This is a genomic window from Saccharothrix carnea, assembly GCF_003014735.1.
Taxonomy (GTDB): Bacteria; Actinomycetota; Actinomycetes; order Mycobacteriales; family Pseudonocardiaceae; genus Actinosynnema; species Actinosynnema carneum.
Window position 1 is genome coordinate 288,357 of record NZ_PYAX01000004.1, and the last position, 57,671, is coordinate 346,027.

Here is a 57,671-nt window from a genome sequence, read left to right on the forward strand (position 1 = left end):
CTACTTCGCCAACGGCGGCGGTGCGGCGTACGTGGTGCGGGTGGGTGGTCCGGCCGGTGACGCCGACACCGAGCCCACCACCGCGTCGCCCGTGATGTTGGGTGGGCTGCGGATCTCCGCGCTGCCCGCAGCGGGCCAGGACATCTCCGTGGAGATCGCCGACGCCGAGGGTGAGAACCCGCCGGAGGACCGCTTCAAGCTGCTGGTCCGGCAGGGCGACAAGGTCGTGGAGAGCTTCGACGTGTCGACCCGGAAGAACCTCAAGAACTACGTGGTGACGCAGGTCGCCGAGCGGTCGAAGCTGATCGAGGTCGGCGAGCGGTCGGGTGCCGCCCTGACCCGGCCGGAACGGCAGTCGGTGGCGGTGCCCGCTCCGAAGGCGCCGCAGCCGGTCAAGCTCGACGCGCAGCAGTACGTCGGCGACCCCGCGGCACGCACCGGGTTCGGCGGTCTGGAGAACGTCGACGAGGTCACCATGGTCGCGGTGCCGGACCTGATGAGCGCCTACCAGCGCGGGCTGATCGACCTGGAGGGCGTGCAGACCGTGCAGGCCGCCGTCATCTCGCACTGCGAGCAGATGGGTGACCGCGTCGCCGTGCTGGACCCGCCGCCCGGCCTGTCCGCGCAGCGGGTGCACAAGTGGCGGATGGAGGAGGCGAACCACGACTCCCGTTACGCCACGCTGTACTACCCGTGGATCAAGGTGTTCGACCCAGCCGGTGGACGCAACACGTTCGTGCCGCCGTCCGGGCACATCGCCGGGGTGTGGGCGCGCAGCGACGCCGAGCGGGGAGTGCACAAGGCTCCGGCGAACGAGACGATCCGCGGCGCGGTGGACCTGGAGACCACGCTGAGCAAGAGCGAGCAGGACCTGCTGAACCCGGTCGGCGTGAACTGCGTGCGCACGTTCCCCGGTCGCGGTATCCGCATCTGGGGCGCCCGCACGCTGTCGTCCGACCCGGCGTGGCGGTACCTGAACGTGCGGCGGTTGTTCAACTACCTGGAGGAGTCCATCCTCCTGGGCACCCAGTGGGTCGTGTTCGAGCCCAACGACGACCGGCTGTGGGCCGGGATCCGGCGCAACATCACCGCGTTCCTCACCGAGCAGTGGCGCCAGGGCGCGTTGTTCGGCCGCACGCCGGACGAGGCGTTCTACGTCAAGTGCGATCGGGACAACAACCCGCCGGAGTCGGTCGACCTGGGCCAGGTGGTGTGCGAGATCGGCGTCGCGCCGGTCAAGCCCGCCGAGTTCGTGGTCTTCCGCCTGTCCCAGTTCTCCGACAACACCAGTCTCGTCAGCGAGTAGCACCGGAAGGCGGCACCAGTCATGGCAGAAGGCGACGCTCTGTCCACCCACATCTTCGGCCTCCAGCTCGGCGCGTACATGGTCGAGTCGTTGCAGGAGGTCAGCGGGGTGACCGTCGAGGAGGACGTGGTCGAGATCTCGCAGGTGACCCCGCAGGGCAAGCCGTTGCTGCGCAAGCAGCCCGGTGCGCGCAAGGGCGGCGAGATCACCGTCACCAGGGGGATGGACAAGAGCAAGGAGTTCACCAAGTGGCTCAAGGAGACGGTGAACAAGGGTGACGTCGAGACGGCCAGGCAGAACATCACCATCGAGATCATGAACAGCAAGGGCGAGACCGAGCGGCGGCTGAACCTGGTCAACGGGTGGGTCAGCAAGTGGGAGGGCCCGTCGTTGAAGGCGGGCGAATCGAGTGCCGCGGTGGAGAAGGTGACCATCACCTTCGAGGACATCACCCTGGAGGACTGATGAGGCGACGGGTGATCGGCCTGGACTCGCTGGACGAACTGGCCGAGCAGGTCGGGTCGGTCGGGTCGGTGCGGTCGGTCGGGTCGGAGGCGTCGGACGACGAGGTGAAGCGGTCGGTCGCGGTGCGGGAACCCGCGCTGCGCACCGAGTTCGACTTCGAGCTGCCGCGCGGCTACGTGGACGCGGACGGCGTGGTGCACCGCACCGGCCGGATGCGTTTGGCGACGGCGCGGGACGAGCTGCGACCGCAGATCGACCTGCGGGTCAAGGAGAACCCGGGTTACCTCAGCGTGCTGCTGCTCAGCCTGGTGATCACCGAGCTGGGCACGGTCGACGAGGTGAACGTGGGCGTGGTGGAACGCATGTACGCCACGGACATCGCGTTCCTGCAGGACTTCTACCGGCGGATCAACAGCGAGGGGCACACCCGCGCCGGGGTGACGTGCCCGTCGTGCGGGAGCGGGTTCGAGGTCGACCTGGCCGGTGGTCGCCTGGGGGAATCGTGACGTACGCGGCCGACCGGCTGCACGAGGAGGTCGCGTACGTGGCCTACCACTTCCACTGGCAACGGGAGCAGATCCTCGACCTGGAGCACCACGAGCGCAGGCGTTGGGTCCGCGAGATCGCACGCATCAACACGAGGGTGAACGAAGGGGGGTGACCCGATGGGCTTCTGGGACAGGTTCCGCCGCAGGCCGACTACCGCCGCCGTGTCCTCGGTCGCGGTGCCGGCTCCGGCGCGGCGGCCGGGATGGGACGGCGGCTGGCGTGCGACCCGGCCGATGGAGGGCGTGATCCAGCGCGCGGGCATCGCGGTGGGTGACGGCCTGCGGTTCCGGGGCGGTTTGGCGGCGTGGCAGGACCACGCGCTCGGCGGCCGGTTGGGTCACGCCGTCCTGCCCGGCGCACCGGCCGGGGTGGTGCACGGGGTGGCCCGGCACACCGGCGAGCCGGGCGAGTACGCGGGCAACGACCAGCTCACCGTCGCCCTGCGCAACCCCGACCTCACCGGCACGCCTTCGCCGGAGCCGACGGGAACCACCGGCCCCGCCGTGCAGCGGTCACCGGCCACCCCGGTGCCCGTGCGACCGCTCGGCAGGCCGCTGACCGTGGCACACCGGGAGGTGACGCCGCTGCGTTCGGTTCCGGTCGCGCGGACGACCACCCAGGCCGCAGAACCCACTCCGGCTCCTGTGCAACGCCAGGCACCCGGTCCGCCGGCCGGCGAGTCAGGGTCCGCGCCTCTGCTCGGAGAGCTGGTCGCATCACCGGTGGTACCAGGTGAACCGGCCTCCCGCGCCACGGCGGACGCGCTCCCGGTCCCGGTGCTTCGCAGTCCCGCCAGGGCGACGTCGGCGATCCAGCCACCGCCGGCACCTGCCGGCCCGGCGCGGATCCAGCGCCAGGAAGCTGCCTCTGCGCCGGGCCAGGGCGAGCCTGCCGCACCGGTGATCGGCGGACCGACCGCGCCTCCGATGACCCCTGCTGTCGCTCCTCGGGCACTGCGGTCATCCGCCCAGGCACCGGTGCAGCGGACGACACGAACCGGACCGACCCTGGGTGAGCCACTGGCGCACCTGCCGGCCACCGCGGTGGTGCAGCGGACTCCGGGCAACAGCGCGCCACCGGTCCAGATCCCCACCGACACGGTCGTACAACGCCGCACCGACATCGCGACCGCACCCCTCCTCGGCCGACTCCCTGCGGAGGCCCCGGCCGACGCGGTGGTGCAACGCGAGACCCCGACCCGACCCGTCCACGGCCAACCCCCAACGCAGGCCCCGGCCGACTCGGTCGTACAACGCAAGTCCCCGACCCGACCCGTCCACGGCCAACCCCCAGCGGAAGCCCCGGCCGACCCGGTCGTACAACGCGTATCCCAAAGCCCGCTCGTCCCCAGCTCACCCCCAGCGGAGATCCAGGCCGACACGGTCCTGCAACGCGAGACCCCGACCCGACCCGTCCTCGGCCGACCTGCAGCGGAGGCTCAAGCTGACACGGTTGTACAACGCGAGACCCGAACCCCGCCGGTCCCCGGCCGACTTGCCGCGCAGGTCCCGGCCGTAGCGCGCCCCGCCCCGGTCAGGCCGCCGGAGCTGAGCGAGCCTCCGGCACCGGACCCGACCAGGGCGGTCGTGCAGCGGAAGTCGAGGACGGGACCTGTTCTGGGTGAACCCCTGGCGCGGATACCGGCCGACGCGGTGGTGCCGCACGGGTCGACTGCCGGACCGGGCTTGGATCGCCAGCGCGCCAACGTTGTTCCTGCCAGGGCACCATTGGGATTGGGATTACAGATTTTGTCAGCGCAACCGGCGGCGGCAGGGTCACCGGCATTGGCGCCACAGTCATCCTCACCGCGGCCATCGGCTCGGACCCGGCTGCCGGTCGTCCGGCCCGCCCGACCGGCGGTGCAGCGCCACACCCCCACCGCGCCCCTGCTCGCGGATCGGCCACTGATCTCGTCCACGACCCCGGCCATGACGACAAGCACACCGAGTGCACCCGAGAAGCGCCAGGCAGTTCCGGTTCGGTGGAGCTCCCCGGCGCGCGAGGGTTCGGCGGCACAACGGTCCCCGAGCAAGGCCTCTGTGCAACGCGCGGCGGTGGCAGGCCCGGTCACGCCGGCTCCCAGGACGGCGCAGCGCGCGGTAGTACGGCCGGCAACTCCGGCAGAGGTTGACGAAGCCACACCGGGCCGGCCGATCGTCCCGGCCTACCCGCCCGTCGTGGTGGCACCGCCCAGACCGGCGGGGCAAGTGCCGGCCGCACCGACCATCCGACCCGCCACGGTCCAGCGGTCGGTCACCGTGCAGCGGTCACCGGATCAGCCGGTGAAGTCGAAAGCAGCAACCGACAAGACGGCCACCGGCACGCCGCACCGCCTGGAGCGCTCCGACCTGGACGACCTCGCCCGCCGCCTGCTCGAACCGGTCGGCAGGCTCCTGCGCGCCGAACTGCGCCACGGCCGCGAGCGCACCGGCCTCCTGCACGACCGCCGCCGTTGACCCCGGACACATCACCAGGAGACACCGATGTCCGACACCCTCTTCGCCACCAGCGTCTTCTTCCAGCTCTCCATCGCGGGCAACGACCTCGGTGCCTTCCACACCTGTGACGGCATGGGCGCGCAGATGGAGGTCGAGCAGTTCACCGAGGGCGGCAACAACGGGTTCACCTGGCAGCTGCCCTCGCGCATCACCTGGTCCAACATCACCATGACCCGGCCGGTCACGTCGGACACCGCCAAGGTCGTCAAGTGGCTCAACGAGGTCATCAAGAAGGTCGAGCGCAAGGACGGCGAGATCGTCGCCCTCACCCCGGACGGCACCCGGATCGCGAGTTGGCAGGTCCAGGGCATCGTCCCGGTCCGCTGGCAGGGCCCGTCGTTCGACCCGGCCAGTTCGCAGGCCGCCGTGGAGACGTTGGAGATCGCCCACGAGGGCATCGACGCGTCCTGAAGAGGAGGGATCGGGCAGTGGCACGCAAGACCAGTCTCACCCGCGCCCAGCTGGTGATCATGGAGCCGCCCGCGCAGGCGGGTGCGAAGCCGGGCGCCAAGCTGGCGACGGTGAAGTTCCAGTTCAACCCGAGCACGGTGGCGCTGACCAAGAGCACCGAGTGGCGCCGCAACCCGTCCCGCACGGCGGGCGAGACGTCGACGCCGGAGTTCGTCGGCAGCGGGCCGCGGACCCTGTCGGTGGACGTGTTCCTCGACGCCACCGCGACGCACGACAACTCGGTGGAGACGCGGGTGGAGCAGCTGCTGCTGGCCTGCGTGCCCACGAAGAAGAGCCTGGCGGCGAAGAAGCCCGCGAGTCCGTGGGTGCGCTTCGAGTGGGGCACTTCGAAGACCACGTCGTTCGACGGCGTGCTGTCGAACCTGTCGGTGGACTACTCGCTGTTCGACGTCGACGGACGGCCGCTGCGGGCGACGTGCTCGCTGTCGGTCGAGGAGGCGGGCGACGACACGCCCGGCCAGAACCCGACGTCCGGGTCACGGGAGGCGCGTCGCGTGCACCGCGTGGTGGCCGGTGACAGCCTGCCGCAGCTGGCGTGGCGCGAGTACGGCGACGCCACGGCCTGGCGGGTGATCGCCGAGGCGAACGACATCGACGACCCGATGCTGCTGGTGCCGGGTGACGAGCTGCTGGTGCCCGCGGTGGAGGAGGCCCGATGACGCGGCAGGCCGCGGGCAGGTCGTTCCGGTCGTTCGCGGCCGACCCGATCGTGCAGCTGGGTTCGTTGACGAGCACGTGGGAGAAGAGGCTCGTGAGCTGCGTGGTCGACGAGAACGTCGGCCTGCCGGACGTCGCGGTGCTGACCTACCGGGACGGCGACAACGAGCTGCTGACGGTCGGCGGCATCACGATCGGCACGCCGCTGACCGTGTCGGTGGCGACGGTGCAGAGCAAGGCGCGGGAGCAGCTGTTCGGCGGCGAGGTCACCGCGTTGGAGAAGGACGGCGACTCGACCGGGTCGTTCACCGTCATCCGGGCGATGAGCAAGGCGCACCGGCTGTTCCGCGGCCGGCGGGTGGAGGCGTTCCGCAACGTGACCGCCGCCGACGTGGTGCGCCGGGTGGCCAGGAACGCGGGCCTCACCGTCGGCCGGGTCGAGGTCTCCCCCGTCACGTACGCGCAGCTCAGCCAGGCGGGTGTCTCGGACTGGGACTTCCTGCGGCAGATCGCCCACGAGCACGGCGTGAGCGTGCGGGTGGACGACAAGGGGAAGCTGGAGCTGCTCAAGCCCGAGCCCGCGACGGGTGCGCCCGCGCTCACCGAGAGCAGCCCGCTGGTGCTGCGGCACGGTGACCTGCTGTCCCTGCGCGCGTCGCTGACGGACTCGGACCGGGTGGACCACGTCGAGGTGCGTGCCTGGGACGTGGCGACGAAGAAGGCGTTCGTGGCGGTCGAGCCCGCCGTGCGGAGCAAGGCCGTGCTGCCCGGAGCGATGCCGTCGACCGCGGGCAAGCGGACGTCGATGCTGGTGGCGGACACGCCGTACGGCACGCAGGCCGAGACCGCCACCGCGGCACGGTCGCTGGCCGCTTCGGTGAGCGCCGGGTACGCCGAGATCGAGGCGGTCGCCAAGGGCCACCCGAAGCTGCGCGCGGGCGTGCCGATCGCGTTGGCCGACGCGGGACCGGCGTTCAGCGGGCGCTACACGGCCACGTCGGTGCGGCACGTGCTGGAGCCGGACCACGGCTACCGCAGCATCGTCACGGTCAGCGCCTCGCCGGACCGGTCGCTGGCCGGGTTGGTGCTGGGCGGCAACGCGCTGCCCCGGCCGCCGCGGATGCCGGGGCTGGCGACCGGGATCGTCACCGACATCCGGGAGCTCGGCAAGGGCGAACGCGGCTGGGTGCGGTTGAAGTTCCCGTGGCTGGACGACAACTACGTCACCGACTGGGTCCGCACGGTGCAGTGGGGCGGTGTCCGGGGTGGCGGTGTGTTCAGCCCGGAGGTCAACGACGAGGTGCTGGTCGGCTTCGAGCAGGGCAGCCTGGACCGCCCGTACGTGCTGGGCGGGCTCTACAACGGCGTCGACCAGCCGTCGCCGCACGACGTGCCGCTGGTGGACCGCCGCAGCGGCCGGCTGAACCGCCGGTCGCTGGTGTCGCGCACGGGCAACCGGCTGGAGCTGCTGGACGGCCTCACCGCCGCCGGTGTGCGGCTGGAGACCGGTGACAAGCGGCTGGACATCACGCTGGACGAGAAGACCGGCGCCATCGAGATCCGGGTGCGTGCCCGGCGCGGTCGCCGGGTGCTCGGCTCGATCAGCCTGACCGACCGGGGCATCACGATCGACGCCCGGCGCGGCGACCTGGTGCTGAAGGGCAACACGGTGTCGGTCGAGGCGGCCACGTCGGTGTCCGTGCGGGGCCGCACCGAGGCGTCCGTGGACGGCGGCGCGCAAGCCGTGCTCAAGGGCCGGATCGTCCGGATCAACTGACCTGAAGGAGATCACCATGCCTCCCGCCGCCCGGCTGGGCGACAAGACGTCGCACGGCGGCACCCTCGGCACGCCGCCGCCCGCGGTGGCCGTCGCGGTGGCCACCGTCCTGATCGAGGGCAAGCCCGCCGCCGTGGGCGGCAGCCTGCACGTGTGCGTCGTCCCGAAGGACGCCGTGCTGGGGCCGGCGAACGTCGTCAAGCCCCGCGTCGGCGGCCAGGTGCTCATCGGCGGGGTGGTCGCGGCGCGCGTCGGTGACAGCACCACGTGCCAGGCGAACGTCCTCACCGGCGCGTTGACCGTCCACATCGGAGGCTTGTGATGAGCGAGGGCTTCATCGGGCGCGGCTGGGGCTTCCCGCTGCGCACCGGGCCGACCGGCGGTATCGGGATGGTCGAGCGGGAGCAGGAGATCACCGAGGCGATCCGGCTCGTGCTGGGCACCGCGCCGGGTGAGCGGCCGATGCGCCCGGAGTTCGGGTGCGGCATCCACGAGCACGTGTTCGCGTCGGCGGACGGCGCCACGGCCGGTCTCGTGGCCCGCGAGGTGCGTGCCGCGCTGGACCGGTGGGAGCCGCGGATCGAGGTCGACGACGTGGTGGTCGCGTTCGACGCGGTCGAGGTCGGCACGCTCTACATCGACGTGCGCTACACCATCCGGTCCACCAACGACCGGCGCAACCTGGTGTTCCCCTTCTACACCATCCCGGCCGAGGGAGGCGTGGAGTGATGGCGCTGCCCGCACCGAACCTGGACGACCGGCGCTTCCAGCAGCTCGTGGACGAGGCGAAGCGGTACGTGCAGCAGAGCTGTCCGGAGTGGACGGACCACAACGTGTCCGACCCCGGCGTCACGCTGATCGAGACGTTCGCGCAGATGGTCGACCAGCTCGTCTACCGGCTCAACCGGGTGCCGGAGCGCAACCACCTGGCGTTCCTGGACCTGTTGGGCATCACGCTGTTCCCGCCGACCGCCGCGCGCGCCGACGTCACGTTCCGGTTGTCCGCGCCGCAGCCGCAGACCGTGGTGCTGCCGGTCGGCACCGAGGTCGCCACGGCGCGGTCGGAGCACGCCGAGGCGGTCGTGTTCGCCACCACCGACGAGCTGGCCGTGGTGCCGTGCTCGGTGCGGCGGGTGGTGACCAGGACGGCGTCGGGTGAGCACGTCGACCGGACCAAGGACCTGGAGGCGGGCCAGGACGTGCGGTGCTTCCAGGCCGCGCCGACGCCCGGTGACGCGACGTTGTTCGGGCTGTCGGCGGCGGTGCCGCGCTGCGTGGTGGTGCTGCGGCTGGACAGCCGGGTCGAGGGCATCGGCGTCGACCCGCGGCAGCCGCCGCTGGTGTGGGAGGCGTGGAACGGGCAGGACTGGCTGCCGTGCGAGGTGGACGAGGACACCACCGGCGGCCTGAACCGGCCCGGCGAGGTGGTGCTGCACGTGCCGGCCGGGCACGCCGAGTCCGTGGTGGCGGGGCACCGCGCGGGCTGGCTGCGCTGCCGGGTCACCGAGCCGGTGCGCGGGCAGCCGTTCTACTCGGAGTCGCCGACCGTGCGCGAGGCCGAGGCGTTCACCATCGGCGGCACGACCGCCGCGGAGCACGCCGAGACCGAGGCGGACGTGCCGCTGGGCGAGACGGCGGGTGTGCCGGGGCAGCGGTTCACCGTGCCGCGCTCCCCCGTGCTGCTGGACGGTGACCCGGTGGTGGTGCGGGTGTCGGCGGGCGACGGGTGGCAGGACTGGGCCGTGGTGGAGCACTTCGGCGAGTCGGGACCGGAGGACCGGCACGTCGTTCTGGACGCCGTGCGCGGCGAGTTCCACTTCCCGCCCGCGGTCCGCGAGGCCGATGGCACGCTGCGGCGTTACGGGGCGGTGCCGCCCAAGGGTTCGGTGGTGCAGGTACCGCGGTACCGCACGGGCGGTGGACGGGCGGGCAACGTGGCGCGTGGCGCGATCTCGGTGCTGCGCAGCTCGGTGCCGTACGTGGCGTCGGTGGAGAACCGTGAGGCGGCGCGCGGCGGCGTGGACGGCGAGACGGTGGCCGAGGCGAAGGTGCGCGCACCGCAGCAGCTGCGGGTGCGGGAACGGGCGGTGACGGCCGAGGACCACGAGCACATCGCCCGGCTGGCGGCGCCGTCGCTGGCCAGGGTGCGGTGCCTGCCGGACGGTCCGGGTGCGGCGCGGGTGCTGGTGGTGCCGGACGCCGTGGCCGACCAGGGCGACCGGCTGCGGTTCGAGCAGTTGGTGCCCACCGAGGACGTGGTGTCGGCGGTGGCGAGGCGGTTGGACGAACGGCGGCTGCTGGGCACCCGGCTGGTCGTGGAACCGCCGCGGTACCAAGGCGTCACGGTGGTCGCGCGGGTGGCCGCGCCGAGTGCGGAGGGCAACCGGGTGCGCGAGGAGGCGTTGGACGCGCTGTACCGCCACCTCGACCCGCTGCGCGGCGGCCCGGACGGCACCGGGTGGGAGTTCGGCCGTCCGGTGCAGTACGGGGAGGTCTTCGCGGTGCTGCAGGGCGTGGCCGGGGTGCGGTTGGTGGAGGAGGTCCGGCTGTTCCCGGCCGACCCGGTCACCGGTGCCCGCGGCGCGCCGGTGGACCGGGTCGAGGTGGCGCCGAACGCGCTGGTGTTCTCCTACCAGCACCAGGTCGTGGTGGCCGGATCATGAGTCGCGCCGCGCTGCCCGAGCTGCCCAGCCGCTACCCGTTGGGCGCGATGCTGCCCGCCCTGTACGCGGCGGACGACTTCGCCCAGCGGTTCACGGCGGGCCTGGACGCCGTGCTGTCGGCGGTCCTGGCGACGCTGGACAACCTGCCGGAGTACTTCGACGCGGACCTCGCGCCCGCGGACTTCGTGGCCTGGCTGTCGTCGTGGGTCGCGGCGGACCTGGACCCGGCGTGGCCGGAGCCGCTGCGCCGGGAGGTGGTGGGCCGGGCCGTCGAGCTGCACCGGCTGCGCGGCACCGCGGCCGGCCTCGTGGCCCGGCTCGAACTGTGCCTGGGTGTGCGGGCCGAGGTGGTCGACGGGCCGGGCGCGACCTGGTCCACCCGGCCCGACACGCCCCTGCCCGACCGGCGGGACGTCGTCGTGGTGCGGGTGCGGCCGGGCAGGTCCGGGGTGGTCGACCGGGAGCGGGTGGTGGCGCTGGTCGACGCAGTGTGCCCGCTGCACGTCACCTGCACCGTCGAGGTGCTCTCGGGGAACGGGGACTGACATGCGCCTGTGCACGCAGTGCGGCGCGCCCACGCGGGACGCCGACGACTTCTGCGGCAACTGCGGCACCTACCTGGGCTGGGCGAGCGCGCCACCGCCGGTTCCGGACGAGCCCGCTGCCGAGGAGCGGCCCGGTCCGGTGCCACCCGGCCGGCCGCAGGCGCGCAGGCCGCTGCCCAGCGCCGTGGACGAGGAGGTGGTGGTCGGGCCGCCGTGCCCGGCGTGCGGGATCGCGAACCCGCCGGGACGCCGGTTCTGCCGCCGCTGCGCCACGCCGTTGGGGCCCGGTGCGCGGGAGGAGCGCGGCCAGGCACGACGTCGGCGGTGGCGGTGGCGGGGCGACACGTCGAGGTGGCTGCGCCGGCTGGTCGTGCTGGCCGCGGGCGCGGTGCTGCTGGTGGCCGCGATCCTGTTCTACCCCGCGGCGTTGGCGCTGGTCGAGGACGTGCGCGACAAGACGGCCACCCCGGTCGCGGTCGGGCCGAGCAGCAGCACCGCCACCGCGGAGGTGTCCGGTCACCCGGCGGCGGCGGCCGTGGACGGCCTGTCCAACCGGTACTGGGGTGCGACCGCCGTGGGCGACTCGGTGGAGTTCGGCTTCGCCGCGCCGTTCCGGCTGCTGTCGGTGGTGGTGCACACGGGCGCGGGCGTGGAGGAGCGGGCGTTCACCGGGCAGGCGCGGGTCGCGGCGCTGGACATGGTCGTGACCACGGCGGACGGCGGCAGCCGCACCGTGCCGCTGCCCCTGGCCGACCGGGTGGGACCGCAGCGCGTCGACACGGCGGTGAGCGACGTCGTGCGGGTCCGGCTGGTCGTGCGGGCCGTCGCCGGGCAGGCACCGGGACGGCACATCGCGTTGGGTGAGGTGGAGTTCTTCCGCCGGCCCTGAGCACCCATTCGGCCCTGAGCACCCATTCCCCGGGCAATCCATTCCCTGGGCATCCATCAGCGAAGGACGGGAGCGGCACATGGACGTCGTAGTGGTCACCGGCTCGGCGGGCTTGGTCGGAGGTGAGGCCGTGCGGGCGTTCGCGGCGAGGTTCGACCTGGTCGTCGGCATCGACAACGGGATGCGGCAGGACTTCTTCGGTCCCGCCGGGTCGGTCGCGGCCAACCTGGCGCAGGTCGAGCGCATCCCCAACTACCGGCACCACTTGGTGGACGTGCGCGACCACGCCGCGCTCACCGCCCTGCTCGGCGAGTACGGCACGGACGTGCGGCTGGTCGTGCACACGGCCGGGCAGCCGAGCGACGAGTGGGCGACCGGGCAGCCCCTGGTGGACCTGGGGGTCAACGCGGTCGGCACGATGAACCTGCTGGAAGCCGTCCGCCGGGTCTGCCCCGGGGCGGTGGTCGTGCTGACCTCCACCACGAAGGTGTACGGCGACGCGCCGGACACGCTGCCGTTGGTGGAGACCGACACCCGGTGGGAGATCGACCCCGTGCACCCGTACCACGAGCACGGCATCGACGAGTCGCTGCGCACGGAGGGCGGCCGGCGGACGTTCTTCGGGGTGTCGAAGCTGGCCGCCGACCACGCCGCGCAGTCGTACGCGGGCCTGTTGGGGCTGCGGATCGGGGTGTTCCGGTGCGCGAGCGTGACCGGTGCGCGGCACGCGGGCGTCGAGCAGGACGGGTTCCTGTCGCACCTGGTGCGCAGCGCCGTGCGCGGTGCGCCGTTCCCGGTGATCGGGCACGGCGGCAAGCAGGTGCGCGACGTGCTGGACGCGCGTGACCTGGTGGAGATGTTCTGGCACTTCTACCGCGATCCGAGGCCCGGCGAGGTCTACCTCGCCGGCGGTGGGCGGGAGCGCAGCGCGTCGGTGCTGGAGCTGATCGCCCGGTACGAGTACCTGACCGGCCGGGAGGTGCCGTTCGAGTACGTGCCCGAGCGGCGGTTCGCGGACGTGCGGTGCTGGATCACCGACACCCGCAAGTTCCGCCGCGACTACCCGGGCTGGCGGCCGGTCCACGGGCTGGCCGACATCCTGAGTTCGGTGCACGACCACTGGGTGGCGGTCGGGCTGAACGGCTTCCCCGTGGGCTCTTGACCGCCGGTCGGTCCCCGTGTTGAGGTCGATACGGCCTTCGTTCTTCAGAGCGTCCAGCGGGCGTGAAGAATCTTTGTAGACGCGTTTCAGAGCGCGTGAAGCCGCGACTCGCAGACTCGGTGGTGCAATCCGAGACAGCGGGAGGCAGCGGTGGAGCGAGTCCGGGTCGTCGTCCAGGCGGCGGATCACCTGAGCATGACGGGTCTGATCACCTATCTCGGTTCGAGGCCCGATGTGGAACTGCTGGAGGGCACTGTCCAGGCGAAGCCCGACGTCGTCGTCATGGCGGTCAACCGGCTGAGCACCGAGGTGGTGTCCAGGCTGCGCCGGGCCGCCGCGCACGTCGGGGCGCCGGTGGTGCTGATCGTGGACGAGGTCGGCGAGTCCGACGTGCTCACGGCGGTGGAGTGCCGGATCGTGGCGATCCTGCCGCGGGCCACGGTGAGCGACCAACTGGTGCTGCGCAGCGTGCTGTCGGCGGCGTCGGGTGGTGGCGTGATGCCGCCGAACATGGTGGCCGAGCTGCTGCGGCACGTGCAGCGGCTGCAGCAGCAGGTGTTGGACCCGGAGGGCGGGCGCGACCGGCTGTCCGCCCGCGAGGCCGACGTGCTGCGGTTGATGGCGGACGGGTTGGACACGGCCGAGATCGCCGGTCGGCTGTCGTACTCGGAGCGGACCATCAAGAACGTGTTCTACGGGATCACCGCCCGGCTCAACCTGCGCAACCGGCCGCACGCGGTCGCCTACGCCCTTCGGAAGGGGATGATCTGACATGGCCGAAACCACGACCAAGCAGGACCGTGCCGCACTGCGCCGGGTGGTCGACCAGGCGCTGCGGGGCATCCGGGCCAACGCCAGAATGCCCCACCCGGTTCGCCCACAGGCCGAGGCGCGGTGGGTGATGTCCTCGGACGGCGTGATCGACGCACCCACACACCTCTCCGAGGCATGACCGACTCCCACGCGCTGCCGAGATCACCCAGAAGTGGCACAGGCTTCGGGGATGAATGGTCATGCCAAAATTGTTGCCGGGAAAAGAAGGGGTGGCGCCACGGCCCGGAAAAAGGATCTCTCGGCCCCCTCACGTGCTCAACCCCTCCAACCCCGCCGCCCCCCGACCGCCGACGCCGCCGACCTCACACCGACCGACACCCGACAGCGCCAACGAGCCAGACCACTGCCGCGCCACCACGCCGCAGCCGAGCCCACGCCCACGCCGAGCCCACGCCCACGGCGAGCCCACGCCGCCACCGTGCCGAAGCCACGGCCAGGCCCAAGCTGCTGCCGATGCCAGACTGGCCGCTGCTGCGCCTCGGACCGCGCCCGCGACACAGCACGCAGCGCCTCGGACCGCGCCCACAACGCGGCGCCCAGGCCCGCCCACGCCCCAGCTGCCCACGAGGTCCGGCCCGATTGCGGCTCAGGCGCCAGTGGGATCAGGCCCGGCCGCAGCCCGAGCGCCTCGCCGAATCCGGCGCCACGCCTCGGCCCCGCGCACCGGCGGGCACAGAATCGCTGCGGCCCAGCCTGTGGGACCCGGCCGCCGTCCGCGGCCTGGCTGTTCGCGCGAGCCGTGCGACGCGGCGCCCAGCCGGGACCCAGCCTGGCGTGGGTGGGAAACCGATCCCTGGCCCACTCGCGGGATCCCACCTCCAGCAGCCCGCGGGATTCGGCGCCCAGCCCCGACGCAGCCCGACACGGGAACGCAGCCCCGGCCGGTTTCGGCTGCCCGCCGGACCTCGGCGCCCGGTTGCGCCCCGGCCGGTTGCGAGACGCGGGGCGCGGCGGCCCAGGAGCGTGAGGCGTGGGTGGTCAGTGGGCTTCTGCGATGCGGGTGGCGGTGCGGCGGATGTCCCAGTGGGCGCCGAAGGTTCGGTAGAGGTCGGTGGCTTCGGTGGCGATTCCTTCGGCTTCGGCGGTTTGGCCGCGGTGGGTGAGGAGGACGGCTTGGTCTTCCAGGGTCTGTGCCAATTCGAACGTGCGGCCGACCGAGCGGTAGTGGCTGATGACCGGTACGAGGCCTTCCGGGTCGGAGGCCAGGACGCTCCGGCATCGCCGTGCCGCGGCGGCGGCTCGGGCGGCTTTGGTCTCGCGGGCGGCTTCGGCTTCGCAGGCTTCGACGGCGGCGCGGGCTGTGGCCAGGTCGCCGCACGCCAACGCCTGCCGCACCAGTTCGGGCAGCCACTGGTGGCGCAGCATCATGTCCGCGTAACGGGTGTCGAGGATCGTGCCGAGCACCTCGACGGCACCGGCGTGGTCACCTTCGCGCGCCGCCGCCATCGCCTGCGCCGCCACCAGGAAGTCGCAGTTCTCCCGGTACGCCTCGGTCACCAGCGGCAGCGTGAGGCCGGTGGTCAGGTGGGTGTCGAGCCGCGCGCCGTCGTCCCGGTGGGCGGCGATCAGCGCGACCACGCCGTGCAGCAGCACGGGCCCGCCCTCCCGCAGTCCGAACCCGGTGAACTCCGGGTCGCCGATGACCGCCTCCAGCCGCGCCACCGCCTCGTCCCACCCGCCGAGCCAGAACTGGTGCACGGCGGCGGCCAGGTGCAGGCCCGCCACCGGTGTCCCCCGCCCGGCCAGGTCGAACGCCGTCCGCAGCGCGGAAGTGGCCTCCTCCAGCCGATCGAGGCACTGGAGCGTGAAGATGCGGTTGTCCAGCAACAACAACCGCAGATCGGTCAGCGCGACGTCGGTGCCGACCACGTCGAGCGCCTGGTCGAGGTACGCGACGGCACGCGGGTAGTCCCGGCGCACCGCCTCCACCTGCCACAGCACCTCCAGCGCCTGACCGATGGCGAACGGGTCGGCGGCCCGCTCCCCCGCCTCGATGGCCGCCCGCGCGCTGGCCTCGGCACCGTCCAGCTCACCGACACCCGCCCGCTGCACCAGCGCCAGCAACGACAGCAGCCGGGCACGCCACATGTCCGACAGCACGGGATCGTCCAACGCCTCCCGCGACGCCGCCACCGCCTCCTCCGCCCGCGCACCCCGGTACGGCATGTACGCCAACGTCCAGCGCACTTCCGCGATCAGGTCCGGCGACCGCAGTCGCGGCAACGCCCGGCGCGCGTGCTCCTCGGCCTCCGCGTCCCGCCCGATCCGGAACAACGCACTGCTCAGGTGCGCCATCAACGTCGCGTCACGCTCGTCACGCGCCACCGACGACCGCAGGCACCGCTGCAACAGCTCGACCGCCACCAACGGCGCACGGTAGACCAGCGCGGGAGCCTGCGCGACCAGCCAGTCCACCACCCACGAGCCGACCTGGTCGGACGCGGCCAGCAGCTGCTCGGCCACGTGGTCGACGGGCGCGCCGGACGCCGCGAGCGCTTGCGCGGCCTGCTGGTGCAGGGCCGTGCGCAGGGCGGCGGGCGTCCCCTCGTACAGGGCCTGCCGGATGAGCGGGTGCCGGAACGCCATCCGCGGACCGGCGTCGCGCAGCACGCCCGCCGCGATCGCCTCCTCCAGCCGGGCCGCGAGCTCGAACACCGGCGTGCCGAGCACCACCGACAGGTCGCTCACCGCGAACTCGCCGCCGAGCAGGGCCGACCACCGCAGCACCTCGCGGGTCGGGTCGGACAGGAAGTCCAGCCGGCCGGTCACCGCGGACACCAGCGACAGCGGCACGCGGTCCAGCGCGTGCACGGCGACGTCCGCCACCCCCGTATCCACCTCCACGACCCGTTCCCGGACGAGCGCGTCGGCGACCTCGCGGACGTACAGCGGGTTGCCGCCGGCGCGGGCGGCGATGCGGCGCAGCCCCGGACCGGGCGACGCGCCGACGAGACGTCCGACCAGGCCCGCGACCTCGGTGGCGCCCAACGGGGCGAGGTCGAGGACCGCGCCGCCGCCGGACTCGACGTCCCGGCGCAGCCGCGCGACCTCGGCCCGGTAGGGCACCGGTCGGGCCGCGCCGACCAGCAGCAGCGGCAGCCGCCGTGCCACGGTGGACAGCCGGTGCCACACCTGCGTGCTGGTCTCGTCGGACCACTGCAGGTCGTCCAGCGCGAACACCAGCGGCCCGTCCGCGCACAGCTGTTCCGCCAGGGCGACCAGGCGGTCGACGGAGCCGAACACCGGGTCGGAGTCGGCGAAGATCGACCCGGCGGGCCGTTCCTGGCGCAGTGCCCGCGCGGTCGCCGCGCGCCGCGGGTCGGGCGAGCGCGGTTCGACGCCCAGGCAGTCCAGCACGAGCCGCAACGGGAACCGGCTGCCGAGCTCGTCGGCCACGGCGTGGGCGATCTGGTGCCCGGCCCGGTCGGCCTGGGCCAGCAGCGCGGCCAGCAGCGCCGACTTGCCGATGCCCATCTCGCCCTCGATCCACAGCAACCGGCCCGTGCCGGTGGTGACGTCGTCGACCGCGCGCCGCACGGCGGCCAGCTCCACGTCCCGCCCGACGAGTTCGGCGTCACGCGGCGGCGGGTCGACCGGTTCGCGTGCGGTCCGCGTCACGGCGGCCGGTCGGCGCGCGGGGGTCACCGGTTCCCTGTCCGTGCCGCCGAGGATGTGCTCGTGCGCGGCGCGCAGCCGCCGTCCGGGTTCGACCTCCAGTTCCGCCACGAGCACGCGGCGCGCGTCGCGGAACACCTCCAGTGCCTCCGCGCTGCGCCCGGACCGGTGCAGGGCCAGCATGAGCAGCTCGCGTGCCCGTTCCCGCAGGGGTTCCTCGGCCACCAGCGCGGTCAGCTCGGCGACGACCTCGGTGTGCGCACCGGACGCGAGGGCGGCTTCGGCGCTCAGTTCCCGCGCGGTGGTCCGCGCCTCGCCGAGCCTGCGCCGCTGCGCCTCGGCGAACGGGCCGGTCAGCCCTGCCAGCGCCTCACCACGCCACAGCGCCAGCGCCTCGTCCAGTGCCGTCCGGGCGGTCACCGGGTCGCCCTCGGCGAGCTGCCGCCTGGCCCGGTCGCGCAACGACTCGAACGCCGCCACGTCCAGCCCGCCGTCCACCAGCAGCCGGTAGCCCGAGCCGACCGACACCAGCAGCCGCGCGGCGGCGCCCCTGGGCCGGTCCGGTTCCAGTGCCTTGCGCAGCGTCGAGACGTAGGTGTGGACGCTGCCCTCCGCCGTGGGCGGCGCATCGGCTCCCCACACGCCCGCCACCAGTTCGTCACGCCCCACGCCACCGGAGCGCAGCGCCAGCATCGCGAACAGCGCGCGTGGGCGCGACGAGCCCAGGTCCACCTCCCGCTCACCCGACCAGGCGCGCACCGTGCCCAGCAGCTCGACCCGCAACGCGCCCGTCATCCCGAGATCCACCTCTCGTCCACCACCCTGACCGAGCACCGCACCACCCCGACCACTACCGCCCGCCGCCACTCAGCCGGCCCACCCGATCCCCCGTCCCGCGTCACGCATCCGTGCCCGCGCCCGTCGCACGTCGTGCGCCGCGCCCAGGCTCTCGTAGCCGGCCAGCGCCTCGCGGAACGCCGCGTCGCCCGCCGCCCGGTCCCCTTGTGCCGCCAACAGCACCGCCGCGTCCTCCAACGCCTCCGCCAGCTCCACCGGCCTGCCCACCGCCCGGTATCGGGCCACCGCGTCGAGCACCGGCCCCGGGTCGCCGCGCACCAGCCCGCGGCACCGGGCCTCGGCGGCGAACGCCCGGCCGGGTACCCGTTCCCTCGCCGCCTCCTCGACGCACCCGGCCAGCGCGCGTTCCGCCACGTCGGTCCGTCCGGTCCGCACGGCCAGCCGCGCCACGTCGGGCAGCCACTGGTGCCGCAGCACCATGTGCCCCGGTGTGGAGGTCAGCAGCGGTGCCAGGACGGCGAACGCCTCCTCGGGCCGCCCGGCGCCCTCGGCCAGCACCGCCCGTGCGGCCAGCAGGAAGTCGCCGTGCTCCCGGTCGGCCAGGATGACGAACGGCTGTCCGGCGGCGGCCCGGAGGCAGTCCTCGGCCAGGGCGGTCAGGCCGCGTCGGGCCGCGATCAGGGCGGCCACGCCGAGCACGAGCAGCACCGGTCCGCGTTCGCGCAGCCCGTAGACCATGCGGCCCGGGTCGTCGCGCACCACCTCGGCCTCCGCCAGCGCCCGGTCCCACCGGCCACGCCAGTAGTCCGGCACGGCGGTCGTGAGGTGCGGTCCGGTGCCGCCGGACCCGGCCAGGTCGCGGGCCGCGCGCAGCACGTCGTCGGCCTCGTCCAGCCGGTCCAGGTTCTGCAGCGTGAACGCCTTGTTGTCCAGCAGCCCCAGGCGCAGCATCCCGAAGCCCGGGTGCGGCGCGGTCAGGTCCAACGCCCGGTCGACGTGCTCCAGGGCCCGCACGTGGTCCCGGCGGACGGTGCTGACCTGCCACAGCCCCTGCCGCGCGTGGGCGACGGCGAAGTCGTCGTGCGCTTCCTCGCCGCGCCGCAACGCCCGGCGGGCGGTCTGCTCGGCGGCGTCCACGTCGTTGAGGCCGTCCCGCTGCACCACTGCCAGCAGCGATTCCAGGCGCGCCCGCCAGGCCGGCGGCACGGCCTCGTCGTCCACCGCCGCGCGCAACGCGTCCACGGCCGCGGTGACCTGGCCGTCGCGGTACGCGGCATGGGCCAGGATCCAGCGCATCCCGGCGGCCCGGTCGGCGTCGCGGGTGCGGGCCAGCACGTACCGCGCCGCCGCCTGGGGCGGCCTGCCGAGCCAGAACAGCACGCGCGCCAGCAGGGCGGCCAGCCGCTCGCGGTGCTCGGCGTCCACAGCGGACTCGGCGACGACGGCGCGGAGCAGGCCGACCACCCGTTCCGGCGCGTGGTCCACGAGCGCGGCCGCGTGCGCGACGAGCCAGCCGGCGGCCCACTCGTCCACCATGCCCGGTGCGGCGGCCAGCTGGCCCACGACGAGTTCCGCCGGGGCTCCCGCGGCGGCGAGCGCCCCGGCGGCCTGGCGGTGCAGCGCGGCCCGGACACCGGCGGGCACGGACAGGTGCAGCGCCTGCCGCACCAGCGGGTGCCGGAACGCCACCTTCGGCCCGCCGTCGTCCAGCACACCGGCGGTGGTGGCCTCCTCCACGGCGGCGACGAGGTCCGACACCGTGCGGCCCAGTGCCGTCGCGGCGTCACCGAGGGCGAACTCGTCGCCCAGCAACGCCGCCGAGCGCAGCACGTCCGTGGTGGGCGCGGACAGGAAACCCAGCCGGCGCGTCATCACCGACACCAGCGAGCGGGGGATGTCGCGGTCGGGTCGCGGCACCGCGTCGGCCACGCCGTCGACCACCCGGACCGCGTCCTCGCGCATCACCGCGTCGACCACGTCCTTGGTGTAGAGGGGGTTCCCGGCGGCCAGGCCGGCCAGCGCGCGCAGGTTCCGGCCGGGCGGCGAGCCCAGCAGCCCGGTCAGCATCGCGGTGACCGACTCGTCCGACAACGGCCCCAGTTCGACGACCCGGCCACCGGAGGCGGCGACGGTGCGGCGCACCTGCTCCACGTCGGCCCGCCGGGGCACCGGCCGGGCGGCGGCGACCAGCAGCAGCGGCGACCGGTGCACCACGCGCAGGAGGCGGTGCCACAGCAGGACGCTGGCCTCGTCCACCCAGTGCAGGTCGTCCACGACGATCACCAGCGGCGCCTCCGCGCACAGCTCGTCGATCAGGCCGAGCACCTGTTCGACCACCAGCGGCACCGGGTCGTCGGACGCGTCGGCCGGTGCGCGCAACGCCTGTGCCAGCGCGGCCCGGCGCGGGTCACCGGAGGACTCGGTGACGTCGAGGCAGTCCAGCAGCACCCGCAGCGGTGTTCGCGGCCCGAACTCGTCGCCCGCGGCCCACGCCACCCGGCACCCGGCCTCGACCGCGCCGGCCAGGCCGGTGGCCAGCAGGGCGGACTTGCCGACGCCCGGCTCGCCGCCGACCCACACCGCGCCGCCGAACCCGGCCGCCAGGTCGTCCACGACCGCCCGCAGCAGGTCCGATTCCTCGTCCCGGCCGACGAACACAGCCGGTTTGATCATCGGCGAGGCGCCGACCCGGGGCGCCGGCACGTCGTCGGACTTGTCCTCCAGCACCATCCGGTGCGCCTGCCGCAGGACGGCGCCGGGTTCCATGCCCAGCTCCTCCACGAGCACCCGCCGCGCGTCGTGGTAGACCTCCAACGCCTCCGCCTGCCGCCCGGCGCGGTGCAGCGCGGTCATGAGCAGGGCGCGCAGCCCTTCCCGCACCGGGTGCTCCCGGGTCAGCGCGGCGAGGTCGGCGATCATGTCCTCGTGCCGGCCGACGACCAGCGCCAGCTCGGCACGTCGTTCCGCGGTGGCCAGCCGCAGCTCGTGCAACCGGGTGCGCTGCGACTCGGCGAACGGCCCCGACACCCCGGACAGCGCCTCACCGCGCCACAACGCGTGCGCCTGGTCCAGTTCGGCCAACGCCAGCGCCGGCTCGCGGTCGGCCAGCTCCCTGGCCCGTTCCCGGTGGCGTTCGAACCGGTGCACGTCGACGCCGTCCACCGGCACGCGCAGGCAGTACCCGGACCCGGCCGAGGTCAGCACCACGCCGGTGGACCGCTTCGGCCGGTCGGGTTCCAGCGCCTGGCGCAGCCCGGAGACGTAGGTGTGCAGACCGGCGGCGGCCGTCGCGGGCGGCGAATCGCCCCAGACGCCGTCGATCAGCTCGTCCTTGGACACGGTCTGCCCGGCCCGCAGGGCGAGCAGGGCGAACACCGCTCGCCGCCGGGCGGTACCGAGGTCGATCTCGACCCCGTTGCGCCACGCCCGGACCGTGCCCAGCAGTTCCACCCTGACGGGGACGGGCACACCCGTCACCGCCGCCGCCCATCGCGGCCGGAATTCGCGGGTGAATGCGGATTCGGACCGGGAATAAGTGCACGCGGCGGGACCCATTCCACCGGATGGGGAATGGCGTCCGCCGCACCTTCGACCGCCGACATCGGACCACCAGCCCCCTCGTCCCTCCTGACCTGCGGAAATCGGTCGACTCACCGGAGCGACACGAACTCACTCAACCAACATAGCCACAGCGGACCACTCTCGGTCCGCGTGGTATTCGTCAATAGCCCAAGGCGGACCAACCGGATCACCCGGCCACGCCCAATTGATACGCGGTGGCCGGATCGCGTCACCGCGGCGGACCGAGGCGGTAGGCGCCGGACGGGTGCCCCGTCGTGGTGAGCGACCGCCGGACCCGCTCGGCGTCGTGGTCCCGCCGCTGCCGCTGGTAGTGGTCGAGCGCGACCCGCCAGGAGCGGTCGGCCCGGTCGCGGTCGCCGAGGGCGGCGTGCGCGTGGCCGAGGCGTTCGAGGATCTCGGCTTCGCCGTAGGTGTGGCCGAGTCGGCGGCGCAGGGCCAAGGCCCGTTCGTAGTGCCGCACGGCGTCGCGGTGGCGGCCGTGGACGTAGTCGACGTAGCCGAGGCCGTCCAGGGCGGTGGCCTCGCCGTCGGGGTTGCGGTGTCGCCGGTGCAGGGGCAGTGCCGCCCGGAGGTGGTCGTGCGCGCTGTCGTGGTCCCCGAGGTGGGCGGCGTACCAGCCGATCTGGTTCAGGGTGTCGGCCCGCGGCACGGGTCGGTCGAGCCGGTCGTGCAGGGCCAGTGCCCGTTCGGCGTGGTCCAGGGCCCGGCGGAGGTCGCCGCGCCAGTGCCACGCCCAGCCGAGCATCTGGTGGGTCCGGGCCTGCTGGACGGGGTCGTCGTGCTGTTCGGCGAGGGCGAGGGACCGGTCGAGGTGCGTGATCGCCCGGGTCGGGTGTTCCAGGACGGCGTAGGCGATGCCGAGGTTGCGGTGGGCGCTGATGCGGGCCGCGGGGTCGGGGAGGTGCGCGGCGGCGTCGAGGGCGGCCCGCCAGACGGCCACCCGGTCGTCGCGGTGGCCCCGCCGGAAGTGGAACGTGTCCAGCGCCCGCGCGAGGTGCCACACGACGCGGTGCCGTCCGCTGGTGGCGGCGGTGTGCGTCGCGGCCAGCAGGTTGGGGTGCTCGGTGTCGAACCAGGCCATGGCCTGGTCCTCGGCCGGTAATCGGGGCACGAGGGTGCCGGGTGCCGGCCGTGCGGGCCGCAGGGGTTCGCGGTGCGGGTACAGCAGCCGGTCGGCGTGGTGGGCGGTGTGCAGGTAGTGGTCGACCACGCGCCGCAGGGCCCGGTCCCGTTCCGGTGCCGGCAGGTCGTCGGTGTGGCGGCGGATGAGGTCGTGCATGCGGTAACGGCCGCGGACGCCGTGGTCCAGCAGCGATGCCTCGTGCAGGGCGCGCAGGACCCGTGCGGTCCGGTCAAGCGGCAGGCCGAGGAGGGACGCGGCGGCGGTGAGGCCGATGTCCGGGCCGGGTGCGAGGGCCAGCAGGCGCACCGCGTGCCGGTGCTCGGCGGTCAGGGCGCGGAACGACGTGGCGAGCACCGCGGGCAGGCTGGCGGTGGGGTCGTCGTCGTCCAGGGCGGCCGTGCCGGACCGGTCGATGTCGGCGACGAGGTCCGCGACCGCCAGATCCGGGTTCGTGTGCGCCCGCCCGGCCGCGATCGCCAGCGCCAGCGGAAGCCCCCGGCACAGTGCGAGCAACCGCGTGACGGCGGCGGGTTCGGCGGACAGGCGCGGCCCGCCCAGGCGCGACTCCAGCGCGGCACGGGCCTCGTCGTCGGCGAGCACGTCCAGCGCGAGGTGCCGGGCGCCGTGCCGGGCCACCAGTCCGCTGAGGATCCGCCGACTGGTGACCACCACCGCGCACGACGGGCCACCGGGCAACAGGGGTTCCACCTGCTCGGCGGACACGGCGTTGTCCAGCACCACCAGCACGCGCCGGTCCGCCGTGACGCTGCGGAACAACGCGGCCTGCCCGTCGAGGTCCGGCGGGACGCGGCCGGGTTCCACGCCCAGCGCGGCCAGGAAGCCCTGCACCGCGGTCTCCGGCGCCACCGGCCCGCCCTTCGGGCTGAACCCCCGCAGGTCCACGAACAGCTGCCCGTCCGGGAACCGCTCCAGCCGCCGATGCGCCCACCGCAACGCCAACCACGTCTTCCCGATCCCGCCCGCGCCGCCGATGAGCGAGATCGCCGACGACCGGTGCGCCCCGTCGTCCAGTGCCTCGTCGAGCGCGGCGAGCGCGCTCTCGCGACCGACGAACGCGGCCGGCATCGCGGGCAACTGCCGGGGCGGACCGACGACCGGCGCCCCGTGCACGTGCACCCCACCGTGCACGACGCCGGCCTGCACGACCGCACCGCCCACGACGGCCGTCAGCTCGTTGTGCACCACTGCGGGCGGCTCGGACCCTCCTGCGGCAACCACCAGGCCACCTTGCCACCGGTTCCCGGGTGGCGGGGCGAATCACCCGCCCCGGCTTACCAGGCTCGACCTCGAGGCAGGGCGGCCAGGCCCGGAGCGGACAGGTGGAGCACCTCGTAGCGTTCCGCGGCCGGCTCACCCGGTCCGACAGCGTCCTCCCACAGCACGAACCTCATCAGCTGCCAGTGGTGCGGGTCGAACGCGAGGGCGACGGTGTGGACGCCGTCTCGGTCGGCGAGCTCGCGCGCCTCTCCGGCTTCCCGTCCGATCCACTCGGCCAGGCCGGAGCCGTCCGCCGAATCGGCGGGGATGGGCGCCAGGACACGGGAGGCCGCCCTGGGGTCCACTGCTCGCGCGGGACCGGCGTGGCAGGCGATCCCGGTCCAGTGGCGGGCGACCGGCCGCCCGAAGTCGCGGAGGATGTTCTGGAATCCCCCGCCGCCGACGAGGAAGTGGGCCATCGCACCGGTGTCGTGCCACAGGTAGAAGGGCGCGTACTGGTTTACCGGCGAGCCGCCGACGCCGCGTTCGCGGATGACGTAGGCCTTCAAGCCGAGCCCGGCGCGGTCGTCGAGGGCGTGGCCGCCGGCGGCCACCCTCTCGCGGATCGTGGTCATGTCGTAGTCGGCGGGCAGGGTGATCTCGTACTGCTTGGCGTACACGGAAGATCGTCGCCTCTCTTGCTCAGTGGTCAGCCGGCCGCCGGTCGGGACGTGTGGGCGGCGAGCAGGTCCAGCACGCCGGTGATCGCCTGCTCGAACGGCGCCGTGGACTCGGCGGCACGCGCCAGCACGTAACCGCCCTGCAGGACGGCGACCACGGTGGCGGCGGTCGTCCTCGGGTCCAGTCCCGGGGCCAGTTCGCCGCGTTCACGCCCTTCCTCCAGGACCTCGGCGATCCGGTCGCGCAGCCACGACAGGGTCTGCTCGACCGGAGCGCGCAGGCCCGGGTCGGCCATGACCTCCGGGTCCTGGGTCAACCGCCCGATGGGGCACCCCTTCAGGACGTCACGTTCGCGCCTCAGGTAACCGGTGATCCGTTCCATCGCGGTGCCGGGGACGGTGAACCCGGCTTCGGCCTTGGCGCGCATCTCCTCGGCGGTGCGGTTGATCGCCGCGAGCGCGAGGTCCGGCTTGCCGGCGAAGTGGTGGTACATGCTGCCCTGCCCGGCTCCGGCCCGGCGCTGGATCTCCTTCGGGCTGGTACCGGTGTAGCCGCGCTCCCACAGCAGTTCCCGCGTGCTCTCGATGAGGCGTTCGGCAGAACTCATGCCCCTACTGTACATACCAGTAGGTACAGTCGACAGGCGAGGGCTTCCTGCCCCTCACCCTCGCCCACGAACGTGTCCGGTCACAGGAACCCGAACAGCGGCGGGAACGCCAGGACCACGACCCACGCCCACGCCGCGTACACCGGCAGGTACGCGGTCTGCCAGCGTTCCAGCCCGGCGAACGGCACCCGGCGCCGGATCAGGCCGGTCATCAGCCACGCCGACCACGCCAGGTTGACCAGCAGGATCACGTTCTCGCCCAACGCCGCCGCCTTGTTCGGCGTCGTCCCGTACTCCGTGATCCGCCCGGTGATCTCCCACAGCACCAGCACGTCGATGAGCAACGCGCTGACCACGAGCGCGAGTTGCAGCTTGTCGAACACACCGGCCGGCGCGAGCGGATCACGCGCCGAGGCCGAGTAGAGCAGCAGCGCCAGCACCACGACGAGCAGCAGGTCGAACAGGATCAACGCTTCCCGTTCCACGTCGATCCCGGCACTGGTGACGACGAAGGTGACCAGGAACGCCAGCAGCACGGCGGTGAACAGCGGCGTGAACAGCCGCGTCAACACCGGGGCGATGTTCTCCACCACGCTCTGCTTGGCCTCGACCAGCCACCCGGCCACCACCACGGCCGCTGCCGCGCCGCACGGCAGCACCCACTGCGCGATCACGGTCTCCGGCGAGATCCCGATGGCCTCGAAGGTGCCGAACACGAAACCGATCAGCACACCGCCGCCGAGCGCGATGAGGACGTAGTAGATGAACCACTCGCCGGTGAAGCGGACGAAGTCCATCCGCCGCCGGGACGAGCGCAGGTCGTCGGACACGTAGGCCAGGCCGACCACGAACCACAGCGCGATCGGCAGGTGGATGCTCGTCAGCACCAGCGATTGCGAGTCCTCCGCGAGCGGGTAGGCGTTGGCCGCCACGGCGCCGAGCGCGAACAACGCCACCAGCGCGCCGATCACCGCCGGCGCGGCACGACGGCGCCACGCCAGGAACGCCGCCAGCCACGGCAACGCGAACAGGCCGACGTTGGGCCCGTAGAACGCGGCGTCGTCCTCCAGGGTCAGGCCGAACAGCTCCGGCGCCTTGACCGAGGCCGCCGCGCCGACCGCGCAGCCCACCATGACGAGCAGGTCCCGCCGCGACCGACCACTCGGCGTCGGGCCGTCCGCCCCGCCGGTCAGCACCAGCTGCTTCCACAGCCGTTCCGAGTGCTCCCGGGCGAACTCGCGGGACAGCTCGTCCAGGCTGCCCATGCGCTTGACGGCGACCAGGAACGCCTCGTCGGCGTGCAGGCCGGCGGCGACGAGGTCGTCGACCGAACCGCGCAGGTGGTCCTCGAGCTCGTCCACGTCGGCCTGCCGCAGCTCCCGGCGGCGCTGCACGTAGTGGCGCCACTGGGCGAACTGCGCCTCCAGCTCGCCCTGGTCGTCGGTCATGCGAAGCCTCCCAGCGGGAACGTGGTGAAGTCGGTGCGGGGCCAGATCTCCTTGAGCGCGTCCACCACCGTGGCCCACTGGCGGCGCTGCTCGGCCAGCTCGGCCAGCCCGCCGCGGGTGATCCGGTAGTACTTGCGCCGCCGCTCCCCCGCGACCGACTGCCAGCTGGACTCCACGTGCCCGAGGCGCTCCAGCCGGTGCAGCAACGGGTAGAGCAGCCCTTCGGTCCAGTCCAGCTCGCCGCCGGACAGCTCGTTGATCCGCCGGAGGATGGCGTAGCCGTAGCTGTCCTCCTCGGCCAGGATGCCCAGCACCATCGGGGTCGCCGAAGCGGCCACGAGGTCCTTGGTGACCTTCAACGAAACCTCCTCCCGACTCCCGAAGATCCTGCCGATCTACCCTAGATGTGCAAGGCATAGTACTTCTAGGTATCGTGGCGTAGCAAATGACGCGGAACGGACCATGTGGGACGCGGGCGGCGGAACCCCGATGGTCGGCGCCCTCATCACGTTGACCGAACACCCCGAAGTGGGATTCTGGTGGCGTGCAGGGCAACTCCAGATCCTGGCCGGCCAACTGCTTCCGGTTGCTGCTGGTGGAGGACGACCGCGAGCTCGTGGAGTTGCTCGGCGCCGCGCTGCGCGACGAGGGGTACACCGTGGACGTCGCGCTGGACGGCCAGCGCGGACTGCACCTCGGCCTGACCCGCCCCTACGACGTCGTGGTCATCGACCGGGGCTTACCGGCGCTCGACGGGCTGGACCTGCTGGTGCGCCTGCGGGCCAAGGCGGTGCGGGCGCGGGCGTTGATCCTCACCGCGCTGGGCACCGTGCACGACCGGATCGACGGCCTCGACGCGGGCGCGGACGACTACCTGGTGAAGCCGTTCGACCTGGACGAGCTGAGCGCGCGGCTGCGGGCGCTGTGCCGTCGTGCGCTGGAACTGGCCGACGTGCTGCGGATCGGCGCCGGGCACCTCGACGTCGAGCAGCGGGAGGTGGTGCTGCCCGACGGCGGACGGGTGCCGCTCACCACCCGGGAGTTCACGCTGCTGCGCGTGCTGGCCACCTATCCAGAGACCGTGCACACGCGCGCGTCGTTGCGGCGGGTGGTGTTCCCGGACGCCTCGGCAACCTCCATTGTGGACACTTACGTGTACTACCTGCGCACCAAGATCGACCGTTCGGTGGTGCACACCGTGCAAGGGCTCGGTTACCGGTTGGGGGCGTTGTGAGTCGTTCGTGGGTCGAGGCGGAACGTGCGGTCATCCGACGGGCACGCCTGCGGATCAGCGTGCTGGTCGCGCTGGCGATCACGGTGCTGGTCGCGTTCGTCGGCGGTATCGCCTACGCCGTGATGGTGCACGCCCAGGAAGCGCAGGTGACGCGCGAGCTGCGGTACAACGCCCAGTTCGGCGCGCCGTCGACCCCGCCGGGCTGCACGTGGCTGTTCATCCTGGAAAACGGTGTCCTGGACGACGGCGTGCTGAAGGTGCCGCCCGGGTTCCCGCTGTTCGAGGACCTCGACGCGGTGGACGCGACCGGCGAGACGATCGAACGCGCCCTCGAACGCAACGGCACGCAGTACCTGGTGCTGACCCGGCGCGGCCCGGCCGACCGCACGGTGCAGGCGGTGTTCGACACGCGCTACCAGCTCGCCGACCGGCGGCACCTGTTGCTGGCGCTGGGGATCGCGGAGGTCGGCGGCCTGCTCGCGGCGGCGCTGCTGGGCCTGTGCGTGGGTCGCGGCACGGTCGCGCCGCTGGCGGAGGCGTTGGCCCGGCAGCGCCGGTTCGTCACCGACGCGAGCCACGAGCTGCGGACGCCGATCGCGCGGGCGTACACGCGGGCGCAGCTGCTCGCCCGCTGGGCCAAGGCCGCGGACCTGCCCGACGACCACCGCGACGGCCTGGACAAGCTCGCCACCACCATCCGCGGTCTCGGTGACGTGGTGGACGACCTGTTGCTGTCGGCACGGCTGAGCCGGCAGCCCGAGGACCTGACCGGTCGGTCGGTGGACCTGGCCGCGGTGGCGGAGGCCGCGGTGGCGACGGAGGAGGACCGGGCGGCCGAACGGCGGATCACGCTCACCGTGACCCGCCCGGACGGTCCGGTGGTCGTGCACGGCGTCGAGACCGCGTTGCGGCGCGCGGTGGACGAGCTGCTGGCCAACGCGGTGCGCCACACCCCGGAGGGCGGCCGGATCGACGTGCTCCTCGGGCTGCGCGACGGGCGGGTCGAGCTGACCGTCGCCGACACCGGCGAGGGTTTCGACCCGGTGGAGGCGGACCGGCTGTTCGACCGGTTCCACCGCGGACCGGGCGGGCCGGAGCGGCGGTTCGGCCTGGGCCTGGCGCTGTTGCGGGAGATCGTGACGAGCCACGGCGGCACGGTGGAGGCGGTCGGCCACCCCGGCCAGGGCGCCCGGTTCACCCTGCGCCTACCGCTCGCCACCACCACCGCCGAGGTCCGGGAGATCAGTACCGGCCCGCGGTGACCAGGTCCGCGGCCAGGCGGACGTCGGCGTCGAGCGGTCGGTCCGGGTCGACCGGCGCGATGGCGTCGGCCAGCGCGTCCAGCAGCGCGGCGCACCGGGGCGCGGTCGGCCGCCGGCCACCCACGTGGACGGCCTGCCGCAGGCCCAGCGCCAGCGAACCGCACAGCAGCCGGAGCAGTTCGGCGAGGTCGTAGGAGCGCAGCGCGGCCTGGGTGCCGAACGGCACGACGTCCTGGTTGTGCAGGTTGGTCGGCAGGCTCTGGGTGCTGGCGGGCACCACGGCACGGCGGATCTCGGCGACGAACGCCGTCGTGGCCAGCTGCACGCCTTGCAGCCCGTGCTGCCGCCCGGGGCCGGCGGCCAGCATCGGCGGCAGGCCGGTGTTGCGGGCCGGGTCCACCAGCAGGTCGAGCTGCCGTTCGGCGAGGTTGCCCAGCGACGCGGTGACCATGGCCAGCACGTCGGCGGCGAACGCGGCCGGTTGGCCGAAGAAGTTGCCGCCGTGCGCCACGAGGTCGTCGTCCGGGAAGAACAGCGGGTTGTCGCTGACACCGCCCAGATCGGCCGTGACGACACCGTCGACGTAGCGCAACGCGTCCTCCGCCGCACCGAGCAGCTGCGGCGAGCACCGGAGGCTGTAGGGCTCCTGGAGGGCACGCCCGCCGCTCGGGACCGTGCCGACCAGCGTCGCCCGCATCCGGTCGGCGACGGTGATCGCGCCGGGGTGGCCGTACGCGGAGATCAGGCGTGGGTCGAGGAATGCCGGGTCCGCACCCAGCAGGTCCACGAGCAGGCACGTGAGGTCCTGCACGGCGCGGTGCGAAGCACGCACGCTCGCCAACGCCAACGCCGTGGCGGCCGTCGTCACGGACGTGCCGTTGACGAGCGCCAACGCGTCACGGCCGTCGAGGGTGAGCGGGGTCAGCCCGGCCCGGCGCAGGGCCTCGTCGGCGGGCATCCGCTCCCCGTCCACGTAGGCGTGGCCGCGGCCGCGCAGCGCCTGGGTCGCGTAGGCGAGCGGGATGAGGTCGCCGCTCGCGCCGACCGAGCCGTAACGCGGGATCGCGGGCACGAACGTGGTCGCGAACATCGCCGCGAGCCCGTCCACGACGTGCGCGGACACCCCTGAAACGCCTTGGGCCAACGACCACGCGCGCACGAGCAGCGCGGCGCGGGCGATGTCGGCGGGCAGGTCGGGCCCTTGCCCGGCGCCGAGGTGTGCGAGGGTGTTGTCGCACTGGTCGGCCTCGTCCTCGCGGCCCGCGAAGCCGATGAGGGCGCCGAACCCGGTCTTGGCCCCGTAGACGGGGCGTTCGTCGTCGGCGAGCACGGCGCGCAGGTACTCGCGCCCCCGCTCGACCCGGTCCCGAACCGGAGGGCTGATGAGCAGCGACAGCGGTGCCGCCGCACGGATGAGGTGGTCGCCGGCCAGCGGTGCGCCGAGGTCCACGGGGGCGTCGGTCACGGTGGTGGTCACCGCACCGACGGTAGGCAGCCGATCTCAGAGAGTTCTGAGATCGGCTGCGTAGCTTCCTGGCTCATGGCGCACGACTACCTGATCATCGGAGCAGGACCGGCCGGGTTGCAGCTCGCCGCCCTGCTGGAACGCGACGGTCGCGATTACGCGGTCCTGGAACGCGGCTCCGGCCCGGGTACCTTCTTCACCCGCTACCCGCGGCACCGCACGCTCATCTCCATCAACAAGGTCCACTCCGGGTACACCGACCCGGAGCAGCGGCTGCGGATGGACTGGAACTCGTTGCTGTCCGACGACCCCGCGCTGCTGTTCACCCGCTACAGCGGCCGGTACTTCCCCGCCGCCGACGACCTGGTCCGCTACCTGGCCGATTTCGCCGCGGCCACCGGCGCCCGGGTCCACTACGACACCGAAGTCACCCGGATCTCCCGTGACGACGAGGGTTTCACCGTGCTCGACCGCGGTGGACGGACGTGGCGGGCCGCGCGGGTCGTCGTGGCGACGGGAGTTTCGCAACTCCACGAGCCACCCATCCCGGGCATCGAGCACGCCGAGCGGTACGACACCTTCGACACCGACCCGGAGTCGTTCACCGACCAACGGGTGCTGGTGATCGGCAAGGGCAACTCCGGCTTCGAGACCGCCGACTCCCTGGTGGAGCACGCGGCGGTCATCCACGTGGCCGGGCCGCACTCGGTGCGGCTGGCGTGGCAGACGCACTACGTCGGCCACCTGCGCGCGGTGAACAACAACTTCCTCGACACCTACCAGCTCAAGTCGGAGAACGCGGTCCTCGACGGCACGGTGGAGCTGATCGAGCCGCGGCCCGGCGGCGGGTTCCGCGTCCTGTTCCGGTACGCGCGCACGGCGGAGTCGTTGCGGGAACTGGAGTACGACCGGATCGTCGCGTGCACGGGGTTCCGGTTCGACGCCTCGGTCTTCGACGACACCTGCCGTCCGGCGCTGGTGATCGACGACCGGTTCCCCGAGCAGACGCCCGCCTACGAGTCGACCACCGTGCCCGGTCTGCACTTCGCGGGCACGCTCACCCAGCAGCGCGACTTCAAGAAGTCCACCAGCGGGTTCATCCACGGCTTCCGCTACGGCGTCCGGGCCCTGCACCGCATCCTCGCCGCACGCCACCACGGCACGCCGTGGCCGTCGACCGAGCTGGAGGCGTCACCGGAGGCGATCGGTGACGCGCTGGTCGCCAGGGTGAACCGGTCGTCCGCGCTGTGGCAGCAGTTCGCGGTGATGGGCGACGTGGTGACGGTGTCCGGCGACACCGCCCGCTACGAGGAGGAGGTGCCGGTGGCTTACGTCGCCGACGCCGGCCTCGGCCCGGCCGAGCACCGGTTCGTCGCGACCCTGGAGTACGGGCCGGACCACGACACCGTCGACCCGTTCGACATCTCGATCCCCCGCGTGGCGGAGAACGACGCGGCCAACGCGCAGGACGCGAGCTACCTGCACCCGGTGGTGCGCTACTACCGCGACGGCGCGCTCGCCGCGACCCACCACCTGGCGGAGAACCTGGAGAACCACTGGGACCTGCCCGCGGTGCACCAGCAGCCGCTGGCCGTGTTCGTGAAGGAATGCCTTGCCGGCGCGTGACGCCGAGCCGTTCCCGCGCGCGGTGCTCGACGTGCTCGACGCCGCCGCGGACCGGCCGGTGTTCGAACACGGCACGCGCGTGGTGACCGGAGCGGAGGTGCTGGACCTGGTCGCCCGGATCTCGACCGGTCTGCGCCGGGAAGGACTGGGCCCGGGTGACGGTGTCGCGCTCCTGCTCGGCGTGAACCCCGAGGCGTTCGCCACGGTCCTGGCCGCGCACGCGGTGGGAGCACGGGTTCTGGGCGTGCGGCCGGGGCTGCCCGACGAGCAGGTGCACCACCTGCTGAGCCTCGACATCACCGCGATCATCACCGACTCCGCCGTGCCCCGGACCGACCCCGCCCCGCGCACGCTCACCGTCGACAAGTTGCGCAAGACCCGTGCCGACGGCCCGCCCCGGTGCGACGGCAGGCCCGGTGACGTCGCCCGGCTCATCCACACCAGCGGCAGCACGGGCGTGCCCAAGGCGTGCGCCCAGACCTACGCGGCGATGACCGACGCGTGGGCCGCGCGACCGGACGCCTGGCCGCCCGCGATCCGCGAGCTGGCGTCCCGGCTGGAGCGGTACCTGGTGTTCGGGTCGCTGTCGAGCCAGGTGATGTCCGAGTACGCGGTGGTGGCGATCACCGCCGGCGGCACCGCGGTCGTCGCCGACCGGCCCGGGTTCCCCGACGCGATCACCCGCCACCGCGCCTCGGCGAGCGTGATCACCGTGCCCCGGTTGGTCAAGCTCGTCGCCGCCCAGCGCCGTGCCCCGGCCGACCTGTCGACGTTGCGCGCCCTGATGGTGTCCGGGTCACCGCTGACCGCCGCCCGGCACCGCGAGGCGTTGGACGTGCTCGGACCGGTCGTGTTCCACGGCTACGGCCAGACCGAGACGGGCATGATCGCGATGGCGACCCCGGCCGACCCGCCCGGCACGGTGGGCCGACCACCGGCGGCGGTGCGGGTCGAGATCCGTGCGGCGGACGGCACCCCGGTGCCGCCGGGGGTCGACGGCGAGCTGTTCGTCCGCACCCCGGCGCAGGCCGACGCGTACTGGGGCGACGCGGTGCGGTCGGCCGAGGTGTTCGCGGGCGGCTGGGTGCGCACCCGCGACCTGGGCCACTTCGACGCCGACGGCCACCTGCGCCTGACCGGCCGGACCAGGGACGTCGTCATCGTCAACGCGAACCTGCACTACGCGGGCCCGATCGAACGGGTCATCGCCGAGCACCCGGACGTCGCCGAGGCGTACGTGGTCGCCGTGCCCGACGAGGACACCGGCGAGGCGGTGCACGCGTTCGTGGTGCCCACCGGTGACCGCCCGCCCGACCTCGACGCGCTGCGCGCGCTGGTGACCGCCCGGCTGGGTGCCGCGTGCGCGCCGGTGCGGGTGACCGCGATCGCCGAACCGCCGCTGGCACCCAGCGGCAAACCGGACAAGCGCCTGCTGTCCCCCACCCGGACGTGAAGGAGAAAAGTCGTGTCCAGCGAGGTTTCCACGGACTGTCTCGTGATCGGCGCCGGCCCGGCCGGGCTGCAGGCGTCCTACCTGCTCACCCGCTCCGGGCGGGACCACCTGGTGCTGGAGGCCGGTGACGCCCCCGGCACGTTCTTCACCCGCTTCCCCCGCCACCGCACCCTGATCTCCATCAACAAGCCCAACACGGGGTGGGACGACCCCGAGCTGAACCTGCGCACCGACTGGAACTCGCTGCTGTCCGACGACCCGTCGCTGCTGTTCACCGGCTACACGCCGCGCTACTTCCCGCACGCCGACGACCTGGTCCGCTACCTGGCCGACTTCGCCGCGAAGCACGACCTGCCGATCCGCTACGGCACGTCGGTGGTGTCGGTGACCCGCCCGGACGACCAGTTCGTCGTGCACGACCAGCACGGCCGCACCTACCGGGCAGGGCGGCTCATCGTCGCCACCGGTGTGTCCCGGCCGTACGTGCCGCCGATCGAGGGAGTGAAGCACGCCGAGCGGTACGACGACGTGTCGGTGGACCCGGCCGACTTCACCGGGCAGAAGGTGCTGATCATCGGGCGCGGCAACTCGGCGTTCGAGACCGCCGACAACCTGATCGAGACCGCGTCGGTCATCCACGTCGCCGGACCCGGCTCGTTGAAGCTGGCGTGGCAGACCCACTTCGTCGGCCACCTGCGCGCGGTGAACAACAACTTCCTCGACACCTACCAGCTCAAGTCGCAGAACGCGCTGCTGGACGGGCGGGTGCTCGACATCCGCCGCGACGGTGACTCCTACCTGGTGCGGGTCAGCTTCCAGCGCGTGCAGGAACGGGTGAAGGAGATCCGCTACGACCGGGTGATCCTGGCGACCGGCTTCCGGTTCGACGCGTCGATCTTCGCCGCCGGGTGCCGCCCCCGGTTGACGATCAACGACCGGTTCCCGGACCAGACCGCCGCCTGGGAGTCGGTGAACGTGCCCGACCTGTTCTTCGCGGGCACCATCACGCAGGCCAGGGACTTCAAGAAGTCGACGAGCGGGTTCATCCACGGCTTCCGCTACGGCGTCCGCGCCCTGCACCGCATCCTGGAGCACCGCTACCACGGCGTGCCGTGGCCGACCCGGGACCTCGCCCGGGACGCGGTGACCGACACCGTGATCGAACGGGTGAACCGCACCTCCGCGCTGTGGCAGCTGTTCGCGTTCCTGGCGGACGCCGTGCTGATCGGGTCGGACGGCACCCTGCGCTACGCCGAGGAGGTGCCGTTGGCGCACCTGCACGAGGCGGTCGGCCGGGGCGACTTCGGCGACGTCGAGTCCTACCTGGCGGTGACGCTGGAGTACGGCGCGGACCACGACCGGGTCAACCCGTTCGACGTCACCGCGGGCCGGACGTCCCAAGAGGACACCAGCGGGCTGGACGGCCGCTACCTGCACCCGGTGGTGCGGCACTTCCGCGCCGGGGTGCTGCTCGCCGAGCACCACCTGACCGAGAACCTGGAGAACGAGTGGGACAGCGAGGACGTACACCGGGCGCCGCTGCGGGCGTTCCTGCACACCCGGCTCGCCCCGGCCGGAGTGGGGTCGCCGTGAGCACCGGGCCCCTCGCCGAGCTGCACGACAAGGCCCGCGCGGTGCTCGACCCCGTGCACTACGACTACTACGCGGGCGGTGTCGGCGACGAGGTCGTGCTCGGGGAGAACGAGGCGGCGTTCCGGCGGCTGGCCCTGCTGCCGAGGGTGTTGCGCGGTGCGCCGACCCGCGACCTCGGTGTCGACCTGCCCGGCGGGCACCTCGACCTGCCGGTGCTGGTCGCGCCGACCGCGTTCCACCGGCTCGCGCACCCCGAGGGCGAGTTGGCGACGGCACGGGCCGCGGCGGCGGCGGGAACGGTGCTGGTCTCCGGCGTGGCCTCGACGGTGGCGATCGGCGACGTGGTGGCGGCGGCACGGGCCGTGCGCGCCGAGGCGTCGGTGTGGTTCCAGCTCTACCCGCAGCCCGACCAGGACGTGACGGCGTGCCTGGTGGAGCGGGCGGAACGGGCGGGCTGCACGGCGCTGGTGGTGACCGCCGACTCGCCGGTCTTCGGCCGGCACCGCCGCGACGCCGAGCACGGTTTCCACGACCTGCCGGCCGGGCTCGCGGCGGAGAACATGCGGGACCTGCCGGGCGGGCCGCCGGGAGGTGTCCGGGACATCGGGATGTCGCCGTCGGTGTCGTGGCGGGACTTGGACCGGCTGCGGGAGCTGACGTCGTTGCCGTTGTGGCTCAAGGGGGTGCTCCACCCGCGTGACGCGGTGCTGGCGGTCGAGCACGGGGTGGCCGGGGTCGTGGTGTCCAACCACGGTGGCCGCCAGCTCGACCTCGTGCCGGCGGCGGTGGAGGCGTTGCCCGCGGTGGTGGACGCGGTCGCCGGACGGGTGCCGGTGCTGCTGGACGGCGGGGTGCGCGGCGGCGGTGACGTCGCGGTGGCGCTCGCGCTGGGCGCGGCGGCGGTCGGTGTCGGCAGGCCGGTGCTGTGGGGCCTGGCGGCGGACGGCGAGGCCGGGGTGTCCCGGGTGCTCGCCGTGCTGCGCGACGAGGTGGACCACGTCCTCGCGCTGTGCGGCGGACGTGACCTCGCCGACCTCACCCCGGACCTGGTCGTCAGCCGCGGGACGGGGGTGTCCGGGCGGTGTGGTTGACCGGGTTGCTCGCCGCCGCGGTGGTGCTGACCGCGCCGCGCTGGCTGCCGGCGCGGGTGGTCGCCCTGCGCGCCAAGATGTTCGAGAAGGTCAACGGGGACAACGCGATCACGTTCCCGAACGCCGTCGTCGGCCCGGACCGGTTCCAGGAGGTCTACGGCCACCCCGCGGCGAACGGCCGCAGCCGGGGCGCCGGGCTGTCCGACCTGTTCTGGTACTGGCTCTCCCCCGGCCCCGAGGTGCACCAGGAGCACCTGGAGGCCGGTCCGCGTTACGACGACGTCGCACGCACGACGCGCGCGCTGCTCGCCGGTCCGGGTGACGAGCTGTCGGCGTTGGCGGCCCGCTGCGCCGGGCGGGTGCTCGACGAGCGGGTCACCGGTCGGGTCACGCTGGTGCGACTGCGGGACCTGATGATGCCGGTGTGGGCGGAGTACTTCCACGAACTGGTCTTCGGCGAGCCGTGCCCCCGCAAGGCACGCGACCTGATCGTGGGGCACGCCGACGACGTGGTGACGTCGTTGAAGTGCACCGGCCTGCGCCACCCGGCCCGCCGCGCCCGGCTGACCCGCTACCTGGCCCGCCGGGTCGCGGCGGGCGACGTGCGGCGGCCGTTGCCCGCGAGCCTGTCGCCGACCGAGCAGGTGCACTACCTGCAGGGCACGTTCTTCAACACCGGCGTGGTGCAGATGTCCGAGGCGATGGCGCACGTGCTGCTGGCGCTGGCGCAGCACCCGGAGGCGGCGGCGCGGCTGGCGCGTGACGACCGCTACTTCGGCCACGTGCTGGACGAGACCATGCGGCTGTACCCGCTGTTCGGCATCGCGCACCGCATCGCCACCGCCGAGATCGCGCTGGACGAGCGGACCACGCTGCCCGCCGGGTCGGTGCTGTGCTTCAGCTACCCCGACTACCACGCCACCGGCTACGCGCGGCCGGACGTGTTCGACCCGGACCGCTGGGACCACGTCGGGGCCCGCGAGGCGCACCACATCCCGTTCGGCGTGGCGGCCAACCGGCCGTGCCCGGCGTGGCGGCTGTCGCCGTTGGCGCTGCGCGCGGCGACGCGCGAGGTGCTCCGCCGGGTCACGCTGCACTCCACGGTCACGCACACCCGGTCGATGCCGAGCCGGGGGCCGTGCCTGCTGGTCCGGGTGGACCAGCCGCTGCCACCGGGTCGCCTGGCCGTGCTCGGCGCGCTGCTGCGCGTGCGGGACCGGTGGGAGGACGTGTGGCGCAGCGTGGTCCAGCTCGTGCTCGGCACGGTCATGGTCCTGCACGCCCACCGCCTGCGCCTGGCCGGGCGGTACTTCGACACGCACGACACCCAGGGTCGTCCGTTGCGGCACCGGCCGCCTTCCCCACAGGAGATCACCGAGTGAACCAGATCCAGTTCGCGTTGCGGGTGTTCGCCGCGCTGGCGGTCGTGCTCGCGGCGACGACGTTGTGCGGGCGCCTCGCCATGCTGGTCAAGCAGCCCAGGGTCGTCGGCGAGATGGTCGCCGGTGTCCTGCTCGGGCCCGCCCTGCTCGGCGCGGTGGCACCCGGCGTGCAGGCCCAGATCTTCCCGGCGGACGTCAAGGACACCCTCTACGTGCTGAGCACGATCGGGTTGACGTTCTACATGTTCCTGGTCGGGTCGTCGCTCGACCACAGCCTGGCCAGCGGGCAGCGGATGCGGCGGGCGACGGCGCTGGCGGTGTCGGGCATCGTGCCGACGTTCGCGCTGGGCGCGGCCGCGGCGGCGCTGTTCTTCGGCACGCTCAGCCCGGACGGCACCAGCCGGTGGGAGTTCATGCTGTTCGTCGGCGGCGCGCTGTCGATCACCGCGTTCCCCATGCTGGCCCGGATCCTGCAGGAGCGCGGTATCGCGAACACGCCCATCGGCGGCCTGACCCTGGTCGCGGCGGCGATCGACGACGCGGCGGCGTGGGTGATCCTGGCGGTGATCATCGCGGTGGCGGCGGCGGGCAGCCCGTTCGACGCGCTGGTCACGGTGGCGGGCGCGGCGGTGTTCGCGGTGCTGATGCTCACGGTGGGGCGCGGCCTGTTCGCCAGGCTGGGCGCGCGGGTGGAGCGGGAGGGCAAGCTGAGCCGGGACGTGATGGCGCTCGTCCTGCTCGTCGTGCTGCTGGCCGGGTGGTTCACCGACTACATCGGCGTGTTCTCGGTGTTCGGCGGGTTCATCACGGGCCTGGCGATGCCGCAGTCGCAGGTCGTGCGCCGGGAGCTGCAGACCCGGTTGACGGACCTGAACTCCATCCTGCTGCTGCCGGTGTTCTTCGCGTTCAGCGGGCTCAACACGGAGGTGTCCGGGTTCGGCGCGGGCGGCGCACTGTGGTGGCCGCTCGCGGTGATCATGGCGGCCGCGTTCGCGGGCAAGTACCTCGGTTGCGCGGCGGTCGTGCGCGCCCAGGGCTTCTCGTGGCGTTACGCGTCGGCGGTCGGCGGGCTGATGAACGCGCGCGGGCTGATGATCCTGATCTTCATCAACATCGGTCTCGCGTACGGCCTGGTGACCCCGGAGCTGTTCGCGATCCTGGTGGCCGTCGCGATCGTCACGACCGCCGCCGCGATGCCGATCTACCGGGCGTCGCTGCCCGAGAACGTGGAGCGCGCGGCGACCGACGTCGAGCCGGTGCCGGCCGTGAACCGCTCCTGAGCAGGCGATACAACGCGGATCTTGCGGTTCCGTGGCGCCACGGCGGCACGGTGGGCTGACCACGGCTCGTCAGGACGCTCCGAATCGCGGAACGAGCGGGCCGTGCGCACCGAACGGGAGGATCGGCCATGCCCACCTCGTCGAACGTGATGGACCCGCGGTTGGTGGACGACTTCGACCTGGACGTCCGTGAGATCACGGTGATCCAGGAGCAGCAGGAGGCGTCCGCTTCCGGCTTCACCTGCACGCTGTTCACCTGCCCGGCGCTGACCTGCGGGAGCTCCTGCACCAGCTGCTGACGGCCGGGCTGACGACCCGGCGGCCGGTCGCGTCACGGCGACCGGCCGCCGGGTCCGCGCAGCCCGCGGTCACAGCCACCAGGACCCCCGTCAGCCGGAGAGGGAGGACGTGCCGGGATGACCAGCCGACCACTGTTCCACTGCGCCGACGTCGCGGTGCTGCGCGCGCCGGTGCACCCGGCCGCACTCGCCGCCGGACTGCCCGCGGCGGACGACGCGCCCGCCGCCGGGGTGCGGCTGCTGGCGGCCGACCCGCTGGTTCGGGAGGCGATCTCGGTGTCCAGCCCGACACTCCCCCACCGGCTGGACACCCTGCTCGACGGGGCACCGAACGGCCCCGCACCGAGCGGATCGACGCCGAACGACGCGACACCGGACAGCCCGGCACCAAGCCGGGCGACACCGCACCACGCGGCCCTGGGCGGAGCGACGCCGGACGGCTCGGCACCGAGCGGCTCGGCATCAGGCGGAGCGATGCCGAGCGGAGCGGCACCGGGCGGAGCGATGCCCAGCACTGCCGACCTGCGGCGGGCGGTGCGGGCGTTGACGAGCTACCGGCTGCGGATGGCCACCCGTGCCACGCCGTTCGGGCTGATGGCCGGTGTGGCGACCGACGTGTCCCGCGAACTCGTCGCCGTGCGGGACGACCTCGCGCGTTACGCGGCACTGCCGTTGGGGCAGGGGCGTGCGGCGCTGACCGCCGTGTGCGAACGGATGCGCGCGCTGGCACCGGGCGACCGGCCGGTCCAGGTCGACCTGGCGCTGGACGCCGACGTCGTGCTGCCCCGCGCGGTCGCCGACGAAGCCGAACGCGTGGCGGAGCTGCTGTGGCGGCTCTCGCCACGCCAACCGGCGACGGCCTCCTTGCGCCAGTACCACAACGACTTCCTCGAGCGGTACGGCCAGGGCAGGCTGGTCGGGTTGCGGGAACTGCCCGACCCGGACATCGGGCTCGGCGCACCGGCCGGCTGCCGGATGCCGCCCACGCCCCGGTTCCGCCGCCCGGAGCCCGAGCAGGACGGCGACCGGGACCGGGTGCTCGCCGGACTCGCCCAGGAAGCGGTGCCGGCCGGTGAGCCCGAGGTGGTGCTGACCGACGACCACCCGCTGCTGACGGCACCTGCCCGGCACGCGGTTCGGCCGCGGCTGACGGTGCGGCCCCGAGCCGCGACGGGACGGCACCTGCCCGGTGGCGAATGGCTGTACGCCTCGGTGTACAGCTCGGCCAAGCGGCAGGACGAGCTGCTGCGGACCGTGCCCGCGCTGGTGGAGGGCCGCGCGGTCGACCGCTGGTTCTTCCTGCGCTACGGCATCCCGACCACCACCTCCGGCTGCGGTTCCACGGCTCGCCCGCCGCCCTCGCCGCGGACGTCCTGCCGCGGCTGACGTCGTGGGCGGCGGAGCTGCGCGACAGCGGGATGGTCCGGCGGCGGCCGACCGGATCCTGGACCCGGACCGCCCACCGATCCCGCTGGACCCACCGCCCGCGGACGCGTTCGCGTTGGCCGACCTGCCGGCGGCGTTGGCCTGGCTGGACGCCGAGCACACCACCCTGCTGGCCGCCCAGCACACCGCCGCGGCACTCGGTCGGCCGCAGGTGGTGTGGCAACTGGCGTGGAGCCTGTACACCTTCCACTACCGGCGGGGGCCACCACCACGCCAACCTCGCGTCCTGGCAACTGGCCTCGGACGTCGCCGACGACCTGCCCGACCCGTCCGCGCATCCCCTCATCCACCGCCTGCTCGGCATCGCCCACGCCCACCTCGGGCGGCACGACGACGCCATCCGCCACCTGCACCAGGCACTCGCCCAAGCCGAACAGCACCAGGACACCACCGAGCAAGCCAACGCACACCGCCAGCTCGCGTGAGTCCAGGAACGCCGCAGGGACGACCGGCAGGCGTTGGCCCACGCGGAACACGCCCTCGCCCTCTACCGCACGCTCGGCCAACCCGTCGGCGAAGTCCGCGCGCTCAACCAGGTCGGCTGGTACGCCGTCCGCCTCGGCGACTACGACACCGCCCGCGCCCACTGCCTGGCCGCATCTGCACAGCCTGGGCTGGATCGACCACCACAGCGGTCACCACGAGCAGGCCGTGGACCACTACCGGCAGGCCCTGACCCTGTTCCAGGGCCTCGGTGACGAGGTCGGGGTCGTCGGCACCCTCGACCACCTCGCCGACCCGTGCGCCGCCCTCGGCCGCCACGACGAGGCGCGCGACGCGTGGCACGAGGCACTGCGGCTGTACCGGCGGCAGGGACGCGACGCCGACGCCGAACGCGTCCAGAGCCGACTCGACGCCCTGCCCTGACCCCGGGGCCTGCCAGAGGGCTCGGTGACTGTGCGCACGCCGTCCTACCGCACGGCGGTGTCGCCGAAATGCCGTAGCGGCACACCGAAATTCATCACTTTCCGCCGCCGAAATCCGCCGCACCCACTCTTTCGTGCCGCATTTCCGGATGACACCGGACGAGGTCTCGACCAGCGAAACGAGAGCTGACTCCGCACTCGACCCGGACGGGTGATACCCACTCCACCTGATCAGGGACTAACCGTTTCCGCGAGTCCCGCGATAGACCTCATGTCGTTCCTCGGCGTCTCGCAGAATGAGGTCGACATGAGTTTGCAGCGCGTGATCACCGACGAGCGTGATCTGCAGGTCGCGCCCGTCTTCGCCCAGCGGATCGACGAGGACGTCATCCCGAAGGGCAGGCTGCCGGAGAACCCGCTGCCGGCGGACGTCGCGGCGGGCATCGTGCACTCGCGACTGCTGCTCGACGGCCGGGCGGCCCTCAACCTGGCCACGTTCTGCACGACGTCCGCCGAACCGGAGCTGGAGCGGATCTACGCGGACACCGCCGCGATCAACCTCATGAACCGCGAGGAGTACCCGGCCAGCTCCGACATCGAGCAGGAGTGCATCAACGCGCTGGCCGACCTGTGGCACGAGGACGACGGCCGGTTCATCGGCTGCTCCACCAGCGGCAGCTCGGAGGCGGCCATGCTCGCCGGGCTGGCCATGCTGCGCCGCTGGCGGGAACGGGGCGGCACGGGCACGCCCAACATGGTGTTCGGCGGCCACGTCCACGTCTGCTGGCCGAAGTTCTGCAACTTCTGGGACGTGGAAGCTCGCACGGTGCCGCTCGAAGAGGGCCGCACGACCCTCGACCCGGCGCTCGCCGCCCAGGCGGTGGACGAGAACACGATCGGCGTCGTCGCGGTGCTCGGCAGCACCCAGGACGGGCGCTACGACCCGGTCGCGGACATCGCGGCCGCGCTCGACGCCGTGGCGGCGGACCGGGGCGTCGACGTGCCGCTGCACGTGGACGCGGCGAGCGGCGGGTTCGTCGCGCCGTTCCTCGACGTCGACTTCGCCTGGGACTTCGCGCTGCCCAGGGTGGTGTCGATCAACGCCTCCGGCCACAAGTTCGGCCTCGTCTACCCCGGGTCGGGGTGGTGCCTGTGGCGCGATCCCGAGTACCTGCCGGAGTCGCTCGTCTTCGACTGCAACGTGCTCGGCGGGCACCACCCGACGTTCACGCTCAACTTCTCCCGGCCGGCGTCCGGCGTGATCGCGCAGTACTACCAGTTCCTGCGCAACGGGATGGCGGGCTACCAGCTGATCGCCCAGCGGTGCCAGGAGGTCGCGCGGCAGGTCGCCAAGGGCGTCGAGGCAGTCGGGCCGTTCGAGGTCGTCGGCGACGGCGAGGACCTGCCGGTCGTGGCGTTCCGCCTGCGCGACCCGGAGGCCGCGGGGTTCACCGTGTACCACCTGTCCGAGGCGCTCAAGGGCGACGGCTGGCACGTGCCCGCGTACAGCCTGCCGCCGAACCTGGAGCACGTGCACGTGCTGCGCGTGGTGTGCCGGCAGGGTTTCACGCTCGACCTCGCGGCCAAGTTCCTGGAGAGCCTGGCCAAGCACGCCGAACGGCTGGGCGGCCACCCGTTCCCGCTGCCCCGGCCGACCGCCCTGACGTTCACGGACTGACGCCGTGGTCACGATCGCGGAACTGGAGACCGACCCGTACCCGGCCTACGCCCGGTTGCGGCGGGACGAGCCGGTCAGCTGGGTGCCGGAGGCCAACCAGTGGCTGGTGACCCGCTGGCGGGACGTCCGCACCGTGCTGACCGACACCGAGCGGTTCACCACGGACCAACCGGCGTCGTCGATGCACGCGCTGTGCGGCGGCGCGCCCCTGCTGTTCCGGGAAGGGCCGTCGCACCGGGACGTGCGGGAGGCGTTCCGGCACGACTACGACCCGCACCGGGTGACGGACTACGTGGACACCGTCGCCCGGCCGGTCGCGCACCGCGTCGCCGACGAGGTGTTCCCGGCCGGCGGCGCCGACCTGGCCGCGGACTACTTCGAGCCGGTCGCGGCGATCGCCACGGCCACCCACCTCGGGCTCGGCCCCGAGGGCGCCGACACGATGCGGCGCTGGGGGCGGGTGCTCACCGGGGTGGCGAACAACTTCGGGCGCGACCCGGCGGTGGACGCCGACGCGGCCGTGGTGATGGCCGACGACGCGGCCGTGACCTCGCTCGTCCGGCGGCTGCGGGAGGACCCCGACCGGTCGGTGATCTCCCACCTGCTGCACGCGAACCGGCACGGCGACGGCGCGCGGGCGGACGCGGACGTGCTGCCGGTGCTCAAGCACATCGGGTTGAGCGTGATCGAGCCGGGCTGGCTGGCGGGCTGGACGCTGGCGGCGCTGTGGTCCGCGCCGGACCAGCTCGCCGCGGTCCGCGACGACCGCGCGCTGCTCGGCGCGGCGGTGTACGAGGCGCTGCGGTGGAGCGGCCCGGTCGGCGTGCTCGGCAGGCGCACGACGCGGCCCGTGAGGCTGGGCGGGCGGGACATCCCGGCCGACACCACGATCGCCGCCGCCATCGCCTCGGCCAACCGCGACGAGGCGGAGTTCACCGACCCCGACCGGTTCGACCTGCACCGCGACGTCCGCACGCACCTCGGGTTCGGCGTCGGTCCGCACGGCTGCCCGGCGCACCCGCTGGTCACCGCCACCGCGCGGACCGCGCTGGACGTGCTGGTGGAGCGGATGCCCGGCGTGCGGCCGGCGCCGACCTGGCGGGCCGCGCCGCACGGCTGGAAGCTGCGGCTGCCGGGCCCGCTCGACGCGGTGTGGGACGTGGCGGCGAGGAAGGTGTCCTGACCGGGTCGACGACGACAGAGCCACGGCCGCGGCACACCGGAGGCATTTGCCGCGGCCGTCGCCCCCCGGTCGGATCCGAACCGGGAGAACGACGTCGTCGCGCTGTGGCCTGATCACCCGTGAATTCACCCGACGCCACACCACCACCGGCCGCGAATACGGGCTGACCTGCGGAATCCACCCGGCGGAAACGCCGATAGCCGGCCTGCGCGGAATGTCCTCAATGGACATATGGTATTGGTTTTCGCACGGTGGTTGCTCCATTGGAGGGAGACTGCGGCAACCACTTGGCGTCCGATGAAGTCCCGTGATAGAGATCAGAGCCCTGCTGGCGCACTGGCATCCGGCAGGTCGCCCGCAGCAGAGGAATTGATGGACCGACAAACACCCGCGACGGCGTTCTGGATCCTGCTCGCCGTCGTGCTGATCGCCGTGTTCCTGCTGGTGCGCCAACACCGGACCACCCGTGCGTTACGGGTGCGGGCCGAACGGGCCGAGAACTGGGCACGGGCCCGGGCCGACGAGGAGCGACACCTGGTCGACGCCCGGCTGCCCGCCCTGGCCGAGTCGCTGGCCCACCGGCCCGTCGAGGTGCCCGGAGCGAGGAGCCCGGAAGCGGCCGAGAGCCACGAACGGGTGCTCGCGCAGTTCGCCGACTCCGTCCGGCAGGCGACCGAGCGGGGCGAGCAGTCGGCCCGCGCCACGCTGAAGTCGATGATGCGCGCGGTGCAGAGCCTGTCCAACGAGCAGCAGGTCGCCATCTCGGCCATGCAGGAGCGGCACGACGACCCGGACGTGCTGGCCGGCCTGATGCGCATCGACCACATGAACTCCCAGCTCAACCGGCGCGCCCAGGCCACCGCGGTGCTCTGCGGCTCGTGGCCGGGGCAGCAGCGGTCGGCGTCGCCGCTGACCGACGTGGTGCGCGGCGCCACCTCGCGGATCCGGGACTACCTTCGGGTCAACCTCCCGGCCGAGTCCGACGTCGCGGTGGTCAGCCGCGCGGTCGAGCCGGTCGTGCTGGCCGTGGCCGAGCTGCTCGACAACGCCGCCCGGCACTCGCCGCCCAACACCAGCGTCGAGGTCAACTTCCAGCAGGCGCACAACGGCATGGTCGTGATGATCGACGACGGCGGTGTCGGCATGACCGTCGAGGAGCTGCACCGCGCGGCCCGGCTGCTGGCCGGGGACGGCGGCAGCGACATCAACCGCCTCGGCGACCCGCCGCAGGTCGGTTTCGCGGTCATCGGCGTGCTGGCCCAGCGCTACGGCTTCCGCGTCTCGGTGGACACGCGCTCGCCGTACGGCGGTGTGCGCGCGGTGGTGTTCCTGCCGACCGAGCTGCTCACGCGGGTCAGCAAGCCCACCATGCCCGACAACGCCGTCGCGCTGCCACCCACGCCGCGGCCGACCGGGGCCGTGGACGACACCGTGCTGGGGCGCACACCCGGCGGCCTGCCCAGACGACGGCGGACCCAGCCCGCCGACCAGGGCACGCCGCCGGCACCGGCCGACCAGCGGATCGCGACCGGGCTGGCCGCCTGGAAGCGCGGGACCGAGTCGGGCCGGGCCACCACCCCGCCGCCTGTCGCTGAAGGGAACACCCAGGCATGAACACTTTGGGTTGGATGCTCGACGACGCCCTGCAGATGCCGGAGACGCGGCACGCCGTCCTGCTGTCGGCGGACGGGTTGCTGATGGCGCACTCCACCGGCATCGGCCGCGACGACGCCGAACGGCACGCCGCCGCGATGTCCGCGCTGCAGTCGCTGGCCCGCGCCACCGCCGAGTTCTGCGGTCAGACCGGCGCGGACTGGCAGCAGACGGTCAGCGAGTTCGTCGGCGGCTTCGTCTTCCTGGCCGCCGCCGGGCCGGGCGCGTACCTGGCCGTGTCGGCGACCGACCGGGTCGACATGGAGGCGGTGTCCTTCCGGATCCAGGAACTCGTCCAGCGGCTGGGCAAGGAACTCACCAGCCCGCCCCGGCAGGCTGAACCCGGCCCGCCGCGGCGGGGTGCGGGCAGCACCGCGTGAGCGGCGACCGGCACCTGCGTGGCCTGGTGCGGCCGTACGTGGTGACCGGCGGCCGGGCACACGCCAGCCGCAACACCTTCGACGCCGTCACGGTCGTGATCGCCACCCGCGAGCAGGTCTCCGGGCTGTCGCCGGAGAAGAAGCGGCTGATGGAGCTGTGCCGCGGCGGCGCGCTGTCGGTGGCCGAGATCGCCGCGCACCTCTCGCTGCCGATCAGCGTGACCAAGGTGCTGCTGTCCGACCTGGTCGACAGCGGGCACATCGCCACCCACGCCGCGGTCTCGCACACCGCCCGCCCCGACATGAAGCTGCTGAAGGACGTGCTCGATGGCCTCCGTGCTCGCCTCTGACGGGCTGACCTCCGACGGGCTCGCCGCTGACGGCGTCTACTTGCGCGACACCGTGCGGACGGCGGTGAAACTGCTGGTCGTGGGCCCGTTCGCGGTCGGCAAGACCACCTTCGTCGGCACCCTGTCGGAGATCAGACCGCTGCGCACCGAGGAGACGATGACGCAGGCGGGCGCCCTCGTCGACGACCTCGCCGGGGTCGACGGCAAGAGCACCACCACGGTGGCGCTGGACTTCGGCAGGCTGACGCTGAGCGACGAACTGGTGCTCTACCTGTTCGGCGCGCCCGGCCAGCAGCGGTTCACCCGGGTCTGGAAGGACATCGCTTACGGCGCGCTCGGCGCGCTGGTGCTGGTCGACACCCGCCGGCTGGAGCAGTCCTTCGAGGTCATGGGCCTGCTGGAGGAGCTGCGCATCCCGTACGCGGTGGCGGTCAACACCTTCGACGGCGCGCCCGCCTTCCCCGGCGACGAGCTGCGGGACGCGCTGGACCTGCTGCCCGGGACACCGCTGATGTCGTGCGACGCCCGCGACGTGACCTCGTCCACGCAGGCGCTCGTCACCCTTGTCGAGTACCTGCTCACCCGCAACCAGGAGAACGCGTGACCTCGCAAGCCGCCCCCGGGCAGGCATGTCCCGCACACCACGGCCGCAAGCCCTTGTACGGCCCCGAGTTCGCCGCCGACCCGGCCGCGACCTACCAGGCCCTGCGCGAGCACGGCCCGGTCGCGCCGGTCGAGCTGGCGCCCGGTGTGCCCGCCAGCCTCGTGGTGGGCTACTCGGCCGCGCTGGACGTCCTGCGCAACCCCAGCGCGTTCCCGCGCGACCCGCGGCGGTGGCAGGCGAAGATGCCGCCGGACAGCCCCGTGCTGCCGATGATGATGTACCGCCCGAACTGCCTGTTCACCGATGGCGCCCAGCACGCGCGGCTGCGCGCCGTGGTCACCGACAGCCTGGCGCGGGTGGACGCGAACGCGTTGCGCGCCCACGTCGAGCGGACCGCGGACCGGCTGATCGCCCGGTTCGCCGGCAACGGCGAGGCCGACCTGCTCGGCGAGTACGCCCAGCTGCTGCCGCTGATGATGTTCAACCACCTCTACGGCTGCCCGCCCGCCCTGGGCGACCGGCTGGTCGCCGCCATGCGCGCCATCTTCGACATGGTCGAGCCGGAGCGGGCCAACGCCGAGCTGACGCAGTGCATGCTGGAGCTGGTCGCGCTCAAGCGTCAGCGGCCCGACCAGGACATGCCCTCGTGGATGATGGCGCACCCGGCGCGGTTGACCGACGAGGAGCTGATCCACCAGCTCATCCTGCTCATGGGCGCGGGCACCGAGCCCGAGCAGAACCTGATCGCCAACGGCATCCGGCTGCTGCTGGCCGACGACCGGTTCGCGGGCAACCTCTCCGGCGGCAGCCTGCCGGTCGAGGAGGCGCTGGACGAGGTGCTGTGGACCGACCCGCCGATGGCGAACTACTCGGCGAGCTACCCGGTCGAGGACACCGACTTCGCCGGTGTCCGGCTGCCCGCCGCCGAACCGGTGGTGATCAGCTTCGCGGCGGCCAACAACGATCCCGCGCTGGCCGGCCAGCAGCGCTCGGGCAACCGGGCCCACCTCGCGTGGAGCGCGGGCGTGCACTCGTGCCCGGCCCAGCAGCCCGCCCGGCTGATCGCGTCGGTGGCGATGGAGAAGATCCTCGACGCGCTGCCCGACATGCGGCTGGCGGTCGGGGTGGACGAGCTGGTCTGGCGGCCCGGCCCGTTCCACCGCGCGCTCGCCGCGCTCCCCGTGCGCTTCACCCCGGTAGCCGTGCCCGTCCCGTCCGACGAGTCCCCTGGAGAAGCCCGATGGAACGCCCAGCCGACCCCGTCGTCCTCGATCCCAGCGGCCGTGACCTCCACGCCGAGTCCGCCGCCATCGCCGCGCGAGGGCCGGCGACCCTGGTGGAGCTCCCTGGCCAGGTTGTTGCGTGGTCGGTGACCAGCCAGGAACTCTTACGCGACCTCCTCGGCGACCCGCGGGTCTCCAAGGACCCCCGGCAGCACTGGCCCGCCTACACCAGCGGCGCGATCTCCGCGGACTGGCCGCTGCACCTGTGGGTGTCGGTGCAGAACATGTTCACCGCGTACGGCGGCGACCACCGGCGGCTGCGGTCGTTGGTGTCCAAGGCGTTCACGGCGCGGCGCGTGGCGGCGATGCGGCCGTGGATCGAGCAGATCACCGAACGGCTGCTGGACGGGCTCGACGCGGCGGAGGGTCCGGTGGACCTGCGGGAGGGGTTCTGCTACCCGATCCCGATCGAGGTCATCTGCCAGCTGTTCGGCGTGCCCGCCGAGGCGCGGTCGGACCTGCGGAAGGTGGTCGACGGCGTCTTCGACACCACGATCACCGCCGAGGCGGCCCAGGCGAACGCCGTGCGGCTGTACGGGATCATGCACGAGCTGGTCGCGGCGAAGCGGCAGAACCCCGGTGACGACCTGACCAGCGGGCTGATCGCGGTGCGCGAGGACGACGGCTCGAAGCTGGAGGAAGCCGAGCTGGTCGACACCCTGATCCTGGTGATCTCCGCCGGTTACGAGACCACGGTGAACCTGCTGGACCAGGCGATCACGGCGCTGCTGACCCACCCGGAGCAGCTGGCCGCGGTCCGGGCGGGCACGAGCGGGTGGGCGGACGTGATCGAGGAGACCCTGCGCTGGCAGGCCCCGGTCGCGAACCTGCCGCTGCGCTACGCCGTGGAGGACATCGAGATCGGCGACGGTGCCGTCATCGGCAAGGGCGAGGCGATCCTGGCGGCCTACGCGGCGGCGGGCCGGGACAAGGCCGTGCACGGCGAGACCGCCGACCGGTTCGACATCACCAGGGCCGACAAGACCCACCTGGCGTTCGGCCACGGCGTGCACTACTGCCTGGGTTCCCCGTTGGCGAGGATGGAGGCGGAGGTCGCCCTCCCCGCGTTGTTCGCCCGGTTCCCCGGGATGCGGCTGGCCGTGGCGCCCGACGAGCTGAAGCCGGGCAACTCGTTCATCTCCAACGGCCACGAATCCCTGCCGGTGACGCTGAAGTAGCCGCACACCCGTGGACCGGGGGCGCGTCACCGGCCGGTGACGCGCCCTCGGTCATTCCTCCGGCGGCCCCCACAGCAGGAACGGCACGGAACGCACGTACTCGGCGTAGGCGGGGTCGTCGGCCGAAGTCGCGATCCGTTCCAGCACCAGGGCGAACTCCGCCCGGTCGGCACCGGTCAACCCGTCCAGCGCGGCGCCGATGACCTCCGTGCACTTGACTGCCGTGTCGGGCTCGATCTCGTCGTCGCCCGCGTCGTCCACGAACGCCAGCGCGTCGACGATCGCGCGGACCAGCGGTGTGTTGTCCACCCCGGCGATGCTAACCGGGTGGAGGAGCAACGGCGGCCACCGCGATGACGCAGTCCGGCCGGGCGCGCGGACCGACCCCGGGGAGCGGGTCCGCGACCGCCCCTCCCCGGACCCGCTCCCCCGTCAGGCAGGCGGTTCGGCCGGTCCCCGGTCCCGGTCACCCCGCCAGATCCGGCTGCGCAGGTCGGCGCCCCGGATGACCTGGACGCGCCAGGGCGTCAGCCGCAGCACGTGCAGGCGCGGGTCCGAGGGTGCGGTCCAGAAGTTGCCGAGGTGGTAGCCGGCGCCGGGTGGGCTCGTCGCGCGGTACAGCTCCCACACGTGCTCCTTGGTCGGCAACGCGTTGTCCCACCTAGCCTCCGCGTCGATCGCGACGGAGTTGTTGCCCGATGCCCAGTACGAGAAGCTGGTGTGCGGGTTGCCGGCCAGGTGCGCCGCCTTGACCGGTGTCCGGTACGTGGCGAGCCACCCGAGCGGCTCGCCGTCGACGTTCTCCCACACGGGGATCAGCACCCGGGTCCGGGGGCGGTGCCGCGCGTCGACGGTGACCATCGTGGCGTACTTGATCGCCCCGATCGAGGCGTCGAACTCCGCCTCCAGGTCGGCGAAGCGCCTGACGACCTCGGTCACCCGCCACCGCCGAACGACTCGACGACCCGGGCGAGGCTCGCGGCGCCGTGGCCCTCGGCGACCTGCCGGTCGACCAGGTCCTGGAACGGCTGGAGGGTGGGTGCCGCGACGCCGAGCGACGCGCTGGCCCGCAGGATCGTGGCCAGGCCCGACCGGTTCATGTCCAGACTGGACTCCTCGGTCGCGTAGTCGCCGCGGTCGATCTCGTCGGCGAACATCGACAGCGCCGGGAAGATGCCGGTCAGCCACGAGACCAGCGGCGGGGTCAGCTCGGCGGCGTCGATCCCGCCTGCCCTGCCCATCGCGGCCGCGTGCAGGAACCCGCTCAGCATCCCGTACATCCCGGCGAGGATGGCCATGTCGAACGCCGACGCCCGCCCGGCGTCCGGGCCCAGGAAGGTGCCCTTGCCCAGGAGGTCCAGCACGGCCCGCCACTCCTCGTGGACGTGCGCGGCACCGCTGTAGTTCACCGTCGAGTCGTCGGTGCCGAGCGTCTGCGGCACGGCGTAGACGGCGCCGTGGAGGTAGTCGGCGCCCTGCCCGGCGACCTGTTCGGCCAGGGTCCGCGCGTCGTCCGGTCCGCCGGAGGTCAGGTTCACCACCGCGCGGCCCCGTGCCGCCTCACCCACGCCGGCCAGCACGTCCCGTGCCGCGGCGGGGTCCAGCACGGCGACGACCACCAGCGGGCTCGCGGCGAACGCCTCGGCCGCGGTGGGCGCGGACGTCGCACCGGCGGCGACGAGTTCCGCCGCCTTGCCCGCCGACCGGTTCCACACCGTCGTGGGGTGGCCGGCGGCCAGGAAGACCCGTGCGACCGCACGGCCGAGGTTGCCGAGCCCGATCACGCTCACCGGGGCGTTCACGCGGCCACCTCCGCGTGGAGGAGGTGCTCGACGGCGACGATCGCCCCTACACCGAGAACGGTCACTGGCCGGGGAACAGGGGTGGTCATGTCGTTGCTCCTGAGAAAGTCCCGCGTCGAGGCGGGGTGGTGATCGACTGCCTCCACCCTCGCAACGCGCGCCCGCCCCGACCAGTGGCACTGATGACGGCCGTCACCAAATTCCTGCCATAGGATGGGCGGCATGAGCGTGGGAACCGTCGCCCTGGTCGTGCCCGACGAGATCGACCTCGTGTCCTGGGACCTCTACGAGCTGACCATCCCGGCCACGGTGTTCGGCAAGCCCCAGCCCGATCTGGCCGACCCCTGGTACGAGCTGCGGCTGTGCGCGACCGGGCAGCGCTCCGGCGACGCGGCGCCCGGTTTCGGGCTGCGCACCCCGTACGGCCTGGACGACATCGTCGGCGCGGACACCGTCATCGTGGCGTCGGTGCCGGAGGTCTGCGTCGACTCCGCCGCCCCGGTGCCGCGGGAGCTGGTCACCGCGCTGCGCCGGGCCCACGCCGCCGGCGCGCGGATGGTGTCGCTGTGCAGCGGCGCGTTCGCCCTGGCCGAGGCGGGGCTGCTCGACGGGCGCCGGGCGACCGCGCACTGGATGCACACCGCGGCGTTGGCCGAGCGCTACCCGAAGGTCGAGGTGGACGACTCCGTGCTGTACGTGGACGACGGTGACGTGCTCACCAGCGCCGGCATGACCGCGGGCCTCGACCTGTGCCTGCACCTGGTCCGCCGCGACCTCGGTCCGCACGTGGCCAACCAGCTGGCGCGCCGCATGGTCGTGCCCGCGCACCGACCCGGCGGCCAGGCGCAGTTCATCGACCTGTCGGTGCCCGCCACCGACGAGCGCGGGCTGACGCCCGTACTGGAGTGGGCCCGCGCCAACCTGGACCGGCCGCTGACCATCGAGGACCTCGCCCGGCGTGCGGCCGTGAGCCCGCGCACGTTCTACCGGCGGCTGCAGGAGAGCACCGGCACCACCCCGTTGCAGTGGCTGCTCAACCAGCGCCTCGGCCGGGCCCAGACCCTGCTGGAGTCGACCGACCTCTCGGTGGAGAAGGTGGCGGAGCTCAGCGGCCTCGGCACCGCGAACAACCTGCGCCACCACTTCCTCAAGCAGGTTGGCGTGACCCCGAGCGACTACCGCCGCGCCTTCCCCCGCCATCCGTCCGCGGCGGCGGGGTAGGGCGCCGGCGAAAACGGCTCGGCGGCGGTCCGGAGCGGCTGCTATCGTCGGGCCGGAGAGCCGTTCGCAGGGAGACTCGACGTGATAGGCGAAGACGACATCTCCGGGTGAGCCCCGGATGTGACAGGCCGCCGGCAGTGCCGCAGCGGCCGTCGAAGTCGTCCCCTCCTCCGCTGGGCACCGTCTGCCCGCAGCACACACCGAGGTCTCTCACCCATGTCCGAAACCTGCGTCGTCGTGTCCGGCCTGTCGTTCTCCTGGCCCGACGACACCCCCGTCTTCGCCGACCTGTCCTGCACCATCCCGACCGGCCGCACCGGGCTCGTCGCGCCCAACGGCGCCGGCAAGACCACCCTGCTCAGGCTGATCGCGGGCGAACTGCGGCCGTCCGAGGGCAGCATCACGGTCGACGGCGTGCTCGGCTACCTCCCGCAGGACCTGCCGCTGACCGGTGAACCGACCGTCGCCGAGGTCCTCGGCGTCGCGCCGGTCCTGCGCGCCTTGGCGGCCGTCGAGTCCGGTGACGTCGCCGAGGAGCACTTCACCACCATCGGCAACGACTGGGACGTCGAGGAGCGCACCCGCGCCCAGCTGGACCGGCTCGGCCTGGGCGACCTGAGCCTGGACCGATCCCTGGGCACGCTCAGCGGCGGCCAGGTCGTCTCGCTCGGCCTGGCGGCCCAGTTGCTCAAGCGGCCGGACGTGCTGCTGCTGGACGAACCGACCAACAACCTGGACCTCGCCGCCCGCCACCAGCTCTACGACGTGCTCGACGACTGGCCCGGCTGCCTGCTCGTGGTCAGCCACGACCGCGCCCTGCTCGACCGCGTGGACCGCGTCGCCGAGATCGAGAGCGGCGAGATCCGCTACTACGGCGGGAACTTCACCGAGTACGAGCGGGCGGTCGAGGCCGCGCGGGAAGTCGCCGAGAAGAACGTCCGCAACGTCGAGCAGGAGCTCAAGCGGGAGAAGCGGGAGATGCAGCAGGCGCGCGAACGGGCCGCGCGCCGGGCGAGCACCGCGGCGCGCAACCTCGGCAACGCCGGGCTGCCCCGGATCTTCGCCGGGACCATGAAGCGCAACGCGCAGGAGTCGGCGGGCAAGGCGAGCGGCACGCACGCGGCACGGGTCAGCGCCGCCAAGGCCAAGCTGGACGAGGCCGAGCGGGCGCTGCGGGACGAGCAGAAGATCACCCTGGAGCTGCCGCAGACCGCCGTCCCGGCCGGGCGGACGCTGTTCCTCGGCGAACGCCTGCGCGCGGCCTACGGCGGGCGGGAGCTGTTCACGGGCGAGGGCGTGGACCTGGCGATCCGCGGCCCCGAGCGGATCGCCCTCACCGGGGGGAACGGCGTGGGCAAGTCCACCCTCCTGCGGATCGTCCACGGCGACCTGGAACCCGACCGCGGCGACGTCAAGCGGGCCGACGGCCGGATCGCCTACCTGGCCCAGCGCCTGGACCTGCTCGACGGCACCCGCACGGTCGCCGAGAACCTCGCGGCGTCCGCACCGGCGATGCCACCGGCGCAGCGGATGAACCTGCTCGCGCGGTTCCTCTTCCGGGGTTCCCGGGCGCACCTCCCGGTGGGCGTGCTGTCCGGTGGTGAACGGTTGCGCGCCACGCTGGCGTGCGTCCTGTTCGCCGAACCGGCGCCGCAACTGCTGCTGCTGGACGAGCCGACGAACAACCTCGACCTGCTCAGCACCGGGCAGCTGGAACGCGCGCTCAACGCCTACCAGGGCGCGTTCGTCGTCGTCAGCCACGACGAGCGGTTCCTGAACGAGATCGGCGTCGACCGCAGGCTCCGGCTCGAAGGCGGACGGCTGCTGGAGACGGCGGCGCCGACCACGTCCGGCTGAGGCTCACGCGGGGGAGGTCAGCGCTACGCTGTCCTCCCACAACGCGTCCGCCCGCGCGACGTCGTAGGACTCGTCCGACGACCGCACGGCCCGGCGTCCGTCGAAGTACCGGCCCGTGGTGTCGGCCAGTTCCGGTGCGGTCGCGAGCCAGGCGAGCGCGCCACCCGACTCGGCCGCGGTGTGGACGTCGGTCGTCACCACCCGGCGCAGCAACCACTTCAGGTGCGGCAGGACGTGCTTGGAGGCGAAGCGGAGCGGGGCGGCGGCCTCGCGCTGCAAACCCGTTCCGGGGACCAGGCCGGGGTTGAAGGCGTTGGCGGTGACGCCGGCGGGCAGGCGGCGGGCCAAGGCGTAGGTGAAGTACACGTTGGCCAGCTTGGACGTGCTGTAGCGGCGTTGGCCGGCGGCGAACGGCTTGTCCGACGCGGCGGCGGGACCGAGTTCACCTCGCGCCAGGGCACGCGCGTCGTGCCACGCGGGAGCGGGAACGCCGAGCTTGCGCGCCGGGTCGTGCGTGTCGCTCGACACCACGACCACGCGCGCGGGCGCGACCAGCACCGGCAGCAGTTCGCGCACCAGGAGGAAGTGGCCCAGGTGGTTGACCCCGAAGGTGGACTCGAAGCCGTCCGCGGTCTCGGTCCGCGTGGTCCCGGCCTGCACGCCCGCGTTGCACACCACCGCGTGCAGCGGGGGCACGTCGCCCGACCGCACCCGGCCGGCCAGGTCTGTGGCGAAGGAGCGGACCGAGGCGAGGGAGGCGAGGTCCAGCGCCATGGCCGTCACCGCGTGACCCGTCCGGGTGACGCGGGCGAGCTCGTCGACGGCGGCCCGGGTGCGGCCCGCGTCCCTGCTCGCCACGACGACGTGCCACGGCCCGTCTGTGGCGCGCAGGAGCGCGCTCGCCGCCGCGTACCCGATACCGCTATTCCCCCCGGTGATGACGATGGTCCCGGTCGACACTGCACAGCTCCTGTCGGTCGTCAGACGGTCGTCCGGAAGTCCTGCGTGCCGATGACCCGCAGCAGTTCGAGCTTCTCGCGAGCGTCGGTGCCCTCGGTCGGGAAGAACGCCAGCACCTTGAGGTCGTCTTCGGGTGCCAGCAGCACCTCGCAGGTCAGGTGCAGCACGCCGACTTCCGGGTGCAGCAGCCGCTTGCGGTCCATCCGGCGCACCGCGACCTCGTGCCGTTCCCACAGCTCGCGGAACTCCGTGCTGCGCTTCACCAACTCGTGCACCAGGTCGGTGACGTCGTCATCGCCGGCGCGCCGCGAGTAGGTCGCGCGCAGGTCGTTGACGTGCGCGATCGAGTGCCGCGGCCAGTCCTCCTCCGGGAACCGGGCGCGCAGCTCCGGCTCGGTGAACCACCGCCACGCGAGGTTGCGCGCCCGTCCGACGCGGTGGTGCGGACGGCCGAGCACGACGTCGGCGAAGGCGTTCTGCCACAGCACCTCGCCCAGGTCGGTCATGACGCAGACCGGCACGTCGGTGAGCCGGTCGACCAGGCTGATCAGCCCCGGCCGGACGTGCCGACCGGCGCGGCGCGCCGGTGGCGCGAGGCCGGCCAGGTGGAACAGGTGGTCGCGTTCGTCCAGGTCGCAGCGCAGCGCTCGGGCCAGCGCGGCCACGATCGGCTCGGACGGGTGCGCGCCGCGGCCCTGCTCCAGCCTGGCGTAGTAGTCGGTGGACATCCCGGCCAACGCCGCCACCTCGTCCCGCCGCAGGCCGGGCGTCCGGCGCCGCACCCCGTCCGGCAGTCCCACGTCGGCCGGGCGCAGCAGCTCCCGGCGGCGACGGAGGAAGTCGGCGAGCCCGGCGCGATCGATCACGCACCCCAGTATCGGCCCGCGTCACCCGGTCAACCAGGGACGGCCAGTCCCTGGATGTGCCGCCCGTCCGGTGATGCGCCCGAACGGGCTCTGTCGCGGTCGGCCGTCGCTGCGTAGATTCCGAGGGAAGGTGATTTCCTCACTGTAGGAGCTAACATGAGGAAAATCTTCAACAGGCGGCAGGTGCTCGTCGCGGTGTCCGCGCTGCTGGTCGGCTCGGCGCCGGCGATGGCGGCCGGCGGTGACGTGGTGGCGGACGCGTTGCGGCGGATGAGCCTGGAGGAGAAGGTCGGCCAGCTGTTCGTCACCTACGCCTACGGTGCCTCGGTCGACGCGTCCGATCCCGCCTCGGTGGCCGCGAACCGGCGGCAGCACGGCGTGGACAACGCGCGGCAGCTGATCGGGAAGTACCACCTCGGCGGCATCATCTACTTCGCGTGGTCGGGCAACACGGCGAACCCGGCGCAGGTGGCGGAGCTGTCCAACGGCATCCAGCGGGTGTCGTCGGTCCCCGCGCTGGTGAGCACCGACCAGGAGTACGGCGTGGTGACCCGGATCGGGGCGCCGGCCACGCTGTTCCCCGGGAACATGGCGCTCGGCGCGGCCCGCGACCCCGGGTCGGCGGGCACCGCGGCCCTGGTCGCCGGGCGCGAGCTGCGCGCGATGGGGGTCAACCAGGACTTCGCGCCGGTCGCCGACGTCAACGTCAACGCCCTCAACCCGGTGATCGGCGTCCGCTCGTTCGCCGAGGACCCGGAGCTCACCGCGCAG

Annotated in this window: 52 protein-coding genes (2 of these 52 cut by a window edge); 38 read left to right on the top strand and 14 right to left on the bottom strand. The window is 73.2% G+C overall.

Annotation, left to right across the window (positions count from 1 at the left end):
• The 4 genes in view from B0I31_RS12985 to B0I31_RS40580 are tightly spaced (at most 21 nt apart) and all read left to right on the top strand, a layout consistent with a single transcriptional unit that may run on beyond the window.
• A protein-coding gene (locus B0I31_RS12985) for a phage tail sheath family protein (protein ID WP_106615612.1) crosses the window boundary here: on the top strand, positions 1–1,306 show its 3' portion. Its footprint begins 212 nt before the window's first position; 1,306 of the gene's 1,518 nt are visible here — the last part of the coding sequence; its start codon lies off the left edge, out of view; it ends in the stop codon at positions 1,304–1,306.
• 21 nt (positions 1,307–1,327) lie between these two features.
• Positions 1,328–1,771 (top strand): phage tail protein, encoded by a 444-nt coding sequence (locus tag B0I31_RS12990; protein WP_106615613.1) that lies wholly within the window; start codon positions 1,328–1,330, stop codon positions 1,769–1,771.
• Positions 1,771–2,277, top strand: coding sequence for a hypothetical protein (locus tag B0I31_RS12995; RefSeq protein ID WP_106615614.1), 507 nt, complete (start codon positions 1,771–1,773; stop codon positions 2,275–2,277). Before B0I31_RS12990 ends, B0I31_RS12995 begins: the two co-directional genes overlap by 1 nt.
• A complete protein-coding gene (locus B0I31_RS40580; protein WP_181320139.1) occupies positions 2,274–2,432 on the top strand; it encodes a DUF6760 family protein in 159 nt (52 codons plus the stop codon). Before B0I31_RS12995 ends, B0I31_RS40580 begins: the two co-directional genes overlap by 4 nt.
• A gap of 225 nt (positions 2,433–2,657) precedes the next feature.
• Here the strand turns inward: B0I31_RS40580 and B0I31_RS13000 are convergent, their stop codons facing one another.
• Positions 2,658–2,954, bottom strand: a complete 297-nt coding sequence (locus B0I31_RS13000; protein WP_146173832.1) for a hypothetical protein — start codon at positions 2,952–2,954, stop codon at positions 2,658–2,660.
• A gap of 1,648 nt (positions 2,955–4,602) precedes the next feature.
• Between B0I31_RS13000 and B0I31_RS40585 the strand changes: the two genes are divergently transcribed.
• The 12 genes from B0I31_RS40585 to B0I31_RS13060 all read left to right on the top strand — a co-directional run bounded on the left by B0I31_RS40585 (position 4,603) and on the right by B0I31_RS13060 (position 13,934).
• Positions 4,603–4,776: a hypothetical protein gene (locus B0I31_RS40585; protein ID WP_181320140.1), complete on the top strand. Its 174-nt coding sequence runs from the start codon at positions 4,603–4,605 to the stop codon at positions 4,774–4,776.
• 27 nt (positions 4,777–4,803) lie between these two features.
• A complete protein-coding gene (locus B0I31_RS13010; RefSeq protein ID WP_106615617.1) occupies positions 4,804–5,229 on the top strand; it encodes a phage tail protein in 426 nt (141 codons plus the stop codon).
• Positions 5,230–5,246: 17 nt separating this feature from the next.
• Positions 5,247–5,948 carry a CIS tube protein gene (locus B0I31_RS13015; RefSeq protein ID WP_219910688.1) on the top strand — a complete coding sequence of 234 codons (702 nt, stop codon included), beginning with the start codon at positions 5,247–5,249 and terminating at the stop codon, positions 5,946–5,948.
• Positions 5,945–7,723, top strand: a complete 1,779-nt coding sequence (locus B0I31_RS13020) for a VgrG-related protein (protein ID WP_106615618.1) — start codon at positions 5,945–5,947, stop codon at positions 7,721–7,723. Before B0I31_RS13015 ends, B0I31_RS13020 begins: the two co-directional genes overlap by 4 nt.
• 16 nt (positions 7,724–7,739) lie before the next feature.
• A complete protein-coding gene (locus tag B0I31_RS13025) occupies positions 7,740–8,045 on the top strand; it encodes a PAAR domain-containing protein (RefSeq protein ID WP_106615619.1) in 306 nt (101 codons plus the stop codon).
• A complete protein-coding gene (locus B0I31_RS13030; RefSeq protein WP_106615620.1) occupies positions 8,045–8,452 on the top strand; it encodes a GPW/gp25 family protein in 408 nt (135 codons plus the stop codon). Before B0I31_RS13025 ends, B0I31_RS13030 begins: the two co-directional genes overlap by 1 nt.
• Positions 8,452–10,386: a putative baseplate assembly protein gene (locus B0I31_RS13035; protein WP_106615621.1), complete on the top strand. Its 1,935-nt coding sequence runs from the start codon at positions 8,452–8,454 to the stop codon at positions 10,384–10,386. The genes B0I31_RS13030 and B0I31_RS13035 overlap by 1 nt, the downstream gene beginning before the upstream one ends.
• On the top strand, positions 10,383–10,931 hold the full coding sequence (locus B0I31_RS13040) for a phage tail protein (protein WP_106615622.1): 549 nt from the start codon (positions 10,383–10,385) through the stop codon (positions 10,929–10,931). The genes B0I31_RS13035 and B0I31_RS13040 overlap by 4 nt, the downstream gene beginning before the upstream one ends.
• A gap of 1 nt (position 10,932) precedes the next feature.
• Entirely contained in the window at positions 10,933–11,820 is an 888-nt protein-coding gene (locus B0I31_RS13045; RefSeq protein WP_106615623.1) for a zinc ribbon domain-containing protein, read from the top strand.
• A 79-nt stretch (positions 11,821–11,899) separates the two neighbouring features.
• Positions 11,900–12,982 carry an NAD-dependent epimerase/dehydratase family protein gene (locus B0I31_RS13050; RefSeq protein WP_106615624.1) on the top strand — a complete coding sequence of 361 codons (1,083 nt, stop codon included), beginning with the start codon at positions 11,900–11,902 and terminating at the stop codon, positions 12,980–12,982.
• A gap of 150 nt (positions 12,983–13,132) precedes the next feature.
• Entirely contained in the window at positions 13,133–13,753 is a 621-nt protein-coding gene (locus B0I31_RS13055; protein WP_106615625.1) for a response regulator transcription factor, read from the top strand.
• Position 13,754: 1 nt separating this feature from the next.
• Positions 13,755–13,934, top strand: a complete 180-nt coding sequence (locus B0I31_RS13060) for a hypothetical protein (protein WP_106615626.1) — start codon at positions 13,755–13,757, stop codon at positions 13,932–13,934.
• Between the two features lie 860 nt (positions 13,935–14,794).
• Here the strand turns inward: B0I31_RS13060 and B0I31_RS13065 are convergent.
• The 7 genes from B0I31_RS13065 to B0I31_RS13095 all read right to left on the bottom strand — a co-directional run bounded on the left by B0I31_RS13065 (position 14,795) and on the right by B0I31_RS13095 (position 27,247).
• Positions 14,795–18,238 (bottom strand): ATP-binding protein, encoded by a 3,444-nt coding sequence (locus B0I31_RS13065; RefSeq protein WP_245949855.1) that lies wholly within the window; start codon positions 18,236–18,238, stop codon positions 14,795–14,797.
• A 60-nt stretch (positions 18,239–18,298) separates the two neighbouring features.
• A complete protein-coding gene (locus B0I31_RS13070) occupies positions 18,299–21,697 on the bottom strand; it encodes an ATP-binding protein (protein WP_245949856.1) in 3,399 nt (1,132 codons plus the stop codon).
• A 322-nt stretch (positions 21,698–22,019) separates the two neighbouring features.
• Positions 22,020–24,173 (bottom strand): ATP-binding protein, encoded by a 2,154-nt coding sequence (locus B0I31_RS13075; protein ID WP_245949857.1) that lies wholly within the window; start codon positions 24,171–24,173, stop codon positions 22,020–22,022.
• A gap of 53 nt (positions 24,174–24,226) precedes the next feature.
• Complete coding sequence (locus B0I31_RS13080) at positions 24,227–24,832, bottom strand: DUF4865 family protein (RefSeq protein ID WP_106615629.1); 606 nt, start codon at positions 24,830–24,832, stop codon at positions 24,227–24,229.
• A gap of 29 nt (positions 24,833–24,861) precedes the next feature.
• On the bottom strand, positions 24,862–25,440 hold the full coding sequence (locus tag B0I31_RS13085; RefSeq protein ID WP_106615630.1) for a TetR/AcrR family transcriptional regulator: 579 nt from the start codon (positions 25,438–25,440) through the stop codon (positions 24,862–24,864).
• Positions 25,441–25,520: 80 nt separating this feature from the next.
• Positions 25,521–26,888 carry a permease prefix domain 1-containing protein gene (locus B0I31_RS13090; RefSeq protein WP_106615631.1) on the bottom strand — a complete coding sequence of 456 codons (1,368 nt, stop codon included), beginning with the start codon at positions 26,886–26,888 and terminating at the stop codon, positions 25,521–25,523.
• Positions 26,885–27,247 carry a PadR family transcriptional regulator gene (locus B0I31_RS13095; protein ID WP_106615632.1) on the bottom strand — a complete coding sequence of 121 codons (363 nt, stop codon included), beginning with the start codon at positions 27,245–27,247 and terminating at the stop codon, positions 26,885–26,887. Before B0I31_RS13095 ends, B0I31_RS13090 begins: the two co-directional genes overlap by 4 nt.
• A 227-nt stretch (positions 27,248–27,474) precedes the next feature.
• Here B0I31_RS13095 and B0I31_RS13100 point away from each other — a divergent pair, with 227 nt between their 5' ends.
• Together B0I31_RS13100 and B0I31_RS13105 are read left to right on the top strand one after the other, a co-directional pair.
• On the top strand, positions 27,475–28,122 hold the full coding sequence (locus tag B0I31_RS13100; protein WP_106615925.1) for a response regulator transcription factor: 648 nt from the start codon (positions 27,475–27,477) through the stop codon (positions 28,120–28,122).
• Positions 28,119–29,384, top strand: a complete 1,266-nt coding sequence (locus B0I31_RS13105; RefSeq protein WP_106615633.1) for a sensor histidine kinase — start codon at positions 28,119–28,121, stop codon at positions 29,382–29,384. The genes B0I31_RS13100 and B0I31_RS13105 overlap by 4 nt, the downstream gene beginning before the upstream one ends.
• Here B0I31_RS13105 and B0I31_RS13110 read toward each other — a convergent pair.
• The gene (locus tag B0I31_RS13110) at positions 29,365–30,861 is read right to left on the bottom strand and encodes an aromatic amino acid ammonia-lyase (RefSeq protein WP_219910689.1); all 1,497 of its coding nucleotides are present in this window, start codon (positions 30,859–30,861) and stop codon (positions 29,365–29,367) included. The genes B0I31_RS13105 and B0I31_RS13110 overlap by 20 nt on opposite strands.
• A gap of 63 nt (positions 30,862–30,924) precedes the next feature.
• Between B0I31_RS13110 and B0I31_RS13115 the strand changes: the two genes are divergently transcribed.
• The 17 genes from B0I31_RS13115 (at position 30,925) to B0I31_RS13190 (ending at position 50,194) form a co-directional block, all read left to right on the top strand.
• Positions 30,925–32,475: an FAD-dependent oxidoreductase gene (locus B0I31_RS13115; RefSeq protein ID WP_106615634.1), complete on the top strand. Its 1,551-nt coding sequence runs from the start codon at positions 30,925–30,927 to the stop codon at positions 32,473–32,475.
• Positions 32,462–33,928 carry a class I adenylate-forming enzyme family protein gene (locus B0I31_RS13120; RefSeq protein WP_219910690.1) on the top strand — a complete coding sequence of 489 codons (1,467 nt, stop codon included), beginning with the start codon at positions 32,462–32,464 and terminating at the stop codon, positions 33,926–33,928. Before B0I31_RS13115 ends, B0I31_RS13120 begins: the two co-directional genes overlap by 14 nt.
• A gap of 12 nt (positions 33,929–33,940) precedes the next feature.
• Positions 33,941–35,521, top strand: a complete 1,581-nt coding sequence (locus B0I31_RS13125; RefSeq protein ID WP_106615635.1) for an NAD(P)-binding domain-containing protein — start codon at positions 33,941–33,943, stop codon at positions 35,519–35,521.
• Entirely contained in the window at positions 35,518–36,612 is a 1,095-nt protein-coding gene (locus tag B0I31_RS13130; protein WP_106615636.1) for an alpha-hydroxy acid oxidase, read from the top strand. Before B0I31_RS13125 ends, B0I31_RS13130 begins: the two co-directional genes overlap by 4 nt.
• On the top strand, positions 36,603–37,994 hold the full coding sequence (locus tag B0I31_RS13135) for a cytochrome P450 (RefSeq protein ID WP_245949858.1): 1,392 nt from the start codon (positions 36,603–36,605) through the stop codon (positions 37,992–37,994). The genes B0I31_RS13130 and B0I31_RS13135 overlap by 10 nt, the downstream gene beginning before the upstream one ends.
• Complete coding sequence (locus B0I31_RS13140) at positions 37,991–39,274, top strand: cation:proton antiporter (RefSeq protein ID WP_106615637.1); 1,284 nt, start codon at positions 37,991–37,993, stop codon at positions 39,272–39,274. The genes B0I31_RS13135 and B0I31_RS13140 overlap by 4 nt, the downstream gene beginning before the upstream one ends.
• 128 nt (positions 39,275–39,402) lie before the next feature.
• Positions 39,403–39,573: a hypothetical protein gene (locus B0I31_RS40590; RefSeq protein WP_181320141.1), complete on the top strand. Its 171-nt coding sequence runs from the start codon at positions 39,403–39,405 to the stop codon at positions 39,571–39,573.
• Between the two features lie 117 nt (positions 39,574–39,690).
• Positions 39,691–40,959 (top strand): lantibiotic dehydratase, encoded by a 1,269-nt coding sequence (locus B0I31_RS43230; protein WP_106615638.1) that lies wholly within the window; start codon positions 39,691–39,693, stop codon positions 40,957–40,959.
• A gap of 711 nt (positions 40,960–41,670) precedes the next feature.
• Positions 41,671–41,886, top strand: coding sequence for a hypothetical protein (locus B0I31_RS13150; RefSeq protein ID WP_106615639.1), 216 nt, complete (start codon positions 41,671–41,673; stop codon positions 41,884–41,886).
• A gap of 306 nt (positions 41,887–42,192) precedes the next feature.
• Entirely contained in the window at positions 42,193–43,563 is a 1,371-nt protein-coding gene (gad, locus tag B0I31_RS13155) for a glutamate decarboxylase (RefSeq protein ID WP_181320142.1), read from the top strand.
• 4 nt (positions 43,564–43,567) lie between these two features.
• On the top strand, positions 43,568–44,746 hold the full coding sequence (locus tag B0I31_RS13160; RefSeq protein ID WP_106615641.1) for a cytochrome P450: 1,179 nt from the start codon (positions 43,568–43,570) through the stop codon (positions 44,744–44,746).
• Positions 44,747–45,118: 372 nt separating this feature from the next.
• A complete protein-coding gene (locus tag B0I31_RS13165) occupies positions 45,119–46,360 on the top strand; it encodes an ATP-binding protein (protein ID WP_106615642.1) in 1,242 nt (413 codons plus the stop codon).
• Entirely contained in the window at positions 46,357–46,779 is a 423-nt protein-coding gene (locus B0I31_RS13170; RefSeq protein ID WP_106615643.1) for a roadblock/LC7 domain-containing protein, read from the top strand. The genes B0I31_RS13165 and B0I31_RS13170 overlap by 4 nt, the downstream gene beginning before the upstream one ends.
• On the top strand, positions 46,776–47,129 hold the full coding sequence (locus B0I31_RS13175; protein WP_219910691.1) for a DUF742 domain-containing protein: 354 nt from the start codon (positions 46,776–46,778) through the stop codon (positions 47,127–47,129). The genes B0I31_RS13170 and B0I31_RS13175 overlap by 4 nt, the downstream gene beginning before the upstream one ends.
• Positions 47,107–47,733 carry a GTP-binding protein gene (locus tag B0I31_RS13180; RefSeq protein WP_106615644.1) on the top strand — a complete coding sequence of 209 codons (627 nt, stop codon included), beginning with the start codon at positions 47,107–47,109 and terminating at the stop codon, positions 47,731–47,733. The genes B0I31_RS13175 and B0I31_RS13180 overlap by 23 nt, the downstream gene beginning before the upstream one ends.
• Positions 47,730–49,106, top strand: coding sequence for a cytochrome P450 (locus B0I31_RS41700; RefSeq protein WP_245949859.1), 1,377 nt, complete (start codon positions 47,730–47,732; stop codon positions 49,104–49,106). The genes B0I31_RS13180 and B0I31_RS41700 overlap by 4 nt, the downstream gene beginning before the upstream one ends.
• Positions 49,103–50,194 carry a cytochrome P450 family protein gene (locus B0I31_RS13190; protein ID WP_245949860.1) on the top strand — a complete coding sequence of 364 codons (1,092 nt, stop codon included), beginning with the start codon at positions 49,103–49,105 and terminating at the stop codon, positions 50,192–50,194. Before B0I31_RS41700 ends, B0I31_RS13190 begins: the two co-directional genes overlap by 4 nt.
• Positions 50,195–50,245: 51 nt before the next feature.
• On the opposite strand, the gene B0I31_RS13195 is transcribed toward B0I31_RS13190, so the two are convergent.
• The 3 genes from B0I31_RS13195 to B0I31_RS13205 form a co-directional block, all read right to left on the bottom strand.
• Positions 50,246–50,503: a hypothetical protein gene (locus tag B0I31_RS13195; protein ID WP_106615646.1), complete on the bottom strand. Its 258-nt coding sequence runs from the start codon at positions 50,501–50,503 to the stop codon at positions 50,246–50,248.
• A gap of 123 nt (positions 50,504–50,626) precedes the next feature.
• Positions 50,627–51,133 (bottom strand): pyridoxamine 5'-phosphate oxidase family protein, encoded by a 507-nt coding sequence (locus B0I31_RS13200; protein ID WP_106615647.1) that lies wholly within the window; start codon positions 51,131–51,133, stop codon positions 50,627–50,629.
• Entirely contained in the window at positions 51,130–51,996 is an 867-nt protein-coding gene (locus B0I31_RS13205; RefSeq protein WP_106615648.1) for an NAD(P)-dependent oxidoreductase, read from the bottom strand. Before B0I31_RS13205 ends, B0I31_RS13200 begins: the two co-directional genes overlap by 4 nt.
• 228 nt (positions 51,997–52,224) lie before the next feature.
• Here B0I31_RS13205 and B0I31_RS13215 point away from each other — a divergent pair, with 228 nt between their 5' ends.
• Both B0I31_RS13215 and abc-f read left to right on the top strand, forming a co-directional pair.
• Positions 52,225–53,217, top strand: a complete 993-nt coding sequence (locus B0I31_RS13215) for a GlxA family transcriptional regulator (RefSeq protein WP_425444362.1) — start codon at positions 52,225–52,227, stop codon at positions 53,215–53,217.
• Positions 53,218–53,433: 216 nt separating this feature from the next.
• Entirely contained in the window at positions 53,434–55,074 is a 1,641-nt protein-coding gene (gene abc-f, locus B0I31_RS13220; protein ID WP_106615650.1) for a ribosomal protection-like ABC-F family protein, read from the top strand.
• A 3-nt stretch (positions 55,075–55,077) separates the two neighbouring features.
• On the opposite strand, the gene B0I31_RS13225 is transcribed toward abc-f, so the two are convergent.
• The gene (locus tag B0I31_RS13225) at positions 55,078–56,034 is read right to left on the bottom strand and encodes an SDR family NAD(P)-dependent oxidoreductase (protein ID WP_106615651.1); all 957 of its coding nucleotides are present in this window, start codon (positions 56,032–56,034) and stop codon (positions 55,078–55,080) included.
• A 20-nt stretch (positions 56,035–56,054) separates the two neighbouring features.
• Entirely contained in the window at positions 56,055–56,900 is an 846-nt protein-coding gene (locus tag B0I31_RS13230) for a helix-turn-helix transcriptional regulator (protein ID WP_219910693.1), read from the bottom strand.
• A 156-nt stretch (positions 56,901–57,056) separates the two neighbouring features.
• On the opposite strand from B0I31_RS13230, the gene B0I31_RS13235 reads away from it, so the two are divergent.
• A protein-coding gene (locus B0I31_RS13235) for a glycoside hydrolase family 3 protein (protein WP_106615652.1) crosses the window boundary here: on the top strand, positions 57,057–57,671 show its 5' portion. The gene runs 1,140 nt beyond the window's last position; the window shows 615 of its 1,755 coding nt (coding positions 1–615); the start codon lies at positions 57,057–57,059; the stop codon falls past the right edge of the window.

Excerpts from the sequence above, each read along its gene's own strand:
- gad (WP_181320142.1), top strand. The coding sequence starts at position 42,193 with ATGAGTTTGCAGCGCGTGATCACCGACGAGCGTGATCTGCAGGTCGCG.
- B0I31_RS13170 (WP_106615643.1), top strand. The coding sequence starts at position 46,357 with ATGAACACTTTGGGTTGGATGCTCGACGACGCCCTGCAGATGCCGGAG.
- B0I31_RS13085 (WP_106615630.1), bottom strand. The coding sequence starts at position 25,440 with ATGAGTTCTGCCGAACGCCTCATCGAGAGCACGCGGGAACTGCTGTGG.
- B0I31_RS13180 (WP_106615644.1), top strand. The coding sequence starts at position 47,107 with ATGGCCTCCGTGCTCGCCTCTGACGGGCTGACCTCCGACGGGCTCGCC.
- B0I31_RS13115 (WP_106615634.1), top strand. The coding sequence starts at position 30,925 with ATGGCGCACGACTACCTGATCATCGGAGCAGGACCGGCCGGGTTGCAG.
- B0I31_RS12990 (WP_106615613.1), top strand. The coding sequence starts at position 1,328 with ATGGCAGAAGGCGACGCTCTGTCCACCCACATCTTCGGCCTCCAGCTC.
- B0I31_RS13030 (WP_106615620.1), top strand. The coding sequence starts at position 8,045 with ATGAGCGAGGGCTTCATCGGGCGCGGCTGGGGCTTCCCGCTGCGCACC.
- abc-f (WP_106615650.1), top strand. The coding sequence starts at position 53,434 with ATGTCCGAAACCTGCGTCGTCGTGTCCGGCCTGTCGTTCTCCTGGCCC.
- B0I31_RS13045 (WP_106615623.1), top strand. The coding sequence starts at position 10,933 with ATGCGCCTGTGCACGCAGTGCGGCGCGCCCACGCGGGACGCCGACGAC.
- B0I31_RS13050 (WP_106615624.1), top strand. The coding sequence starts at position 11,900 with ATGGACGTCGTAGTGGTCACCGGCTCGGCGGGCTTGGTCGGAGGTGAG.
- B0I31_RS13165 (WP_106615642.1), top strand. The coding sequence starts at position 45,119 with ATGGACCGACAAACACCCGCGACGGCGTTCTGGATCCTGCTCGCCGTC.
- B0I31_RS13040 (WP_106615622.1), top strand. The coding sequence starts at position 10,383 with ATGAGTCGCGCCGCGCTGCCCGAGCTGCCCAGCCGCTACCCGTTGGGC.
- B0I31_RS13060 (WP_106615626.1), top strand. The coding sequence starts at position 13,755 with ATGGCCGAAACCACGACCAAGCAGGACCGTGCCGCACTGCGCCGGGTG.
- B0I31_RS13025 (WP_106615619.1), top strand. The coding sequence starts at position 7,740 with ATGCCTCCCGCCGCCCGGCTGGGCGACAAGACGTCGCACGGCGGCACC.
- B0I31_RS43230 (WP_106615638.1), top strand. The coding sequence starts at position 39,691 with ATGACCAGCCGACCACTGTTCCACTGCGCCGACGTCGCGGTGCTGCGC.
- B0I31_RS13010 (WP_106615617.1), top strand. The coding sequence starts at position 4,804 with ATGTCCGACACCCTCTTCGCCACCAGCGTCTTCTTCCAGCTCTCCATC.
- B0I31_RS13020 (WP_106615618.1), top strand. The coding sequence starts at position 5,945 with ATGACGCGGCAGGCCGCGGGCAGGTCGTTCCGGTCGTTCGCGGCCGAC.
- B0I31_RS13035 (WP_106615621.1), top strand. The coding sequence starts at position 8,452 with ATGGCGCTGCCCGCACCGAACCTGGACGACCGGCGCTTCCAGCAGCTC.
- B0I31_RS12995 (WP_106615614.1), top strand. The coding sequence starts at position 1,771 with ATGAGGCGACGGGTGATCGGCCTGGACTCGCTGGACGAACTGGCCGAG.
- B0I31_RS40590 (WP_181320141.1), top strand. The coding sequence starts at position 39,403 with ATGCCCACCTCGTCGAACGTGATGGACCCGCGGTTGGTGGACGACTTC.
- B0I31_RS13090 (WP_106615631.1), bottom strand. The coding sequence starts at position 26,888 with ATGACCGACGACCAGGGCGAGCTGGAGGCGCAGTTCGCCCAGTGGCGC.